Source organism: Nonomuraea cavernae (assembly GCF_040655715.1).
Taxonomy (GTDB): domain Bacteria; phylum Actinomycetota; class Actinomycetes; order Streptosporangiales; family Streptosporangiaceae; genus Nonomuraea; species Nonomuraea cavernae_A.
The window spans coordinates 56176-102596 of record NZ_JBFAKL010000033.1; the positions used below are offsets into that span (position 1 = coordinate 56176).

At 69.0% G+C, this 46421-nt stretch carries 47 protein-coding genes (1 of these 47 running past the window's edge); 28 read left to right on the forward strand and 19 right to left on the reverse strand.

Features of this window, described 5'->3' with window-relative positions; all coding sequences use genetic code 11:
• The 5 genes from AB0I38_RS34655 to AB0I38_RS34675 all read right to left on the reverse strand — a co-directional run.
• Positions 1-315: the start of a PadR family transcriptional regulator gene (locus AB0I38_RS34655; RefSeq protein WP_358490653.1), read on the reverse strand. It extends 423 nt beyond the left edge of the window; 315 of the gene's 738 nt are visible here — the first part of the coding sequence; the start codon lies at positions 313-315; its stop codon lies beyond the left edge, outside the window.
• Positions 312-1115 carry a DUF4097 family beta strand repeat-containing protein gene (locus tag AB0I38_RS34660; RefSeq protein WP_358490657.1) on the reverse strand — a complete coding sequence of 268 codons (804 nt, stop codon included), beginning with the start codon at positions 1113-1115 and terminating at the stop codon, positions 312-314. Before AB0I38_RS34660 ends, AB0I38_RS34655 begins: the two co-directional genes overlap by 4 nt.
• A gap of 147 nt (positions 1116-1262) precedes the next feature.
• Positions 1263-1439 carry a DUF6104 family protein gene (locus AB0I38_RS34665; protein WP_358490661.1) on the reverse strand — a complete coding sequence of 59 codons (177 nt, stop codon included), beginning with the start codon at positions 1437-1439 and terminating at the stop codon, positions 1263-1265.
• A 113-nt stretch (positions 1440-1552) separates the two neighbouring features.
• Positions 1553-5215, reverse strand: coding sequence for a multifunctional oxoglutarate decarboxylase/oxoglutarate dehydrogenase thiamine pyrophosphate-binding subunit/dihydrolipoyllysine-residue succinyltransferase subunit (locus AB0I38_RS34670; RefSeq protein ID WP_358490870.1), 3663 nt, complete (start codon positions 5213-5215; stop codon positions 1553-1555).
• A gap of 204 nt (positions 5216-5419) precedes the next feature.
• On the reverse strand, positions 5420-6064 hold the full coding sequence (locus AB0I38_RS34675) for a B3/B4 domain-containing protein (RefSeq protein ID WP_358490668.1): 645 nt from the start codon (positions 6062-6064) through the stop codon (positions 5420-5422).
• Positions 6065-6153: 89 nt separating this feature from the next.
• Here AB0I38_RS34675 and AB0I38_RS34680 point away from each other — a divergent pair, with 89 nt between their 5' ends.
• The 16 genes from AB0I38_RS34680 to AB0I38_RS34755 all read left to right on the forward strand — a co-directional run bounded on the left by AB0I38_RS34680 (position 6154) and on the right by AB0I38_RS34755 (position 24067).
• A complete protein-coding gene (locus tag AB0I38_RS34680; RefSeq protein ID WP_358490671.1) occupies positions 6154-6798 on the forward strand; it encodes a winged helix-turn-helix domain-containing protein in 645 nt (214 codons plus the stop codon).
• Positions 6795-8129 (forward strand): MFS transporter, encoded by a 1335-nt coding sequence (locus AB0I38_RS34685; RefSeq protein ID WP_358490675.1) that lies wholly within the window; start codon positions 6795-6797, stop codon positions 8127-8129. The genes AB0I38_RS34680 and AB0I38_RS34685 overlap by 4 nt, the downstream gene beginning before the upstream one ends.
• 68 nt (positions 8130-8197) lie before the next feature.
• Positions 8198-9265, forward strand: coding sequence for an MBL fold metallo-hydrolase (locus tag AB0I38_RS34690; protein ID WP_358490681.1), 1068 nt, complete (start codon positions 8198-8200; stop codon positions 9263-9265).
• A gap of 120 nt (positions 9266-9385) precedes the next feature.
• Positions 9386-10258, forward strand: coding sequence for an SDR family oxidoreductase (locus AB0I38_RS34695; protein WP_358490685.1), 873 nt, complete (start codon positions 9386-9388; stop codon positions 10256-10258).
• A gap of 228 nt (positions 10259-10486) precedes the next feature.
• Positions 10487-11653 (forward strand): ROK family transcriptional regulator, encoded by a 1167-nt coding sequence (locus tag AB0I38_RS34700; protein WP_358490688.1) that lies wholly within the window; start codon positions 10487-10489, stop codon positions 11651-11653.
• A gap of 22 nt (positions 11654-11675) precedes the next feature.
• On the forward strand, positions 11676-13163 hold the full coding sequence (locus tag AB0I38_RS34705) for a sugar ABC transporter ATP-binding protein (RefSeq protein WP_358490694.1): 1488 nt from the start codon (positions 11676-11678) through the stop codon (positions 13161-13163).
• Entirely contained in the window at positions 13163-14107 is a 945-nt protein-coding gene (locus AB0I38_RS34710; RefSeq protein WP_358490702.1) for an ABC transporter permease, read from the forward strand. The genes AB0I38_RS34705 and AB0I38_RS34710 overlap by 1 nt, the downstream gene beginning before the upstream one ends.
• Entirely contained in the window at positions 14104-15156 is a 1053-nt protein-coding gene (locus AB0I38_RS34715) for an ABC transporter substrate-binding protein (protein ID WP_358490706.1), read from the forward strand. Before AB0I38_RS34710 ends, AB0I38_RS34715 begins: the two co-directional genes overlap by 4 nt.
• 11 nt (positions 15157-15167) lie before the next feature.
• Positions 15168-16325 carry a Gfo/Idh/MocA family protein gene (locus AB0I38_RS34720; RefSeq protein WP_358490711.1) on the forward strand — a complete coding sequence of 386 codons (1158 nt, stop codon included), beginning with the start codon at positions 15168-15170 and terminating at the stop codon, positions 16323-16325.
• Positions 16322-17326, forward strand: a complete 1005-nt coding sequence (locus AB0I38_RS34725) for a sugar phosphate isomerase/epimerase family protein (RefSeq protein ID WP_358490716.1) — start codon at positions 16322-16324, stop codon at positions 17324-17326. Before AB0I38_RS34720 ends, AB0I38_RS34725 begins: the two co-directional genes overlap by 4 nt.
• A 427-nt stretch (positions 17327-17753) precedes the next feature.
• Positions 17754-18731, forward strand: coding sequence for an ABC transporter permease (locus tag AB0I38_RS34730; RefSeq protein WP_358490720.1), 978 nt, complete (start codon positions 17754-17756; stop codon positions 18729-18731).
• Positions 18732-19571 carry an ABC transporter permease gene (locus AB0I38_RS34735; protein WP_358490725.1) on the forward strand — a complete coding sequence of 280 codons (840 nt, stop codon included), beginning with the start codon at positions 18732-18734 and terminating at the stop codon, positions 19569-19571. It begins immediately after the preceding gene.
• Positions 19568-21637, forward strand: coding sequence for an ABC transporter ATP-binding protein (locus AB0I38_RS34740; RefSeq protein ID WP_358490730.1), 2070 nt, complete (start codon positions 19568-19570; stop codon positions 21635-21637). Before AB0I38_RS34735 ends, AB0I38_RS34740 begins: the two co-directional genes overlap by 4 nt.
• Positions 21634-23346 (forward strand): ABC transporter family substrate-binding protein, encoded by a 1713-nt coding sequence (locus AB0I38_RS34745; protein WP_358490734.1) that lies wholly within the window; start codon positions 21634-21636, stop codon positions 23344-23346. Before AB0I38_RS34740 ends, AB0I38_RS34745 begins: the two co-directional genes overlap by 4 nt.
• A 146-nt stretch (positions 23347-23492) precedes the next feature.
• Positions 23493-23696: a CopG family transcriptional regulator gene (locus tag AB0I38_RS34750; protein ID WP_358490737.1), complete on the forward strand. Its 204-nt coding sequence runs from the start codon at positions 23493-23495 to the stop codon at positions 23694-23696.
• The gene (locus AB0I38_RS34755) at positions 23693-24067 is read left to right on the forward strand and encodes a type II toxin-antitoxin system death-on-curing family toxin (protein ID WP_358490741.1); all 375 of its coding nucleotides are present in this window, start codon (positions 23693-23695) and stop codon (positions 24065-24067) included. Before AB0I38_RS34750 ends, AB0I38_RS34755 begins: the two co-directional genes overlap by 4 nt.
• A 15-nt stretch (positions 24068-24082) precedes the next feature.
• Here the strand turns inward: AB0I38_RS34755 and AB0I38_RS34760 are convergent, their stop codons facing one another.
• Positions 24083-24550 carry a TipAS antibiotic-recognition domain-containing protein gene (locus AB0I38_RS34760; protein ID WP_358490745.1) on the reverse strand — a complete coding sequence of 156 codons (468 nt, stop codon included), beginning with the start codon at positions 24548-24550 and terminating at the stop codon, positions 24083-24085.
• A 305-nt stretch (positions 24551-24855) separates the two neighbouring features.
• On the opposite strand from AB0I38_RS34760, the gene AB0I38_RS34765 reads away from it, so the two are divergent.
• Positions 24856-25647 (forward strand): hypothetical protein, encoded by a 792-nt coding sequence (locus AB0I38_RS34765; RefSeq protein ID WP_358490750.1) that lies wholly within the window; start codon positions 24856-24858, stop codon positions 25645-25647.
• 35 nt (positions 25648-25682) lie between these two features.
• Here AB0I38_RS34765 and AB0I38_RS34770 read toward each other — a convergent pair whose 3' ends face one another.
• From AB0I38_RS34770 to AB0I38_RS34780, 3 genes are read right to left on the reverse strand one after another with little or no spacing between them, the layout of a single operon-like run.
• Positions 25683-26768: a Zn-dependent alcohol dehydrogenase gene (locus AB0I38_RS34770; RefSeq protein WP_358490756.1), complete on the reverse strand. Its 1086-nt coding sequence runs from the start codon at positions 26766-26768 to the stop codon at positions 25683-25685.
• A gap of 17 nt (positions 26769-26785) precedes the next feature.
• A complete protein-coding gene (locus tag AB0I38_RS34775) occupies positions 26786-26977 on the reverse strand; it encodes a ferredoxin (RefSeq protein ID WP_358490761.1) in 192 nt (63 codons plus the stop codon).
• The gene (locus tag AB0I38_RS34780; protein WP_358490765.1) at positions 26974-27426 is read right to left on the reverse strand and encodes a pyridoxamine 5'-phosphate oxidase family protein; all 453 of its coding nucleotides are present in this window, start codon (positions 27424-27426) and stop codon (positions 26974-26976) included. Before AB0I38_RS34780 ends, AB0I38_RS34775 begins: the two co-directional genes overlap by 4 nt.
• Positions 27427-27510: 84 nt before the next feature.
• Between AB0I38_RS34780 and AB0I38_RS34785 the strand changes: the two genes are divergently transcribed.
• Positions 27511-28158: a class I SAM-dependent methyltransferase gene (locus AB0I38_RS34785; protein ID WP_358490876.1), complete on the forward strand. Its 648-nt coding sequence runs from the start codon at positions 27511-27513 to the stop codon at positions 28156-28158.
• Positions 28159-28223: 65 nt separating this feature from the next.
• Here the strand turns inward: AB0I38_RS34785 and AB0I38_RS34790 are convergent, their stop codons facing one another.
• The 4 genes from AB0I38_RS34790 to AB0I38_RS34805 all read right to left on the reverse strand — a co-directional run bounded on the left by AB0I38_RS34790 (position 28224) and on the right by AB0I38_RS34805 (position 32383).
• A complete protein-coding gene (locus tag AB0I38_RS34790; protein WP_358490768.1) occupies positions 28224-29246 on the reverse strand; it encodes a DUF1702 family protein in 1023 nt (340 codons plus the stop codon).
• Between the two features lie 103 nt (positions 29247-29349).
• Positions 29350-30390, reverse strand: a complete 1041-nt coding sequence (locus AB0I38_RS34795; protein ID WP_358490771.1) for a prenyltransferase — start codon at positions 30388-30390, stop codon at positions 29350-29352.
• Positions 30387-31103: a class I SAM-dependent methyltransferase gene (locus AB0I38_RS34800; RefSeq protein ID WP_358490775.1), complete on the reverse strand. Its 717-nt coding sequence runs from the start codon at positions 31101-31103 to the stop codon at positions 30387-30389. Before AB0I38_RS34800 ends, AB0I38_RS34795 begins: the two co-directional genes overlap by 4 nt.
• A 44-nt stretch (positions 31104-31147) precedes the next feature.
• Positions 31148-32383: a glycosyltransferase family 4 protein gene (locus AB0I38_RS34805; protein WP_436838807.1), complete on the reverse strand. Its 1236-nt coding sequence runs from the start codon at positions 32381-32383 to the stop codon at positions 31148-31150.
• 259 nt (positions 32384-32642) lie between these two features.
• Here AB0I38_RS34805 and AB0I38_RS34810 point away from each other — a divergent pair, with 259 nt between their 5' ends.
• Positions 32643-33662, forward strand: a complete 1020-nt coding sequence (locus AB0I38_RS34810; RefSeq protein ID WP_358490783.1) for a GDP-mannose 4,6-dehydratase — start codon at positions 32643-32645, stop codon at positions 33660-33662.
• 133 nt (positions 33663-33795) lie between these two features.
• Here AB0I38_RS34810 and AB0I38_RS34815 read toward each other — a convergent pair whose 3' ends face one another.
• Both AB0I38_RS34815 and AB0I38_RS34820 read right to left on the reverse strand, forming a co-directional pair.
• Positions 33796-34560 (reverse strand): alpha/beta fold hydrolase, encoded by a 765-nt coding sequence (locus AB0I38_RS34815; protein ID WP_358490787.1) that lies wholly within the window; start codon positions 34558-34560, stop codon positions 33796-33798.
• A 59-nt stretch (positions 34561-34619) separates the two neighbouring features.
• On the reverse strand, positions 34620-35606 hold the full coding sequence (locus tag AB0I38_RS34820; protein ID WP_358490792.1) for an AraC family transcriptional regulator: 987 nt from the start codon (positions 35604-35606) through the stop codon (positions 34620-34622).
• A 60-nt stretch (positions 35607-35666) separates the two neighbouring features.
• Here AB0I38_RS34820 and AB0I38_RS34825 point away from each other — a divergent pair, with 60 nt between their 5' ends.
• From AB0I38_RS34825 to AB0I38_RS34835, 3 genes are read left to right on the forward strand one after another with little or no spacing between them, the layout of a single operon-like run.
• On the forward strand, positions 35667-36224 hold the full coding sequence (locus AB0I38_RS34825) for a helix-turn-helix domain-containing protein (protein ID WP_358490797.1): 558 nt from the start codon (positions 35667-35669) through the stop codon (positions 36222-36224).
• Positions 36217-37053 carry an SRPBCC family protein gene (locus AB0I38_RS34830; RefSeq protein ID WP_358490801.1) on the forward strand — a complete coding sequence of 279 codons (837 nt, stop codon included), beginning with the start codon at positions 36217-36219 and terminating at the stop codon, positions 37051-37053. Before AB0I38_RS34825 ends, AB0I38_RS34830 begins: the two co-directional genes overlap by 8 nt.
• A 50-nt stretch (positions 37054-37103) precedes the next feature.
• Positions 37104-37514 carry a DUF2000 domain-containing protein gene (locus tag AB0I38_RS34835; protein WP_358490805.1) on the forward strand — a complete coding sequence of 137 codons (411 nt, stop codon included), beginning with the start codon at positions 37104-37106 and terminating at the stop codon, positions 37512-37514.
• A 122-nt stretch (positions 37515-37636) separates the two neighbouring features.
• Here the strand turns inward: AB0I38_RS34835 and AB0I38_RS34840 are convergent, their stop codons facing one another.
• A complete protein-coding gene (locus tag AB0I38_RS34840; protein WP_358490810.1) occupies positions 37637-38071 on the reverse strand; it encodes a methyltransferase domain-containing protein in 435 nt (144 codons plus the stop codon).
• A gap of 131 nt (positions 38072-38202) precedes the next feature.
• On the opposite strand from AB0I38_RS34840, the gene AB0I38_RS34845 reads away from it, so the two are divergent.
• From AB0I38_RS34845 to AB0I38_RS34855, 3 genes are all read left to right on the forward strand, one after another.
• Complete coding sequence (locus AB0I38_RS34845) at positions 38203-38535, forward strand: PadR family transcriptional regulator (protein ID WP_358490815.1); 333 nt, start codon at positions 38203-38205, stop codon at positions 38533-38535.
• A complete protein-coding gene (locus AB0I38_RS34850; RefSeq protein ID WP_358490818.1) occupies positions 38532-39485 on the forward strand; it encodes a hypothetical protein in 954 nt (317 codons plus the stop codon). Before AB0I38_RS34845 ends, AB0I38_RS34850 begins: the two co-directional genes overlap by 4 nt.
• Positions 39486-39612: 127 nt before the next feature.
• Positions 39613-40410, forward strand: a complete 798-nt coding sequence (locus tag AB0I38_RS34855) for an SDR family oxidoreductase (RefSeq protein WP_358490821.1) — start codon at positions 39613-39615, stop codon at positions 40408-40410.
• Positions 40411-40572: 162 nt separating this feature from the next.
• On the opposite strand, the gene AB0I38_RS34860 is transcribed toward AB0I38_RS34855, so the two are convergent.
• Complete coding sequence (locus AB0I38_RS34860) at positions 40573-41655, reverse strand: saccharopine dehydrogenase family protein (protein ID WP_358490827.1); 1083 nt, start codon at positions 41653-41655, stop codon at positions 40573-40575.
• A 615-nt stretch (positions 41656-42270) separates the two neighbouring features.
• Between AB0I38_RS34860 and AB0I38_RS34865 the strand changes: the two genes are divergently transcribed.
• Positions 42271-43278: an aldo/keto reductase gene (locus tag AB0I38_RS34865; protein WP_358490832.1), complete on the forward strand. Its 1008-nt coding sequence runs from the start codon at positions 42271-42273 to the stop codon at positions 43276-43278.
• A 258-nt stretch (positions 43279-43536) separates the two neighbouring features.
• Here the strand turns inward: AB0I38_RS34865 and AB0I38_RS34870 are convergent, their stop codons facing one another.
• Complete coding sequence (locus AB0I38_RS34870) at positions 43537-44646, reverse strand: XRE family transcriptional regulator (protein ID WP_358490837.1); 1110 nt, start codon at positions 44644-44646, stop codon at positions 43537-43539.
• Positions 44647-44701: 55 nt separating this feature from the next.
• On the reverse strand, positions 44702-45022 hold the full coding sequence (locus AB0I38_RS34875; protein WP_358490883.1) for a type II toxin-antitoxin system RelE/ParE family toxin: 321 nt from the start codon (positions 45020-45022) through the stop codon (positions 44702-44704).
• A 302-nt stretch (positions 45023-45324) separates the two neighbouring features.
• Between AB0I38_RS34875 and AB0I38_RS34880 the strand changes: the two genes are divergently transcribed.
• Together AB0I38_RS34880 and AB0I38_RS34885 are read left to right on the forward strand one after the other, a co-directional pair.
• Entirely contained in the window at positions 45325-45504 is a 180-nt protein-coding gene (locus AB0I38_RS34880; protein WP_358490841.1) for a hypothetical protein, read from the forward strand.
• A 297-nt stretch (positions 45505-45801) separates the two neighbouring features.
• Positions 45802-46053, forward strand: coding sequence for a hypothetical protein (locus AB0I38_RS34885; protein WP_358490846.1), 252 nt, complete (start codon positions 45802-45804; stop codon positions 46051-46053).
• Positions 46054-46421 lie beyond the last annotated feature (368 nt).

Below are 46421 nucleotides of genomic sequence, written 5' to 3' on the forward strand. Positions count from 1 at the left end.
CTCGCGGGCGATGTCGCGCACCGAGGCGGAGATTTCCTGCTCCAGGTCGTCGAGCTCGTCGAGGCGCGCGTTGAGCTCGTCGCGGCCCCTGTCGGTGATCGAGAACACCTTCTTGCCGTCGATCACCTCGTGCGTGACCAGGCCCTCCTCCTCCAGGCGGGCCAGACGAGGATAGATGGTGCCGGGCGAGGGCGAGTAGACGCCGAGGAAACGGTCCTGCAACAGCCGGATGACCTCGTATCCGTGGCGGGGGCTCTCCTCCAGCAACTTCAGCAGGTACAGCCTGAGGCGGCCGTGACCGAACACCGGGCTCATGCGTTCTCTCCCTTGAGCAGCGCGGCCTGGCCGGAGACCGTGGTCGCCGACAGCGAGGCCATGCCGCCACCCAGCCGCCCCGACAGCGACTTCGTGCCGGGACCGCTCTCGTTGGACAGTTTGTCGAAGGTGCTGACCAGCCGCCCGGAGGTGGACCTGATGGTCACGTCCGCCTCCACGTCTTCCGGCAGCCTGACCAGGATGTCACCCGAGACGGTGGTCAGGGTCACCCGGCCGGTCGGCCGGAGCAGGAGATCGGCGGTGATCCGTCCGGACACGGTGTTGGCCCGCAGCCGGCGTGGCGTGCCGTCGGCCACGGTGAGGTCGCCCGAGACGCTGTTGAACGCCAGGTCGCCCTCCATGGAGCGGCTCTCGACGTCGCCGGAGACGGTGTTGGCGTGCACCGCGCCGCTCACCCCGTCGAGAACGATGGCCCCGGAGACGCCCTTGACCTGCGTGGTGTTCTCGAACCCGGCGACCACGGCGGAGGCGGAGACCACTCCGGCGTTGACGGCGCACTGCTTGGGCACGGTGAGCGTCGCGACGGTGTGGCGGCGGTCACGACGCAGCCAGCCGAGCATGCCGTCCCAGGTGAGGTCCTTGAAGGCGACGCTCAGCTTGCCGGTGTCCTCGTCGTAGGTGACCACCAGGGGAGAGGCGGACTCCAGTTCGGCCACCTCCAGGGTCGGCGGGCCCTCACTGGCGAGCACGGCCAGCCTGCCGGCGACTATCCGCACGTCCAGTGAGGTGACCCGGCCGAACGTCAGCCGCTCCGGCCCCTCGATCGTCCACAACTGCATGATCCCTGCCCTCCCGGCGACTTCTCGCTTACATCAACACGATATGTCGCGTTTGACGAGAACTCAAGATGTATCGCGTTTACCGGTGGGACTTTCTCGGCCGTTTCATGCAGGCAGCCTGTTTCGTGGCACGAAATCCCAGTCGTGCTACTCGTCCTCGTCGTCGAGCCGGGCCAGCCAGGTTGCCAGCCGCTCGACCGGCGTCTCGAACTCGGGATTGAGGTCAACGAACTCGCGCAGCCGCTCGCTCAGCCAGAGCAGGCTGACCTCCTCCTCGCCACGCCGCGTGGCGAGCTCCTCGATCCCCCGATCGGTGAAGTACATGGTGCTTCTCCTGCCTTGTTCCACGGTCGTGTGAAGGGGCGGCCCCCTTCGCACGGCACGTGGCGTGGTGAGCAGTGAGCCCCCGCCGAAGGGCGGGGGCTCACCAGGTGGGATCAGCCGAACAGCTGGTGGATGATCCCCTGGAGCTCGTTGTCGTGAGCGGAGTGCGAACCCGTCGCGGGCGAGCTGTTGGCCGCCCGGGAGACGCGGCTCAGCGGGCGACCGCCGAGCAACTGCGGGTCCTCCGCCAGCTTGAGCGTGAGGTAGGGCCACGGGCCCATGTTGGTCGGCTCGTCCTGCGCCCAGACCAGCTCGGCCTGCGAGCCGTAGCGGCCCAGCTCTGCCGTGAGCTCGTCGGCCGGGAACGGGTAGAGCCGCTCCAGCCGGACGATCGCGACGTCATCGCGCTCCGCCTGCTCCCGCCCGGCGACCAGGTCGTAGTAGACCTTGCCGGAACAGAGCACCACCTTGGTGGCCTTGGCCGGATCGACCGTGGTGTCGCTCAGCACCGGCTGGAAGGTGCCGGTGGTGAAGTCTGCCGCGTCGGACGTCGCCCGCTTGTGGCGGAGCAGCGACTTGGGCGTGAAGACCACCATCGGCTTGTGCCGGCCCGACTCGACCTGCCAGCGCAGCAGGTGGAAGTAGTTGGCCGGGGTGGTGGGCTGCGCGACCGTCATGTTGTCGAGCGCGCAGACCTGCAGGAACCGCTCGATGCGGGCCGAGGAGTGGTCGGGACCCTGGCCCTCGTAGCCGTGCGGCAGCAGCATCACGACGCCGGACTTCTGGCCCCACTTCTGCTCACCGGACGAGATGAACTCGTCGATGATCGTCTGGGCGCCGTTGACGAAGTCGCCGAACTGCGCCTCCCAGGCCACCAGGGCATCGGGGCGCACGACGCTGTAGCCGTACTCGAAGCCGAGCGCCGCGAACTCGCTGAGCAGCGAGTCGTAGATGTAGAACTTCGTGGTGCCCTGGTTGAAGGTCTTGAGCGGCGTGTGCTCCGCGCCGGTCATCCGGTCGACCAGCACCGCGTGGCGCTGGGTGAACGTGCCTCGCCGGGAGTCCTGCCCGACCAGGCGGACCGGGTGGCCGTCGATGAGCAGCGAGCCGAACGCCAGCGTCTCACCCATGGCCCAGTCGATCGTGCCCTGCTCCACCATCTGGCCACGCCGCTGGAGCACCGGCGCGAGGCGCGGATGCGGAGTGAAGCCGTCAGGCAGGTTGAGCTGGGTTTCGACGATGCGCTTGAGCGTCTCGTCGCTGATCGCGGTGGGTGTGTCGGCGTGCGACCACTTGACGACCTCCGCCGGTGGCACGCGCATCGCGCCCGCCTCCAGCGGCTTCCTGGACGCCTCGCGGGTCTCGGTGAACGCCTGCTCCAGCTTGGCCTGGTAGTCGCGCAGCGCCTGCTCGGCCTCCTCGACCGTGATGTCGCCCCGGCCGATCAGCGCCTCGGTGTAGAGCTTGCGGGTCGAGCGCTTGGCGTCGATCAGGTCGTACATCAGCGGCTGGGTGAAGGCCGGGTTGTCGCCCTCGTTGTGACCGCGGCGGCGGTAGCAGATGAGGTCGATCACCACGTCCTTGCGGAACGCCTGGCGGTATTCGTAGGCCAGCTCGCCCACGCGGACCACGGCCTCGGGGTCGTCGCCGTTGACGTGGAAGATCGGCGCCTGGATCATCCGCGCGACGTCGGTGGCGTAGACCGAGGAGCGGGACGACGCCGGCGACGTCGTGAACCCGACCTGGTTGTTGACCACCACGTGCACGGTGCCACCGGTGCGGTAGCCGCGCAGCTGCGACAGGTTGAGCGTCTCGGCCACGACGCCCTGGCCGGCGAAGGCCGCGTCGCCGTGGACGAGGACCGGCAGGACCGTGAAGCCCTCCTCGCCGCGCTCCAGGAGGTCCTGCTTGGCCCGGACGACGCCTTCGAGCACCGGGTCGACCGCCTCCAGGTGGGACGGGTTGGCGACCACCGAGGCGGCGATCGTCTTGCCGCTGGGAGCGGTGAACGTGCCCGACGCGCCGAGGTGGTATTTCACGTCACCGGAGCCGTGCGCGGTGCGCGGGTCGATGTTGCCCTCGAACTCGCCGAAGATCTGCCCGTAGGACTTGCCCACGATGTTGGCCAGCACGTTGAGCCGGCCGCGGTGGGCCATGCCGATGACGACCTCGTCGAGGTCCTCGTCGGCCGCGTCGCTGATCACCGAGTCGAGCAGCGGGATCAGTGACTCGCCGCCCTCCAGCGAGAAGCGCTTCTGGCCGACGAACTTGGTCTGCAGGAACGTCTCGAACGCCTCGGCGGTGTTGAGCCGGCTGAGGATGTTGAGCTGTTCGTCGCGGGCCGGAGAGGTGTGCGGCTTCTCCACCCGGGCCTGGATCCAGGCCCGCTCCTCGGGGTTCTGGATGTGCATGTACTCGATGCCGACCGTGCGGCAGTAGGAGTCGCGCAGCACACCCAGGATCTCGCGGAGCTTCATCAGCGGACGCCCGCCGAAGCCGCCGGTGGCGAACTCGCGCTCGAGGTCCCACAGCGTCAGCCCGTGCGACTGGATGTCGAGGTCGGGGTGCTTGCGCTGCTTGTACTCGAGCGGGTCGGTCTCGGCCATGAGGTGGCCACGCACGCGGTAGGCGTGGATCAGCTCGATGACCCGTGCCGACTTGGCCACGTCGTCGTCGTGCGACCACGAGATGTCCTGGACCCAGCGGACCGGCTCGTAGGGGATCCGCAGGGCTTCGAAGATCTCGTCGTAGAAGCCGTCCTCGCCGAGCAGCAACCGGTGGATCGTGCGCAGGAAGTCACCCGACTGCGCGCCCTGGATGATCCGGTGGTCGTAGGTGCTGGTCAGCGTGATGACCTTGGAAACGGCCAGCCGGGAGAGCGTGTCGGGGGACGCGCCCTGGTATTCGGCCGGGTATTCCATCGCGCCGACGCCGATGATGGTGCCCTGGCCGGGCATCAGGCGGGGCACGGAGTGGACGGTGCCGATCGTGCCGGGGTTGGTCAGCGAGATCGTGGTGCCGGTGAAGTCGTCGACCCCGAGCTTGCCCGCGCGCGCCTTGCGGACCACCTCTTCGTACGCCATCCAGAACTGCCGGAAGTCCATCTCCTCGGCGGCCTTGATGGACGGCACGAGGAGCTGGCGCTCACCGTTGCTCTTCTGCACGTCGATGGCCAGACCCAGAGCGACGTGCTCGGGCTTGACCAGGGTCGGCTTGCCGTCGACCTCGGTGTAGGAGTGGTTCATCTCCGGCATCGACCTCAACGCCTTGACCACGGCGTAGCCGATCAGGTGCGTGAAGGAGACCTTGCCGCCGCGACCCCGCTTGAGGTGATTGTTGATCACGATGCGGTTGTCGACGAGCAGCTTGGCGGGGATGGCGCGGACGCTGGTCGCGCTGGGGATGACAAGTGAGGCGTCCATGTTGGCGGCTGTGCGGGCCGCGGCGCCGCGCAGTTTGACCTCTTCGGCGCCCTTGGGCACCGGCGTGGCCGGCTGCTTCGGCTTCACAACGGGGGCCGGAGCGGCCGCCGCCTTGGGCGGTGGAGCCGCCTTCGGTGGCGCCGGAGGAGGAGGCGCGGTCGTGGTGCCGTTTGCCGCCTCCCTGGCCGGGGCCCGGCCCGGTCCATAGTCAGGGTTGTAGTCAGCGAAGAAATTCCACCAGGCCTTGTCAACAGACTCGGGGTCCTGGAGGTACTTCTGGTACAGCTCGTCGACAAGCCATTCGTTCTGACCAAAGCTTGCCAGCGGGTTTGTCCGCGACGACTCAGACGACACGGCGGAAATCGCCCTCTTCCGCAGATCGGCGTTGATGATAGAGAACTTGTCCAAGGTTACTCGTCCTGGCAGCCAGCGCGTGCAGCAGAGGCCGCGCCGCCACGACTGATCCTCTCAGGAGGTTCGCCGGAGGTCACGTCCCCCTAGTCAGTCCAGGCGGTGCCGCCATTATTACCTTTTGGTATCAACAACTCGACGGGGGGTTTATCTTCCTCCGAACAGCAATCTGGTATAGACCCGCACGTCGGGGGATAGTTCGGATAGGAGGTCGCCCAGTTCCTCGCCGGCCGTCTTCAACTCCTCAAGCGTCATGGGCTCCAGCCGCTCCAGGATGAACAGCGCGTTGACCGTCTCCTCGGTGAGCCGGGTGCGCGCCACCTGGCGCCAGTTCCACCTGCGGCAGGTGACGCCGGTGTCGTCGCGCCAGATCACCTCGCCGGGCTCGGGCCGCCCGAGCGCCTCCTCGGACTCCTCGTCGCCCACCGCCCTGATCAGCCGCGCCGGGCCGGAGTAGCGGTCGAGGTCTTCGCCGCCGATCGGCAGCGCGTGCTTCACGCTGATCGAGTTGTAGGCGTCGACGACCTGGTTGATCTCCGGCAGCGGCAGGCGGCGAGTGAGCGCGTCGACCGACGGGCGGGTGCGGGAGGGCTTGGCGCCGAACGCGCGGTAGGCGTCGCGCCACGCCTCGATCTTCTCCGGCTGGGCGGAGCACGCCGAGGCGTCGGCCAGCCAGGCGCGGGATCGGTCGTCGCTGGGGCCGTTGCGCAGGCCGTGGGCCGTGACGAGGAGCACCGCGAAGTCGGGACGTAGCGCGAAGACGGACTCGTCCACCCAGATGTCGTCAAGCATGCCGCCGATTTTACGAGCACGGGCGTGCACGTACGGGATACCGCAAAATACTCTTTGCAAAATTGCCTTTGCGGTTTACCCTTCGAGGCATGGAAGAGTCGTACGAGATCAGTGACCCGAGGGTGCTCAAGGTGGTGGCCCATCCGCTGCGGGTGCGGCTGCTCGGGCTGCTGCGCGGCGACGGCCCCGCGACGGCCAGCGAGCTCGGGCGCGCCGTCGGCGAGAGCTCCGGCTCCACCAGCTACCACCTGCGCGAGCTGGCCAAGTACGGGTTCATCGAGGAGGACCCGGCGCGGCGCGACGGCAGGGAGCGCCGCTGGCGCGCCCGCCACCGCTACACCTCCTGGGACAACCTGCGCATGTCGGCCACGCCCGAGGGGGTCGAGGCGGTCAGGATCATGCACCTGCGCCAGGTGGAGGCGCTCGCCCGCGCGGTCGAGGAGTACGACGGCTCCTCCTGGTCCGACGACTGGGTCGAGGTCGCCGGGCTCAGCGACCACCTCGTGTCCCTGCCGCCCGCGGGGCTGCGCGAGCTGGAGCAGCGGGTCGACGACCTGGTGCGCGAAGTCGCCGAGCGCTACGCCGACGCCCCGGACGCCGCCCCGGTCCACCTCTGGGCCGGCGGCTTCCCCCGCGCGGCCACCGGAGACCTCCCGGATGTGGCCGGTGAGGGGCCTTCGCGTACGGCTCGAAAAGACTCGCGTACGACCTGGCAGAGAGGGGATGGCCGATGACCGGTCGGTCCGTGTTGCGGCGTTACCTGGTGGTCAGCTTCCTGACCTGGTTACCGGTGGGCCTGATGATGCCGGTCATGGTGCTGCTCATGACTTCCCGGGGGCTGAGCCTGGCCCAGGTCGGCCTGGTCACCACGGTGTTCTCGGCCGTCACGATCGCGCTGGAGCTGCCGACGGGCGGGCTGGCGGACGTCGTCGGGCGGCGGAAGGTGCTCGCCCTGTCGGCCGGCTTCACCGTGGCGGCGCTGGTGATGATGGCGATGTCCACCACCGTGTGGATGTTCCTGGTGACGGGCGTGCTGAAGGGGGTGGCCCGCGCTCTGTCGAGCGGGCCCGCCACCTCCTGGTACGTCGACACGCTGCACGAGATCGAGGGCCGCGACGCCGATCTCAAGCCGGGGCTGGCGCGGGGCGGCGCCATGGAGTCGGCGGCGCTCTGCCTGGGGGTGCTGGCGGGCGGCTTCGTGCCGCTGCTGCTGGGGCCGGGCGGCCCGATTCTCCCGCTGGCCGAGCCGCTGCTGCGGCCGGGCGGTCCGATCTCTCCGCTGGCCGTGCCGCCCCTGCTGGGCGCGGTGGCCGCGGTTGTGCTGCTGGTCGTGGTGGTGCTCGCCATGCCCGAGCCGTCACACGCGCGCCGCTCGCTCGGCGGCGTGCTGCGTGAGGTGCCGCGGACCGTGGCCGGAGGGCTGCGGATGGCTGTTCGCGGCGCGTTGCTGCGCCGTCTGATGCTGGCCGCGGCGGCCTCGGGGGTCGCGCTCGCCGCGGTCGAGCTGCTCACTCCGGGCCGGCTGGCCGAGCTGGCGGGCACGGCCGAGCTCGGCGGCGCCGCCTACGCGGTCGTGGCCGCGCTCGGGTTCGCCGGAAGCGCGGCGGGCAGCTCGATCGCTCCGTGGGCGGCCCGGGCCGCGGGCGGCTCGGCGCGCGGGGCGGCGGCGGGCGCCGTGCTGACCGCGCTGTCGATCGGCGGCCTCGCGGCCACGGCCGGGCTGGACGGTGTGGCCGGGCTGGCGAGCGCCGGGCTGGCCTACGTGGTCATGTTCGCCGGGCTCGGGGTGGCCGGGATGCTCTGCCTGGAGATGACCCACAACGCGGTCACCGCCGCCCAGCGCAACACGGTCACCTCGACCAGCTCGCTGTCGCTCCAGGCCGGTGCGGGCCTGTCCAACCTGGGGTTCGGCGCGCTCGCCACCTCGGCGGGCATGGCCGCCGCCTGGTCCGTGGCCGCCGGCCTGGTGCTCGTTTCCGCCCTGCTGTTCGCGCGCATGCCCGCCCTCGGCGCGCGCGAGACCGCTCCGGTCCCGCTCGAAGCGGGACAGCGGCCGGCCGGCTGATCCCGGCCGTACCGGCGGGTTGACCCCCAGTAGAACTTCGTTCGGGGAACAAGGGCACAATCAGGGGCATGGCGAAGTTTGTGGTGACCCCATCCAACGAGGCGCAGCGGGCGGCGTGGCTCGGCGGCACGATCCCGGAGGTCGAGCGGGTGCGGCCCGGACTGTGGTCGATCCCGGTGCCGATCCCGATCAACCCGTTGCGGTACGTGCTCGTGTACGCGCTGGAGCTGGCCGACGGCGTGGCGATCATCGACGCCGGGTGGGACACCGACGAGGCCTACTCGGCCCTGGTCGCCGGGCTGGCCACCGCCGGCTACGCCATCACCGACGTCAAGGGCGTCCTGGTCACCCACATCCACCCCGACCACTACGGACTCGCCGGGCGGGTCCGGGAGGTGTCGGGCGCCTGGATCGCGTTGCACCCGGCCGACGCGAGCCTCCTGCACGAGCGCTACGACGAGAGCGCCATCGACTCGCTGGTGCGCAGGGAACGGGCGCTGCTCGACCGGTGCGGCGTGCCCGCCCCCACGCTGGACGAGCTGGCGGGGGCGTCCATGATGATCAGGCACATGGTCGCGATGGCCAAGCCCGACCGGCTGGTCGAGGACGGCGAGGAGCTGCGCCTGCCCGGCTGGGACCTGCGGGCCATCTGGACCCCCGGGCACTCACCGGGTCACCTCTGCTTCGTGTCGCCGTCCCGCAAGGTGCTGTTCTCCGGGGACCACGTGCTGGCGAAGATCACGCCCATCGTGGCCGTGCACCCGCAGTCCTCGCCGAACCCGCTGGCCGACTACCTCGACTCGCTGGCCGTCGTGGGCAAGCTCGACGTGGACGAGGTGCTGCCCGCGCACGAGTACCGGTTCCTGGAGCTGGGCGAACGGGTCGACTACGTGATCGGCCACCATGACGAGCGGCTGGCCGAGATCGAGGGCGTGGTCGGCGCCGCCGACGGGATCAGCTGCTGGGACATCGCCACCCGGCTGACCTGGTCGCGCCCCTGGGAGACGATCCCGGCGTTCATGCGCCGCTCGGCCAACAACGAGACGCTGGCCCACCTGGTCTGGCTGGAGGCCCGAGGCCAGGTGCGCCGCGTCACCGGTGAGCCGGACCTGTGGTTCGCCTCCGGCCGGCCGTGACGCGAAGCTCGTCCGCGCGCCGGGCCGGGCGACGCGTCAGGCGCGACGATCAGTCACGGCTCCCGCCGTTCGGGTTATTGTGCTCGTACTAGAACGATGTTCTCCTGTGTTGGAGGTTCGATGCTTCGGTTCGATGACAGAGTCGCGATCGTCACGGGGGCGGGCCACGGCCTGGGCAGGTCGCACGCGCTCCTGCTGGCCGAGCGGGGCGCGAAGGTCGTCGTCAACGACCTGGGCGGCGCGCTCGACGGCACCGGCGCCTCCACGGGTCCGGCCGCCGAGGTGGTCGAGCTCATCACCAAGAACGGCGGCCAGGCCGTCGCCAACACCGACAACGTCGCCACCCCCGAGGGCGCCAGGGCGATCGTCCAGGCCGCGGTCGACGCGTTCGGCCGGATCGACATCGTCGTCAACAACGCGGGCATCCTGCGTGACAGGTCGTTCGGCAAGATGACGCCCGAGGACTTCGACAGCGTGCTCGCGGTGCACGTACGCGGCTCCTACCTGGTCAGTCAGGCCGCCTACCCGTACATGAAGGAGGCCGGTTACGGCCGCGTGGTCAACACCTCCAGCCCGGCCGGCCTGTTCGGCAACTTCGGCCAGGCCAACTACTCCACGGCCAAGATGGGCCTGGTCGGCCTGACCAAGACGATCGGCATCGAGGGCGCCCGCAACGGCATCAAGGCCAACGCCATCGCCCCGATCGCCTGGACCCGGATGACCGAGGCGCTGCTGCCGGCCGAGTTCGAGGCGAAGTTCACGCCCGAGCGGGTCAGCGCGCTGGTCGCCTACCTGGTGCACGAGTCGTGCGAGGCGAGCGGCGAGGTGTTCAGCGTCGGCGGCGGCCGGGTGGCGCGGGTGTTCGTGGCCGAGGGGCCCGGCTGGAAGACCGACGACCTCACGCCCGAGGCGCTCGCGGACAACTGGGACACGGTCATGGCCGAGCAGCCCTACGTGCTCACGGCGGGCGACTCGATGCAGGCGATGCTCTAGCGGCCACGTCGCTCCATACGTCTCACCTCGGCGGTGGGGACTTCTCCGTACGGGAGGGGTCCCCACCGTTTCGCTTGCGGCCTGTACGCGGAGCGTCCGGGTCGGCGTCGGAGCCCTGCGAGCTTTCGGTCGGAAAAATCAGGCTTTGTTCGAGGATTGGCGGAAGTCAGCCAAGTTCGGGCGGTTCTCACTCTTGATTTGCCGCATCTGTGATCTTATTGTCGCGGCATGACCCCCATTCCGGGCTCGCCGGGCGATGTCCTGACGCTCATCAGCGCGGGCGCCGCGACGACCCGGTCCGACCTGGCCAGGCTCACCGGCCTGGCCCGATCCACGGTCTCCCAGCGGGTCGACGCGCTCATCGAGCGCGGCCTGGTCGAGGAGACCGAGAGCGGCGAGTCCACCGGCGGCCGCCCGCCGCGTCATCTCCGCCTGCAGACCGAGGACCACGTGTTCGGCGGCGTCGACCTGGGCGCCACCCACTGCCGGATCGCGCTGATGGACCTGTCCGGCGAGGTGCTGGCCGAGTGTGAGGACCCTCTGCTGGTGGCCGAGGGACCCGAGACCGTGCTGGCCCACGTCGACGACCGGCTCGGCCGCCTGCTGAGCGTGGCAGGCCGGCCCCGGACGGCGCTCAGGGCGCTGGGCATGGGGGTGCCGGGGCCGGTCGAGTTCGCCACGGGCCGGCCCAACAACCCGCCGATCATGCCCGGCTGGAACGACTATCCGATCCCCGAGCACTTCGCGGACTGCGCGGTGCTCGTCGACAACGACGTGAACGTGATGGCGCTCGGAGAGCAGCGCAACGCGTTCCCCGAGACCCGCCACCTGCTGTTCGTCAAGGTCGGTACCGGCATCGGCTGCGGCATCGTGGCCGAGGGCAGGCTGCACCGCGGCGCCCAGGGCTCGGCGGGCGACATCGGCCACATCCGGGTGTCCGGCCACGAGGACGCGGGCTGCCGGTGCGGCAACAGTGCCTGCCTGGAGGCCGTCGCAGGAGGCGCCGCCGTCGCGCGCCGGCTCACCGAGCTGGGCGTGCCCGCCGAGACGGGCGCCGACGTGGTCGCGCTCGTACAGGCGGGCAGCACCCAGGCGCTGCGGCTGGTCAGGGAGGCCGGCCGGCTCATCGGCGAGGTGCTCGCCGGCCTGGTCAACTTCTTCAACCCCGAGGTCATCGTCATCGGCGGCGCCCTGTCGCGAGTCCACGAGCACCTGCTCGCGGGCATCAGGGAGACCGTCTACCGCAGGTCGCTGCCGCTGGCCACCCACCACCTGTCGATCGTGCCGAGCCGTACCGGGATCAACGCCGCCGCGCTGGGCGCCGGGATCCTGGCGATCGAGCACTACCTGTCACCCGACAACATCAACCGCATCGTCAACGCCCAGAACGCCTAGAACCCCTACCAGGGAGACCCCGATGCTGGTCATGAGGGGAATCGTCAAGCAGTTCCCCGGCGTGCGCGCGCTGGACGGGGTGGACCTCGACGTCCGGGCCGGCGAGGTGCACTGCCTGCTCGGCCAGAACGGCGCCGGAAAGTCCACGCTCATCAAGGTGCTGGCCGGAGTCCACCGGCCCGACGAGGGCACGATCGAGTTCAACGGCGGGCCGGTGAGCCCCGGCAGCCCCAACGACGCCATCCGGCTCGGCTTCGCCACCATCTACCAGGAACTGGACCTGGTCGACGGGCTCAGCGTGGCCGAGAACATCTTCCTCGGCCACGAGCACGCCCGTCTCGGCTTCGTGAACCGGGCCGCCGGCAACCGGGCCGCCCGCGAGGTGCTGGCCCGGCTCGGCCACCCCGAGCTCCGGCCGTCGGCCGAGGTGGGCCGGCTGTCGCCGGCGGCCAAGCAGGTGGTGTCGATGGCCCGCGCGCTGTCGCACGACGCCCGGCTGATCATCATGGACGAGCCGTCGGCCGCGCTCGCCCACGACGAGGTCGCCAACCTGTTCCGCATCATCCGCGAGCTCACCGCCCTGGGCGTGGCCGTGGTCTACATCTCCCACCGGCTGGAGGAGATCCGTGAGATCGGCGACCGGGTCACGGTGCTCAAGGACGGCCGCACGGTCGCGGTCGGCCTGCCCGCCCGCGAGACGTCGACCTCCCAGATCGTCTCGTTGATGACCGGCCGCGACGTCGAGTACGTCTTCCCGCCCCGCGCCTCCCGCCGTCCCGGCGACGAGGTGTTGCGGGTCGAGGACCTGAGCTCGCCCGGCGCGTTCGCCGGGGTGACGCTCTCGGTGCGCGCGGGCGAGATCGTCGGCCTGGCCGGGCTGGTCGGCTCCGGCCGCTCGGAGATCCTGGAGGCCGTGTACGGCGCGCGCCCCGCGACCGGCCGGATCGTGCTGGCCGGGGAACGATTACGGGGCGGCGGTGTGGTCCGCGCCGTCCGCCGGGGCATGGGCCTGGCCCCCGAGGAACGCAAGGCCCAGGCGCTGCTGCTCGACCAGAGCGTGACCGCCAACATCACGCTGGGCAGCCTGCCGGAGTTCGCCCGGTTCGGCTGGGTCGACCGCGCCCGCGAGCGGGCCGAGGCAGCCCGGCTGGTCGAGGCGCTCGACATCCGGCCGCCCGCCCCCGAACGCCCGATCAAGACCCTGTCCGGCGGCAACCAGCAGAAGGCCGTGCTGGCCCGCTGGCTGCTCGGCGGGCGCAGGCTGCTGCTGCTCGACGAGCCGACCCGGGGCGTGGACGTCGGCGCCCGGGCCGAGCTCTACGCGGTGATCCGCGGCCTGGCCGAGCAGGGCATCGGCGTGCTGCTCGTGTCCAGTGAGGTGCCGGAGGTGCTCGGCCTGGCCGACCGCGTCCTGGTGCTGCGCGAGGGGAGCGTCATCCACGAGAGCGCCGCCGAAGACCTCGACGAGCACCGCGTGCTCGACATGATCATGGAGGGGAGGGCCGCCTGATGAGCCGGTTAGGCGAACTGCGGCATCTGGGGCTGTTCGTGGCGATCGGCCTGCTGGTGATCGTCGGACTGGTCACCAAGCCGGACAACTTCGCCACCACCTCCAACGTGGTCAGCATGCTGTCGCTGGCCGCCACGATCGGCGTGATCACGGTCGGCGCGACGTTCGTGATCATCGGGGGCGGCATCGACCTGTCGGTGGGCGCCATCATGGCCCTCGCCTCGGTCTGGGCGACCACCCTGGCCACGCAGGAGTTCGGGCCGTTCGTCATGGCGGTCTGCGCGATCCTGGTCGGCACGGGCGCGGGCCTGGTCAACGGGCTGCTCGTCGCCTACGGGCGGCTGGTGCCGTTCATCGCCACGCTGGCCATGCTCGTCGCCGCGCGCGGCCTGGCCCAGCGGATGTCCGACCGCAAGACCCAGCTCATCCAGGCCGGAAACTCCGCCGTCGTGGACCTGTCGACCACGCGGGTGCTCGGCATCCCGCTGCTGGTCTACGTCTTCGCGCTGGTCGTGGTGCTCGGCTGGATCCTGCTCAATCGCACGACGTTCGGCCGCCGCACCTACGCGGTCGGCGGCAACCCGGAGGCGGCCCGGCTGGCCGGCATCGACGTGCGCAGGCACACCATGCTGTTGTACGCGCTGTCGGGCCTGTGCTGCGGCATCGCCGCGATCCTCATCATGGCGCGCACCACGACCGGCTCGTCCACCCACGGCGACCTGTACGAACTCGACGCCATCGCGGCCGTCATCATCGGCGGCACCCTGCTCACCGGCGGCCGGGGCACGATCATCGGCTCCATCCTCGGCCTGCTCATCTTCACGCTCATCACCAACCTGTTCATCCTCAACGGCCTCAACACCAGCGACCAGCTCATCGCCAAGGGCCTGATCATCGTCGTCGCCGTCCTTCTCCAGCGGCGGAACCTTAAGGAGATTCGATGACCGAGAACGTCGCGCGCAGAGGGTTCCTCGTCGGCGGAGTCGGCGGAGCCGTTCTGTTAGCCACGGGCTGCACCAGCAACGAGCCGGCCGCCGCCCCGACCAGCGCCGCCGCGCCGGCTCCGGCGGCGAGCGGCAACGACCAGCCCGGCACCAAGGTGGTGATCGGCTTCTCCGCCCCGGCGGCCGACCACGGCTGGATCGCGGCCATCGCCAAGAACGCCGAGGCCACCGCGAAGCAGTACACCGATGTGGAGTTCAGGTCGGTCGAGCCGACGAACGACATCAACCAGCAGATCTCCGCCGTCGAGTCGCTGATCGCGGCCAAGGTGGCCGCGCTGGTGATCCTGCCCAACGACGGCCAGCAGCTCAACCAGGTCGCCCTGCAGGCGACCGAGGCGGGCATCCCGGTGATCAACCTCGACCGCATCTTCCCCGACAAGCTGGCCTATCGGACCTGGATCGGCGGCGACAACTACGGCATGGGCGTGGCCGCCGGCCACTACATCGGCGCCAAGCTCAAGGAGAAGGGCGTCTCCAACCCGGTCATCGTGGAGATCCAGGGCATCGCCACCCTGCCGCTGACGCAGGATCGCAGCAAGGGCTTCGCCGACGCGCTCAAGACGTACGGCTTCAGCGTCACCGCCAAGCAGGACGCCAAGTTCACGGTCGAGACCGGCAACCAGGTGGCGGCCAGTCTGCTGCAGGCCCACAAGAAGATCGACGCGCTGTGGAACCACGACGACGACCAGGGCGTCGGCGTGCTGGCCGCGATCAAGGAGGCGAACCGGAGCGAGTTCGTCATGGTCGGCGGCGCGGGCTCGCTGAACGCGATGAAGGAGATCCAGTCGGGTGGCTCGGTGCTGGAGGCGACGGTCACCTACAGTCCCACGATGGCCTCCTCGGCGATCAAACTCGCCCGTCTGATCGCCCAGGGGAAGGGCATGAGTGACCTCGTGGAGAACCAAGTTCCGCAGTCGATCACCCTTGCGTCCGAGACCATCACCAAGGAGAACGTAGAGAAGTACCTGCCGCTCGGCTTCGAATCCTGATCGGGGGCCGCATGTCAGAAAGAACCACCGTCGGCGTGGGCATGGTGGGCTACGCGTTCATGGGCCGGGTCCATTCCCAGGCCTGGCGCAACGCGGGGGCCTTCTTCGACCTGCCGCTGGTGCCGCGGATGGCGGTGCTGGCCGGCAGGTCGAAGGAGCACACGCGGGCCGCCGCCGCCCGCCTCGGCTGGGCGGACGTCGAGACCGACTGGAGAGAGCTGGTCCGGCGTGACGACGTGCAGATCGTCGACATCTGCACCCCGGGCGACTCCCACGCCGAGATCGCCATCGCGGCGCTGCGCGCCGGCAAGCACGTGCTCTGTGAGAAGCCGCTGGCCAACACCGTCGCCGAGGCCGAGGCCATGGTCGAGGCGGCGGCCGCGGCGCCGGGCCGGGCCATGGTCGCGTTCAACTACCGGCGGGTGCCCGCGATCGCGCTGGCCCGCCGGCTGGTCGAGCAGGGCCGGCTCGGCGAGATCCGGCACGTGCGCGCGCAGTATCTGCAGGACTGGATCGTCGACCCCGGGTTCCCGCTGGTGTGGCGGCTGCAGAAGGACAAGGCGGGGTCGGGCGCGCTCGGCGACATCGGCGCGCACATCATCGACACCGCCCAGTTCGTCACCGGACAGCACGTGGTGGGCGTCTCGGCGCTCACCGAGACGTTCGTGAAGGAACGCCCGCTGCCGGAGTCGTCGGCCGGGTTGAGCGGTTCGGGCGGCGGCTCGGCCACGGGGCCCGTCACGGTCGACGACGCGGCGCTGTTCATCGGGCGGCTCTCCGGCGGCGCGATGGCCTCCTTCGAGGCCACCCGGTTCGCCACCGGCCGCAAGAATGCGCTGCGCATCGAGATCAACGGCTCGCTCGGCAGCCTCGCCTTCGACTTCGAGGCGATGAACGAGCTGTGGGTCAGCGAGGGAGGCGGCGGCTTCACCCGGATCCTCGTCACCGAGCCCGACCACCCGTACGTGGGCGCCTGGTGGCCGCCGGGGCACGGCCTCGGCTACGAGCACACCTTCACCCACGAGATCAAGGACTTCCTGGAGGCGATCGCCCAGGGCGCCGACCCGTCGCCGTCGTTCGCCGACGGGCTGCGGGTGCAGCGGGTGCTCGCGGCGGTAGAGCGCAGCGCGGCTGACTCCAGCCGCTACACAGTCGTGGAGGAGACATGAGACCGGTCACGTTGTTCACCGGCCAGTGGGCCGACCTGCCGTTCGAGGAGGTGTGCCGGCTGGCGGCCGACTGGGGCTACGACGGCCTGGAGATCGCCTGCTCGGGCGACCACTTCGACGTGGAGCAGGCCGTGGCCGACCCGTCGTACGTCGAGCGGAAGCACGCCCAGCTCGACAAGTACGGCCTCAAGGTGTGGACCATCTCCAACCACCTGGTGGGCCAGGCCGTCTGTGACCACCCCATCGACGAGCGGCACCAGGCCATCCTCCCGGCGCGCATCTGGGGGTCGGGCGACCCCGAGTCCGTGCGCCGGGCGGCGGCCGAGGACATGAAGAACACCGCGCGGGCCGCCGCCCTGCTCGGCGTCGACACCGTCGTGGGCTTCACCGGCTCGTCGATCTGGCACACGGTGGCCATGTTCCCGCCGGTGCCCGCGTCGATGGTGGAGGCCGGCTACCAGGACTTCGCCGACCGATGGAACCCGATCCTCGACGTGTTCGACGAGGTGGGCGTGCGGTTCGCGCACGAGATCCACCCGAGCGAGATCGCCTACGACTACGTGACCACGCAGCGCACCCTGGAGGCGATCGGCCATCGCCCGGCCTTCGGCCTCAACTGGGACCCGTCGCACATGGTCTGGCAGGACCTGGACCCGGTGGCGTTCATCCTCGACTTCGCCGACCGGATCTACCACGTCGACTGCAAGGACACCCGCGTGCGGGTCGGCGACGGCCGTCGCGGACGCCTGTCCTCGCACCTGCCCTGGGCGGACCTGCGGCGCGGCTGGGACTTCGTGTCCACCGGCCGGGGCGACGTGCCGTGGGAGGACTGCTTCCGGGCGCTCAACTCGATCGGATACACCGGCCCGATCTCCATCGAGTGGGAGGACGCGGGCATGGACCGGCTCGACGGGGCCAGGGAGGCGCTCGGCTTCATCCGCAAGCTCAACTCCATCACCCCGCCGTCCACCGCGTTCGACGCCGCGTTCTCCACCACTTGATCCCTGGGCCTCCCTTCGCGTGATGGTATGTCCGGATTTCGTGACATAAATCCACGACGGGCTGGTGGAGGGGGGTGTGTGGTCGTAATTTGTGTACGTATTTCGTGACATAAAGTTGTCGCCGGGTGCAGCAAAAGGGCGCTCGGCGACAATTACGTCGGGATTATGTCCCGATTTTGTGACACAGGCAATCGTCGCCAAGTAAGTGTGTTTGCACAGGTCAGGGGCCTGTCCGCTTCGGTGGGTAAGTGTGGTTACCTGACTGTTACGACTGACTGTTGGTGGTCGTAACTTTTTGTCCGATATTCTCCGATTCGCTAGTCATCCTCACATCAAGTGGGTTTCTGCTGATGTGAAAGTGGCTTTTTTGCTGTGAGGGCCTCCTTCCCGCGTGATCTCGGCCCTCGTTCAGCGCGAACGGAGGGTGATGGGCAGATTTCTGCTCCGCAGGTTGGCGACCAATGTGATCTTGGTCGCGATCGCAGCCAGCTTGGCGTACATGCTGGCTGCGACCACCATGAACCCCCGCGGCGCGTACGAAGGGCGGCAACCCCCGGTCGCCGAGGCCGTCGTCGACGCGACGCTCGACGAGTACAACCTCAACGACAAGACCCCCGTGTTCCAGCGCTACGTGACCTGGGCCTCGGGCGTCGTCGCCGGAGACTTCGGCAGGACCTGGAACGGCGGCTCGGTCAACGACGAGATGGGCCGGCGGATCGGGGTCAGCCTCAGGCTGCTGTTCGTCGGCACCCTCGTGGGCTTCGTCCTCGGCGTGGGGCTGGGCGCGTACTCCGCCGTCAGGCAGTACAGGTTCAGCGACCGCCTGATCGGGGTCAGCTCCTTCGTGATCATGGCGATCCCGGTCTTCGTGCTGGCCACGCTGCTCGCGATCGCCACCTACAGCCTGAACCGCGGGCTGGGGTTCACGCTGATCGAGTACACGGGCGAGTACAACCCCAAGCTGTCGGGCTGGGACCAGTTCTTCAACCGGCTGAACCACCTGATCCTGCCGACCATCTCGCTCAGCCTCGGCTCGATCGCCTTCTACAGCCGCATCCAGCGCAACATGATGCTCGACGTGCTGAACCAGGACTTCGTCCGGACGGCGATGGCCAAGGGGCTCCGGCGCAGGACCGCGCTGTTCAAGCACGCGCTCCGCACCGCGCTGATCCCGGCGGCCACGTACTTCGCCTTCGCGTTCGGCACGATGCTCACCGGCGCGACCTTCACCGAGAAGATCTTCGCCTGGCACGGCATGGGCGCCTGGCTGGTCGACTCGATCAACCAGAACGACGTCAACGCCGTCGCAGCGGTGAGTCTCTTCGCCTCCCTTTGCGTCCTGGTCGCCTCCTTCCTGTCGGACCTGCTCGTGGCGGCCCTCGATCCTCGAGTGCGGGTGAACTAGGTGCGTTCCAAAGTTGTACTCGGCCGACTGCTGCATAACAAGCAGGCCCGCTATGGCTGCATTGCCCTGATCCTGCTGGTGGCACTGGCCTACATCGGCCCGTTCATCGGCGCGTACGAGTGGACGGACAAGGACTTCCGGGCCTTCCTCTCGCCTCCCTCGGCCGACCACTGGTGGGGGACCACCACGATCGGCCAGGACATGTACGCGGTCACGCTGCGCGGCATGCAGAAGTCGATCGTCATCGGACTGCTGGTGGCGCTCATCTCCACCGCCCTCGCGGCGGTGGTGGGCGCGTTCGCCGGATATTTCGGCGGCCGGATCGACCGGCTCCTCATGTGGGGCGTCGACCTGCTGCTCGTGCTCCCCAGCTTCCTGATCATCGCGATCATCTCGCCGAGGCTGAAAGGCGGCTCCTGGCTCTGGTTCGTGGTGCTGCTCGCGGCATTCGCCTGGATGATCACCTCCCGGGTGGTGCGCAGCATGACGCTCTCGCTGCGCGAGCGGGAGTACGTCCTGGCGGCCGTCTACATGGGCATCCCGCGCTGGAAGATCATCTTCCGTCACATCCTGCCGAACCTGTCCTCCCTGCTGATCATCGACGCGACGCTCAACGTCAGTGGCGCGGTCATCGGTGAGGCGGCGCTGTCGTTCTTCGGCTTCGGCATCCAGCCACCCGACGTCTCGCTCGGCACGCTGATCGCGGAGGGAGCCCGGAACGCCACCGGCTACCCGTGGCTGTTCGCGTTCCCGGCCGGCCTGCTGGTGGTCCTGGTGCTGAGCATCAACCTGATCGGCGACGGACTGCGTGACGCACTCGACCCGGGGAGCAACTCGTGAGCATCTTGGAGGTCCACGACCTCACCGTCACCTTCCCCGGCGACATCCAGGCCGTGCGCGGGGTCAGCTACGAGGTCGCGCGCGGTGAGGTGCTCGGCATCGTCGGCGAGTCGGGCTCGGGCAAGTCCGTGACGTCGCTCGCCGTCATGGGCCTGCTGCCGCAGAACGCCGAGGTCAGCGGCTCGGTCAAGCTGCACGGCCAGGAACTCGTCGGAGTCGACGAGAAAGAGCTGACCCGGGTCCGCGGCAAGTCGATCAGCATGATCTTCCAGGACCCGCTGTCGGCGTTCACCCCCGTCTACACCATCGGCGACCAGATCGCCGAGGCCGTCCGCGTCCACCAGAAGCTGGGCAAGGACAAGGCGGCCCGGCGCGCCGTCGAGCTGCTCGACCTGGTCGGCATCCCGCACCCGAACGTGCGGGCCAAGGCCTTCCCGCACGAGTTCTCCGGCGGCATGCGGCAGCGCGCGATGATCGCGATGGCCATCGCCAACGACCCCGACCTGCTGATCTGCGACGAGCCGACCACCGCGCTGGACGTGACCATCCAGGCCCAGGTGCTCGAGGTGCTCAAGACCGCGCAGCGGGAGACGGGCGCCGGCATCGTGATGATCACCCACGATCTGGGGGTCATCGCGGGCATGGCCGACCGGGTGCTCGTCATGTACGCGGGCAAGCCGGTCGAACAGGGGCTCGTGGACGACATCTACTACCGGCCGCGGATGCCTTACACGATGGGGTTGCTGGCGTCGATCCCCCGGATCGACGGCGAGGAGGGGCCGCTGGTCCCCATCGACGGAACCCCGCCCTCCCCGGCGGCGCTGCCGCCGGGCTGCCCGTTCGCGCCGCGCTGCCCGATGCGGATCGACGTGTGCGAGGAGGAGGAGCCGCCGCTGGTCGCGATCGGTGGCGGCCGTCAGGTGGCCTGCCTCCGTTCGAACGAGATCGAGTACAAGGGCCTGACGGGCGCCGACGTGTTCCCGGTCCCGGACATCCCGCCGAGCGAGGTGGTGCGCGTGCCGCGCGACCAGCGCGCGACCGTGCTGGAGCTCACCGACCTCGTCCGGCACTTCCCGCTCATGAAGGGCGCGGTGTTCAAGCGCCGGGTCGGCACCGTGCACGCGGTCGACGGCATCAGCTTCGACATCGCGGAGGGCGAGACGCTGGCCCTGGTCGGCGAGTCCGGCTGCGGCAAGACGACCACGCTGCAGCAGATCATGCAGCTGGCGGCCCCGCAGAGCGGCCGGGTCGTCGTGCTCGGCAGGGACAGCGCCGAGCTGGACAAGTCCTCGCGCAAGGCGCTCCGCGCCGACCTGCAGATCGTCTTCCAGGACCCGATGGCCGCGCTCGACCCGCGCATGCCGGTCGGCGACATCGTCGCCGAACCGCTGCGCGCCCACGGTCACACGAACGTGAACGGGCGCGTCGCCGAGCTGCTCGAACTGGTCGGGCTGGCGCCGGAGTACGCCACGCGCTACCCGCAGCACTTCTCCGGCGGCCAGCGCCAGCGCATCGGCATCGCCAGGGCGCTCGCGCTGGACCCGAAGCTCCTCGTGCTCGACGAGCCGGTCTCCGCGCTCGACGTCTCCATCCAGGCCGGTGTCATCAACCTGCTGGAGGAGCTGAAGAACACCCTGGGGCTGTCGTACCTGTTCGTGGCGCACGACCTGGCGGTGGTCAGGCACCTCGCCGACCGGGTCGCGGTCATGTACCTCGGCCGGATCGCCGAGATCGGCGCCGTCGAGAACGTCTACGACCGCCCCGCGCACCCCTACACCCAGGCGCTTCTGTCGGCGATCCCGCTGCCCGACCCCGAGATGGAACGGACCCGCAAGCGGATCCTGCTCGAAGGAGACCTGCCCAGCCCGGCCGACCCCCCATCGGGATGCCGGTTCCGCACCCGCTGCCCCAAGTTCGCCCGTCTCGGCGAGGCGGAGCGGCAGCGCTGCGTGGACGAAGAGCCCAGAGTTGACCGGCTCGCGAACGCCGTGGATCACGGCGCCGCCTGCCACTACGCGGAGCAGATCGAGGTCATCCCGGCCTCGGAAGACCAGGAGGAAAAGTGAAGGTTCGTTACCAGGCCACGGCGGGGCTCGCTGTCCTGGCCATGGCCGTCGCGGCCTGCGGTGGTGGCGGCGGCGACGCCAAGAAGCCCGGCGCCGAGCAGTCGCAGCAGGCCCAGCAGCAGATGGCGGAGACCCCCGCCATCAACATCAACCCGGTCGCCTACGAGCAGGTCAAGGACGGGAGCACGCTGACCCTCGCGATCGGGCAGTGGCCGTCGCAGTGGAACAGCAACCACGTCGACGGCAACCAGTCCGACACCGCGGACATGCTCGACACGATCATGCCTCAGCTGATGTTGTCGGACGACGGCGCCAGCCATACCGCGAATCCCGACTTTGTGACCGACGTCAAGAACGAGATGACCTCGGGTAAGCAGGTCGTCACCTACACGCTCAACGACAAGGCCGTGTGGTCGGACGGCACGCCGATCACGTGGAAGGACCTCGAGGTCGCCTGGAAGATCAACAGCGGCGAGGACAAGAAGTACAAGCCGGCCTCCACGGACGGCTGGGACCGGATCGAGTCGGTCACCAAGGGCGACTCGGACAAGGTCGCCATCGTGACCTTCTCCAAGCCGTACCCCGAGTGGCAGGGCCTGTTCAACCGCGGCACGGCGCATCTCTTCCCCGCCTCCCACATGGAGAAGCCGGAGGGGTACGAGAAGGACTACCTGCAGAAGATCCCGGTCACCGCCGGGCCCTTCAAGGTGGAGAAGATCGACGAGGGTACCAAGACGCTCACCCTTGTGCGCGACGACAAGTGGTGGGGCAAGAAGTCCAAGCTCGACAAGATCATCTTCCGGACCATCGAGACGCCCGCCGCGCAGGTGAACGCCTTCGCCAACGGCGAACTCGACGCCGTGGAGATCCCGCCGGGCAGCCCGGCCGACCTCAAGCGGGCCAAGGAAGTCCCCGAGGTGGACATCCGCAAGGCGTTCAGCCCGAACTGGCGGCACATCACCGTCAACAACCAGTCCGAGTTCCTGAAGGACAAGTCGGTCCGCCAGGCCATCGCCTACGGGATCGACCGTGACGTGATCACCGAGTCCGACCTGAAGGACATGGACTGGCCGCTGCAGACGCTCGGCAACCACGTCTTCATGAACAACCACAAGGGCTACGTCGACAACTCCGGCGAGCTCGGCAAGTACAACGTGGAGAAGGCCAAGCAGCTGCTCGACGCGGCCGGCTGGAAGCAGGAAGGCGAATACCGCAAGAAGGACGGCAAGGAGTTCGCGCTGAGCTTCGTCGTCCCGGCGGGCGTGCCCTATGCCAAGACGGAGGGCGAGCTGACCCAGGCCATGCTCAAGGAGGCCGGGATCAAGATCACGATCCGCCCGGTCCCCGACGACAAGTTCTTCACCGACTTCATCATCAAGGGCGACTTCGACCTGGTGCCGTTCTCCTGGATCGGCACGCCGCTGCCGATCGGCTCGCTGCCGCAGATCTACAAGACCGGCTCCGAGAGCAACTTCCCGAAGGGTAGCGACCCGGCTCTGGACGCCGCCATCGAGGAGGCGGTGAGCGAGCTGGACCCGGCCAAGGCCATCGAGAAGGCCAACGCCGCCGACAAGCTGATCTGGGACATGGTGCACACCATCCCGCTGTACCAGCGGCCTGACATCATCGCGAGCAAGAAGACGCTCGCCAACTACGGCTCCAGGGGCTACAAGTCCGTGGACTGGGCGGCGGTCGGCTTCACCGGCTGACGCTCCGCGCGACCCGAATCCCCCGGCCGGTGCTCTGGCCGGGGGATTCGTCGACTTTTCGCCGGGGATGCCGGGTGCGGTGACCTCCAGCATGGAGCGGGAGCACGCGGGTTCGGCTGGTACCATAAAGTGGTACCGTCGATTGTATGGCTGAAACACGGCTTCGGCTGCCTGATGAGACGTACGAGCAGATCAAGCAGATCGCCAGCGGTGACGAGCAGAGCATCAACTCGGCGATGGTGGTCGCCATTGAGGAGTACATCGCCCGGCGAAGGCGGGAACGCTACCAGGCGATGGGCCGGAAGATAGCCGAGCGAGACCGGGAGCTGCTCGAGCGGCTCGCTCGATGACCACCTATCCGACCATCGAGGACCTTCTGGCTTTGGCCGAGGCGGTGCTACCGCAGGTAGTCCTCCGCGATGGTGGCCAACTACATGCCGCGGTGCTCCGTCCGCAGACCAACGTGTTCGGTGACGACGCCTATCCCGACCTGTGGGAGAAGGCGGCGGCCCTGATGCAGAGCATTCTGATCGGGCATCCGCTGGTGGACGGCAACATGAGGCTCGGCTGGGCGGCGGCCGTCGCCTTCCTGGAGGACAACGGGGAGATCCTCGAGTACCGGGACGTGGACGAAGCCGAAAGAGTGGTCATCGCCGTGACGATGGGGGAGTTGGAGGACATTCCCGACCTGGCGCAGCGGCTCCGCAAGCTGCGTGGGTGAAGGTCGGCGAACAGATCAAGGCGATGCCTCGGCGGTGCGGGCGGCGTTGGCCTTGATCGCTTCCTGTAGCCACTCCGCCGCGCCCGGCCGCGTGTTCGCCTCGATACCCGCCCGGAAACGCGGGTCCTCCACATAGAGCAGACTCTTCTGTACGTGGAACTCGTGCGTCATGTCGTAGAACCAGCGGGCGATGTGCTGCCGCTGCGCCTCGGCCACGTCCATCGCCGCCTCGCTCGACGGGTCGGCGCCGGCGTCCATCAGCTCGCGGATTCGCGTCTCGATCTCCGCGTTGTCGCGGTTGATCTGCTTCCACTGCTCCTTGCCGTAGACCGCGACACGCTTCGCGGACTGCGCGTACGCGGTGGAGTCGCCCCACCGCCGCTCCACCTCGTCGAGGTACTCGTCTTCCTGATCGGTCCACTCGCCCCAGACTTCTCGCTTCTCCTCGTCGGTGAGCGGGGACTGGATCTTCTTGTCACTCATGCGCCGACCGTACAGTCTCCTGTTACAGGAGACTCAAGCCCGCGGCCGGGGAGTGTACGTTCCCGGCCAACGACTCCTGGACGGACATCATCGCCCTCACCCGGCTGTGCTTCCTGATGAGAGGCGCCACGGGCTGCGCGACTTTCGCTCGCGAGATCTTCGACCTGCTCACGTTGACCGAACGCCGCCTGGCCGGCACCCGATGGGACACGCGCGAAACACCACCCAGGCGAGTGGTGCCGGCTCGGCCACAGCGGTGAACACCTGAACCGAGTTTTGGCACGATGGGCTCTGTTACGCATCACATGGGGTTCGAGGCTTGGGGACGGATGATGGCGGAGCAGTTGACTGACGCACTGGGTTTCAGGTGGGCGCACGTTCCGCTGGCACACGACGTGGGCGTGCACTCGGTCGCGCGAGCCGTCTGGCGATACCAGCGCGCGTTGCCGGAGTTCGTGTGGGACGCGGCCGTTCTGGAGGGCAATCCGTTCACGTACCCGGAGGTGCAGACCCTGATGGAGGGGATCACGGTCGGGGGACGCAAACTCAGCGACGAGCGCCAGGTGGTCAACCTCGCCGAAGCCGCGAGAGAGCTCGTCAGAGTGGTGAAGGCTGGAGAGTTCCGGCTGGACAAGCCGATTTCTGACCACTTCCAACTGCTCATCGCCCGTGAGGAGGCCTTGGAGTCCGGCCACTTCCGTGGGGAGGGCAGGGAAACCCTGACACCTGGGGTCAGCCTCGGCGAGCATGGCCGGTACATCCCTCCGTCCACCGAGCCGGGCGGTGAGAATCTCCGACGCATCTTCACTCGTGGTGTGATGGCCATCCAGACGGAGATCGACTCGCCCCTCACACAGGCGATCGCGTACTTCCTGTTCGCCGCGCTGCAGCGGTTTTACTTCGACGGTGACAAGCGAACGGGCCGGTCGATGATGAACGGACATCTGATGTCGCATGGCATGGACGCCATCAGTGTCCCCGCGGCTCGTCGCCAGGAGTTCAACGTCACGATGGTGGATTTCTACCGGACCAAGGACGCCACCGGAGCGTTCGCTTTCCTCATTTCCTGCCACCCCGACTTCGAAGGCCAAGGCTGAGGGCGGCTCCGGAGGCGTCCTGGTATTGCCCGGGGTCAGTCCATGATGACGATCTGGCGGAGCACTTCGCCGCTCTTGAGGGCGGCCACGGCGTCGTTGAGGTCGCCGAGCCGGATGCGGGAGCTGATCATCGACTCCAGGTCCAGCTTGCCGGCCTTGTAGAGGTTGGCGAAGTAGGGGAAGTCGTGCCGCACGTCGGCCTCGCCGTACAGGCTGGAGAGCAGGTTCTTGCCCTCGAAGAGCAGGCTGAAGGCGGAGATCGACACCATGTCGTCCATCGCGCCCGCGCCGACCACGATGACGTCGCCGCCCGCCCGGGTGACCTGCCAGGCGCTCTGGATGGTGGCCGACTTGCCGACGACCTCGAACCCGTAGTCGAAGCCGCTGCCGCCGGTCAGCTCGGCCAGCGCGCCGGGCACGTCGTCGGGGGTGACGGCGTGGGTGGCGCCGACCTTCTTGGCCAGCTCGTGCTTGGACGTCAGCGGGTCGATCGCGAGGATCGTCCGGGCGCCGGAGACGCGGGCGCCCTGGATGACCGAGAGGCCGACGCCGCCGCAGCCGATGACCGCGACCGTGGAGCCGGGCCGGACCCGGGCGGTGTTGATGGCGGCCCCGACACCGGTGGTGATGCCGCAGCCGATCAGCGCCCCCACCTCCCAGGGCACGTCCGCGTCGATCTTGACCACGCCCTGCCAGGGGACGACGATCTCCTCGGCCCAGGTGCCGCAGCCGGCCATGCCGAACGCCGTGGTGTCACCGCCGAAGCGGAAGTTGCCCTTGCTGAACGACTCGATCACGTACTTCATGCAGAGGAACGGCTGGCCGCCCACGCACAGGTCGCACTCCTGGCAGGCCGGGCGCCAGCTGATGACCACGTGGTCGCCCGGCTGGACGGTGGTGACGTGGTCGCCGACCTCCACCACCTCGCCCGCCCCCTCGTGCCCGGGGACCAGCGGAACGGGCTGCGGCAGCACGCCGGTCATGGCCGAGAGGTCCGAATGGCAGACGCCGGTCGCCTTGATCCGCACGCGGACGTCGGTGGGCCCGACCGGGGCCAGCGTGACGTCGTCGCGGATGTCCAGCTTGTCGTCGCCTACGGCGTGCAGAAGGGCGGCGCGCATGGGGGTTCCTCCTCCAGCTATTCCTCTAGGGAAAGTGCGGCTTTGGGGCAGGATCGGACCGCGTGCCTGACGCGGTCGAGCATTTCGGGTGGTGGCTCGGGCAGCAGGATGTGGAGCTGGTCGTCGTCGTCCACATCGAACACCTCGGGTGCGAGCCCCATGCACACGGCGTTGGCCTCGCACACCAACTCGTCAACTATGACTTTCATGTGAGCCTCCTGTGGTCCCATGAGACCACTTTGGTGCGCTCCACGACGAATGCGACCCGCTTGCGACCGGTCTGCTCGACGTACGGCAGCAGCAGCTCGTCCGCCACGCCGGGGGTCATCCTGCGGGCGACCCCCAGGCCGATGGCCAGCACGCGCTCGCGGTCGTCCACGCGCTTGGCCTCGCCGTACACCAGGACGCCCCGGAGCTCCGCGTAGTCGTCGCCGGCCTCGATGAGGCAGCTCACCCGCGGGTCGCGCTCCAGGTTGCGCGTCTTCTGCGACTTCTCGTACGTCCAGAAGGCGATGCGTCCCTCGTCGAGCCCGTAGAACATGGTCACCAGGTGCGGCGTGCCGTCGGGGTTGATGGTCGCGAGCTGCAGCTTGCGAGACCCCTCCAGGAACGCGGTGACGGCTTCCTCGGACATCGAAATGCGAGCGCGCTGATTCACGCTGCCAAGTAGAACAGGTTGCATAAAGCCGGGCAAGAGGGCCCTGGAATGTTGTTCGGTTCCGTTAGGGTCAATGCCATGACGATGCCGCCTGAACTGCTGTACGCAGCCGAGCACGCCAAGGGGTTCATGCCGCCGAAGGAAGGCATCGCCCTGTTCGAGGCCGCGCTGAGATACGGCGGGCGCGGCCCGATCTGCGAGATCGGCAGCTACTGCGGCAAGTCGGCCGTCTACCTCGGCGCGGCCGCCCGGCAGATCGGATCCGTGGTCGTCACCGTCGACCACCATCGCGGTTCGGAGGAGATCCAGCCGGGCTGGGCCCACCACGACCCGACGCTGGTCGATCCGCGTTTCGGCAAGATGGACTCCCTGCCGGCGTTCCGCGGCACGATCGCGGCGGCCGGGCTGGAGGACGAGGTGATCGCGATCGTCGGCCGGTCGGAGCAGGTGGCCGGGCTCTGGGCGACCCCGCTCGGCCTGCTGTTCATCGACGGCGGTCACTCCGAGGACCCGGTGACGCGCGACTACGAGGGCTGGGCGCCGCACGTCGTGGAGGGCGGGGCGCTGGTCTTCCACGACATCTACCCCGACCCGGCCGCCGGGGGGCAGGCGCCCTACCGGGTCTACCTGCGCGCCCTGGAGTCGGGGGCGTTCAAGGAGGTGTCGGTGGAGGGGTCGCTGCGCGTGCTGGAACGCGTGGCGCCCGGCATCGGCACCCGGCCGGTTCGTTGAGCTGAGCTGGTCGGGGCGCGGCCGGCCGGTTCGTTGCGCCGCTGGATCGTCGAGCGCTGGTGCGCTCAGCCGTGCCGTCCGGCCCAGGCGCGGCGGGTGCCGGCCTGCCAGGCCAGGAAGTCGTCGTGGGTGTGCGGGTCGTGGCCGAGGGCCGTGAGCGCGTCGTCCACCCATGAGGCGGCCTCGCCGGGCTCGGTCCCGGTCAGGGCCCGCACGGCCTGCTCCACGTGCTCGGGCGGCGGGCTCGCCCACAGTCCGGTGGCCGCGGCGAACGCGCACCCCTGCGCCAGGTGGGCCCGGAAGCCGTCCGCTCCCGCGTGTTCGGCCAGCCGCTCCAGGTCCTCGGGGCCGGCGCCGCCCACGCGGGTCGCGGCGAACCCGGCGCCGCTCCACAGGTCCGCCCGCCGGCCCGCCGGGTAGGCGGAGATGCGGGCCGCCACGTCGCCGGGCGAGGCGCAGTCGTGATACCAGAGCAGCCGGCCCAGCCCCTGGTCGAAGGTCCCGCAGAAGGCCCTGGTCGGCAGGTCGGGCATGGCCCGCTCGCCCACCATCCGGTCGGTGTGGTCGAGGCCGCGCTGGAACCCGTAGCCGTCGACGGCCAGCCAGCGCAGCAGCGGATGCGACCGCTTGGCCCGGCGGACCGGCCGCAGGCGCAGCAGCGCGTAGCCCCGGCCGGCGCCGAGGTGGACGGCGTACTGGTGGTGCGCGGCGGGGCCGGCCAGCAGCTCGTGCAGCCGCCGGCCCCGGGTCAGAGTGAGGAGGTCGAGCGCGGTGCAGGCGGCGCCGGCGCCCTCGTAGCCGAAGGCCCGCTGCCTCGGCGGCAGCTCCTCGATCTTGCCGAGCTCCTGCGAGACGACCGCGTTGAAACCGAACAGGTAGGACTTCTCGGCGTCTTCGATGATCATTCCCGCCGGTCCGTGTCTGAGGACGAACCTCCGCCGCCCGAGATCCGCCTCGTGCTCCTCGCGGGCCAGCAGCCTTCGCCAGCCGCGAGCCTGGCTCAGAGTCGGTTCGGTCCTGTCCTGGTGCAAGAACGCTGTTGTGCCCGTGTCGCCCACGCTTCCCCCGAAGACGCCTCGTACGGCCACACCCGAAGCTAGTCACCCCATTCCGAACGCCGGAGGAGCCGCTCCGCCCTTCCCGGCAAAGAACCCGCAAAACCCCTTGCGTTCTCGTACGGCGGGGCGGTCGTCAGGTGCGCGCGGGGGTGCAGCCGCAGAGGTCGGGGTCGGAGGGCGAGACGGACGGCGCGGCGAGTGCCCGGAACAGCGCGGCGCCGTCGGACAGGCCCTGCAGCGCGTCGGCGGCCAGGATGACCGCGGCGGCGGTGTAGCCGGAGCGCTCGTACGGGAAGTGCTTGCGGTTGGCGAACTGCCAGCCCGTCCAGTAGGAGCCGTCCTCGTGACGCAGGTGCTGCATGTCGGCGAAGAGCCGGACCGCCCGCTCGCGGTCGCCCAGCGCGTCGAGGGCCAGCACCAGCTCGCACGTCTCGGCGCCGGTCACCCACGGCTGGTCCGACACGCAGCGGATGCCGAGCCCCGGCACCACGAACGTCGACCACTCGCGATCGAGCAGCTCGAACGCCTGGGCGCCGCGCACGGCGCCGCCGAGCACGGGGTAGTACCAGTCCATCGAGTAGCGGCTCTTGTCGGCGAACGCCTCGGGATGGGCCGACAGCACGTGCGCCAGGCGGTCGGCGGCCAGCTCCCAGTGCGGCTGCGGGTCGCCCAGGTGGTCGGCCAGCAGCACGCCGCAGCGCAGCCCCTGGTGGATCGAGGAGCAGCCGGTGAGCAGCGCGTAGGACGAGGCACGGCCCTGGGCGTCGCGCTCCCACACGATCTCGCCGCGCTCGGTCTGCAGCCCCACCACGTAGTCCAGGGCCGCCTTGACCAGCGGCCAGCGCTGCTTGGTCAGCGCCTCGTCGCCCGTGACGAGGTGGTGGTGCCAGACGCCGGCCGCGATGTAGGCGGCGTGGTTGGACTCGCCGCCGCGCTCCACGGCGACGCCGTCGACCAGCTTCATCGGCCACGAACCGTCGTCGCGCTGGTGGGCGGCCAGGTAGTCGTAGCCCCGGCGGACGGGCTCGTCCAGCCCGGCCACGCTCATGGCCATCAGGCACTCGATGTGGTTCCACGCGTCGACGTGACCCTCGGGCCAGGGGATGCCGCCGTCGTCCTGCTGGATCGCCGCGATGCTCAGTGCCGTCTGGACGATCTCGTCGCGACCGATCACGCCGCGGGCTTCCTGACGTACAGCACCACGCTCTTGCCGATGACCGGGTTGAGCAGGGTCTCGGCGATCCGGGTCGCGGCCGGGCGCTTCATGATGTCCCAGACGAGCAGCTCGTGGTAGGCCTTGGCGAGCGGGTGGTTGTCGTTGTTGACGCCGACCGCGCACTTGATCCACCAGTAGGGCGCGTGCAGGCCGTGCGCGTGGTGGTGGGGGCCGATCTCGAAGCCGGTGGACTTCAGCTTCGCCGACAGCTCGGCCAGCGTGTAGATCCGGACGTGTCCGCCGGGGGCGGTGTGATAGTCCTCGTCCAGCGCCCAGCAGATGCGCTCCGGCAGGAAGCTCGGCACGGTGATCGCGGCGGTGCCGCCCGGCTTGAGCACCCGGAAGATCTCCCGCATCGCGGCCATGTCGTCGGGGATGTGCTCCAGCACCTCGGCGGCGATCACCCGGTCGAAGCCGTCGTCCTCGAACGGCATGTCCAGCGCGGTGCCCTGGACGGTCTCGCCGGTCGCGCCGAGCGGCACCTCGCCGCCCTTGTCCATCGCCACGAACATGGCCGCCACGTCGTCCAGCTCCGACTTGTCCATGTCGAAGGCGACGACGTCGGCCCCGCGGCGCAGCACCTCGAAGGCGTGCCGGCCGCCGCCGCAGCCGAGGTCGAGCACGCGCACGCCGGGTCCGACGGGCAGCCGGGCGAAGTCCACGGTCAGCACTAGACAGGTCTCCTCGTTCTCATCGGGGGCTCATCGGGGGCTCATCAGGGGCGGCGGGCCGCGATGGCCTCGCGATAGGCCTCGACGGTCTTCTTCGCGACGACGTGCCAGGTGTAGCGTTCCATGACCCGGTCGTATCCGGCCTTGCCCACCCGCTCTCGCTCCTCGGGGGAGTCGTGCAGGCGGCGCAGCACCGACGCCAGCTCCTCGGCGTCGCCCGGGTTCACCTGGATCGCGGCGTCGCCGACCACTTCCGGCAGTGCTCCCGTACGGCTGGCGACCAGGGGTGTGGCGCAGGCCATGTGCTCGACAGCGGGCAGCGAGAAGCCCTCGTAGAGCGACGGCACGACCGAGACCTCTGAGGTGGCGATCAGCTCGCCCAGCTCGTCGTCGGAGATGCCGTGCACGAAGCGGACCCGGTCCTCCAGCGAGAGCTCCTTGACCAGCTGCTCGGTGGGGCCGCCAGGGGTGGGCTTGCTGACCACGGTGAGGTTGACGTCGCGCTCGGTGGCCAGCTTGGCCACGGCCCGCAGCAGGGTGGCGACGCCTTTCATCGGTGAGTCGGCGCTGGCCACGGCCACGATCGAGCCCCTGCGGCGGGGCTTGTCGGGACGCGGGTGGAAGTAGCGGGTGTCGACGCCGAGCGGGATCAGCCGCATGTTGGCCTGCGGCACGTTGAAGTCGCGGTGGATGTCGGCCAGCGATGACTCGCTGACCGTCAGGATCGGGTTGAGCCGGGGCGCGACCTTGGCCTGCATCTTCACGAACCCGTACCACCGGCGCATGGTCAGCTTCTTGACGCCCTTGGCCGCCTCCAGCTCGATGCGGCGGTCGACGCTGATCGGGTGGTGGATGGTGCCGACCACGGGGAACAGCTTCTGGATGCCGAGCAGGCCGTAGCCGAGGGTCTGGTTGTCCTGGACGACGTCGAAGTCGCCCACGCGCTTGCTCAGCTCGCGGCGGGCGCGCAGGGTGAACGTCAGCGGCTCGGGGAAGCCGGCGGTCCACATGGTGGCGACCTCCAGGCAGTCGATCCAGTCGCGGAACTCGCCGGGCTTAGGGGTCCGGAACGGGTCCTCGTCGCGATAGAGGTCGAGGCTCGGCACCTTGTTGAGGATCACGCCCTCGTCGAGCTCGGGATAGGGCTGGCCGGAGAACACCTCGACGTGGTGCCCGAGAGCCACCAGCTCGCGGCTCAGGTGGCGGAGGTAGACGCCCTGCCCGCCGCAGGTGGGCTTGCTGCGGTAGGACAGCAGCGCGATCCGCAGCGCGTCGCTCACGGACACCCCTTTCCGACTCCGGTAGCACCCGGAGTCGGGCGTGTACCGTGAAAGATGACCTTAGTCCGAGAAGGCTACCATTCGGTAGGTCGGATGGAATTGTTCCTACCCTGCCCCGCACACCGTGCGATCTGCGATGTTGGCATGACCGAGCGATATTCGGTAGAACGTGTTCCAGTTTGACGAGGTGCTGTGACAAGGCGCTTAGCTGTACATTCCGGTCCCAATGGAGGCGGTTAGTGATAAGGGGAGGACCCCGTTGGCCAGGCGCGCTCTGATCACCGGCATCACCGGCCAAGACGGTTCCTATCTGGCCGAGCACCTGCTCGGTCAGGGATATGAGGTCTGGGGGCTGGCGCGAGGACAGGCCAATCCACGAGTGTCGCGGATGCGCAAGCTGCTGGCCGACATGAAGGTGGTCCGGGGCGACCTGCTCGACCAAGGATCGCTGATCTCGGCGGTGGAGCGGGCGCAGCCGGACGAGGTCTACAACCTCGGGGCGATCTCGTTCGTGCCGATGTCGTGGGAGCAGGCGGAGCTGACCGCCGAGGTCACCGGGATGGGCGTGCTGCGCATGCTGGAGGCGATCCGGGTGTGCTCGGGTGTGTCGCGGGGCGGCTCGCCCAACGGCCAGATCCGCTTTTATCAGGCTTCGTCATCTGAGATGTTCGGCCAGGTCAGCGAGACGCCCCAGACCGAGAGCACCGCCTTCCATCCCCGCTCGCCGTACGGGGTGGCCAAGGCGTACGGCCACTTCCTCACCCAGAACTACCGCGAGTCCTACGGCATGTACGCGGTCTCCGGGATCCTGTTCAACCACGAGTCGCCGCGGCGCGGCGCCGAGTTCGTCACCCGCAAGGTGTCGCTCGGCGTGGCCCGCATCAAGCTCGGCCTGGCCGGCGAGCTGCGCCTGGGCAACCTGGAGGCCCGGCGCGACTGGGGCTTCGCGGGCGACTACGTCCGGGCCATGCACCTCATGCTGCGGGCCGAGAAGCCCGAGGACTACGTGATCGGCACCGGCCGGATGAAGTCGGTCCGCGAGCTGGTGGAGGCGGCCTTCACCGCCGCCGGGCTCGACTGGGAGAGGTACGTCGTCACCGACCAGGGCCTGCACCGGCCCGCCGAGGTCGACCTGCTCTGCGCCGACCCCAAGAAGGCCAGGGTGCAGCTCGGCTGGGAGCCCACGGTGTCGTTCGAGGAGCTGGTCGCGATGATGGTCGAGTCGGATCTGCGCCTGCTCACCGACGGCGGCGACCCTGGCGACGGTTCCTGGCCTTAGATCAATACCTCTCTTTACGGCACCGCCAAGGGCACGCCAGACGCCGCACGGTGCTGAGGGCCTCCAGGGGGACGCCCGCTGACCCGCACGTGGCGGGCCGCCGCTACGGCGCCCGCCTGCGGCTCGTCCAGCCCTAGCCCGCGGATCGGCGGATCGGCATCCAGGTGGGAGCCGGCTCCCCGGTCAGGAAGTCGCCGACCAGCCGGGTGCACAGCTCGGGCCTCTCGTGCAGAAGCAGGTGAGAGGTCTGCGGCACGATGGCGAGCTGCGCTGCGGGAAGCGCCCGGTACATCCGCAGCGTGTGCTCCAGGGTGATGATGTCATCGTCGGCGGCCATGACCAGCACGGGGCAGGTGATGGCGGCCAGCTCGTCCGGGGCCAGTGGCCGGTCCTCATCCACCGACCGGACCGCCTTCGCCAGCACGACGGGGAAGTGGTCCGCCCCGTCCGGTGACACTTCGGCATAGGCGGAGACCAGCGGCGCAGGAGGCGGAGCGTCAGTGCTCGGCCGCAGGATCATCCCCTCCGGATCGAATGCGCCGCTGATCAGGACGAGCCGCTCGACCAGGTCGGGGCGGCGCACGGCGGTCCACAGCGCCACGATCGCTCCGGCGCTGTATCCGGCCAGCCGCACGGGACCGCCGACGGTCTTCTCGATGAACGCCGCGGTGTCGTCCGCGAACGCGTCCATGGCGAACGGGCCCGGCACGTCAGGGGTGTGCCCGTGGCCCCTGCGCTCGGGTAGCAGGAGCCGGAACCGCTCGGCCAGCGCGTCGAGGTTGCCGTTGAAGTCACGGCTGTCGGTCAGGCCCCCATGGAGGAGCACCAGCGGGTCGCCCGCGCCGCGCTCGTCGTACCAGGTGCGCACGCCGTTCACATCGATGTAGTCGGCCATCATGCCGCCCTTTCCCTTGTCGTGTGGGTCTCCGGCATTGATACGGTGCGGCGGCCGGAAACTCATCGCACGCCGGCGGCCCGCCCCAACGGCTTTGTGGCGGTGCCGGTGGCCTGGCGGTAGGCGCCCGGGGTGAGGCCGAAGTAGCGGGTGAACCAGCGGGTCAGGTGGCTCTGGTCGGCGAACCCGGTGCGCGCCGCGATCTCGCCGAGCGGCAGGCCGTCCGCGATCAGGCGCTGGGCCGCGCGCAGCCGCAGCTGGCGCTGGTAGTCGCTGGGGGCCATCCCGTATGCGGTGCGGAAGGCCCGGTAGATCGTGAAGCGGCTGGCGCCCGTGGCTTCGACCAGGTCGTCGATGGTCAGGTCGTCCAGGTGGCGCTCGTGCAGGAGCTGCCGGGTCCGCTGGGCGACGCGGGCCGAGCCGGGGAGCCCTGCCGGCCGGACGACCGGGGCCGTGGCGGCTCGCCGTACCATCGCGGAGACCGTGGCGGCGAGCTGCTCGTCGCGGCGCAGCGCCGGGACGCCGGCCGGCCGGATGGCGGGCGGGCCGTTGTCCGGAGCACCGCCCACAGGAGCGCCGCCCACAGGAACGCTGCCCGAAAGAGTGCTGCCCGAAAGAGTGCTGCCCGAAAGAGTGCTGCCCGAGGGAGTGCCGCACAGGGCGGTGTGCAGGGCGCGCAGCGAGCGCGCGAGCGCCGGGTCGTCGAGCACCGGGGCGGCGAAGAGCGGCAGGCCCGCGCGCCGGGCGGTGAGGTCGGCGAGCAGGTCCGACACCAGGTCGGTGCGGAGGTGGACCATCCGGTAGGTGAATCCCGTGGCCGTCGCGGAGTGGCCGTCGTGCGGGTCGTCGGGGTTGAACGCCATCACCATGCCCGCCGCGCTGGTGTGGGCCGAGCCGCGGCAGGTGAACGCCTGGGCGCCCTCATCCGTCACGCCGAAGGAGTAGGTCTCGTGGCTGTGGCGATGGTAGACGTGCCGCTCGAAGTGGGCGTACATGGCCTCGACGCGCTGGTCGGGGGAGCGCCAGTAGCGGGACCAGTCATCCGTCACCCTGTCATTGTGCCGCCCCCATTGACAAAAGCTCGTTTTACGTAAAGGGTTGTTTTTGCGATGAGAGACGTCCTGTACTTGGAAGAGATCGAGCAGGCCGAGGCCCTGCTCAAGCCGCAACGCGTCGAAGTGCTGCGGCAGCTGGCCGAGCCGCGCACCTGCACCGAGGTGGCACAGCAGCTCGGGCAGACGCCGCAACGGGTCTACTACCACGTCAAACGGCTGGTCGACGCGGGTCTGGTCGACCTGGTGTCGGAGCGCAAGGTGCGCGGCATCCACGAAGGCATCTACCAGGCCGCGGCCCGTGCCTACTGGCTGTCGCCGCGCCTGGTGGGCCGGATCGGGCTGCGCAAGGCGCGGGACGAGCTGAGCCTGGGCTACCTGCTGGACCTGATGGAAGAGGTCCAGGCCGACATCGCCGCGCTCGACCGCACCGCCCCCGAGCTGCCCTCGATCGGGCTGTCCGGGGAGATCCACGTCCTGGCGGAGCACCGCCAGGAGTTCCTCAACGACCTGCACGCCATGCTGCAGGACCTGTTCACGAGATACGGCGGAGCCGAGGGAGACGCCTTCAAGCTCGCCGTCGCCTGCTACCCCAAGGGAGAAGCGCATGACTGAGCCGACGATCATCCGTGCCCGCATCCACGCGCCGGTCAAGGAGGTGCGCCACGCGCTGACCGACCCCGCGGCCATGCGGATCTGGCTGGCCGAGAAAGCCGAGGTCGAGCTGCCGGGCCGTTACGAGTTCTGGGGCCGCTACACCCCCGAGGGCGACGCGCCGCACCAACGGCTGCTGCACGCTGACGACCGTACGGTGCGCTTCGCCTGGACGCTCGGCGGGGTGGAGGCCACCACCGAGTTCGCCGTAGAGGAGGACGGGCCGTCGGCGACGATCGTCACGCTGTCGCAGAGCGACTACGACCACCAGGAGGCCCTGGCCGGCACGAGCATCCGCGGCGTCCTGCAGACCTTCTGGTACCTGACGCTGGCCAACCTGGTCGAGCACTTCGAGGGCCGCGAGCTCACGCCGAAGATCGACTTCACCGGTAAGACAGACCTGCTGGCGGAGGTCCTGATCGACGCGACGCCGGACAAGGTATTCGATTCGCTGATCGACTCGGACTCGGTCACCCGCTGGTTCGGCTTCCCCATCGCGATCGAGCCGCACGTCGGCGGGCGCTACGCGATGGGCGGGTTCGACAACCCCGACCCGGCGAAGATCCTGGAGCTGGAGCCCGGCCGCAAGCTCTCGGTCGACTGGGGCGACTCCGGGGTCGGCACCTGGGAGCTGGAGGGGTCCGGCGGCAAGACCCGGCTCACGCTGATGCAGAGCGGTTTCGACGGGGCGCAGCCTCCGTTCGCCGCCTGGGCCGGCATCCTGTCCGGGCTGGCCGAGCTGCGCCGCTTCCACGAGGTGCCCGACTGGCAGCCCGTCTGGCTGCAGTAGGCGCACCAGCGTTCAAGACCCGGCGGAGGCGGAGACGGGAGGCTGGCCGCATGCGTTTCGACACGAAGATCGGCATCGTGGTCCGCGAGGACCTGGCCGTCTGGCAGCGGCTCAACGTCACCGCCTTCCTGGCCGGCGCGGTGGCCGGCGGGGTGCCCGAGACCATGGGCGAGCCCTACGCCGACGCCTCCGGCAACGGCTATCTGCCGATGATCCGCCAGCCGGTGCTCGTCTACGCGGCCGACGCCGAGGCGCTCGGCCGCGTCCGCGAGAAGGCGGTGGCCAGGGGGTTCGACGTGGCGGTCTACATCGACGAGATGTTCAAGACGGGCCACGACGAGGACAACCGGGCCGCGGTGCGCGCGGTCGAGGCGGCGGACCTGCAACTCGCTGGACTGGCCGTGCACGGGCCCAGGAACGCGGTCGACAAGGTGCTCAAGGGGCTGTCGCTACATCCTTGACGGGGGCATCTGGCTGCGCGGCGGACGTTTCGTCACCTATGGCGTCGTGTGCTGCTCCCCGAACCGGCACGCCGATCGCCGCTGTTCCGCCACCTGAGCCCCGTTGCAGCGACCCGGTCGGCTTAAGCCCGCGGGATGGGTAGTTCACGAAGCGGATCGCCACCGTCGATGAAAAGCCGGGCCTCTGGCGTGGTCGCCGCGGCGATGCGCTGGAGCACCCGCTGGCCATCCTCGGGATGTCGCCCGTCGAGGGCTCCGACCCGGACGGCGAACACGATGTCGTACGGCTCTTCGTGAGCCTGCAGGACGAAGTCTTCGCCCGCGCTCTGGCGGACGCTCATGCGGCCGGACGTGATTTCGTCCATCGCGGCCGCTTCGGCCTGGGCGATGGCGGTGGCGGATCTGTCGATGGCCAGGATGTGGCCGGTGGTGAGCAGGGCTGCGACCGCTCGTGCGGCCGCCCCAGGGCCGCACCCGATTTCGAGGACACGTGAGTGCGGTTGAAGGGGAAGCGCGTTCACGATCGCGGCGAGGCGGGGTGACAGACGTGGCGGCATGAGCGGAAGACTAAATGACGGGCGGCCCGTGCGAGCTTCTCGAACCTGGGCGCGGCTGAGGCGTTCCGCGTTCGCATCGGGTGTTGTCGATCAGGTGCCTGATAGAAAGATCATCGATATATAGTGATCGAATGAGATCGATGCAGGAACCCACTTTCCTGATCCTCACCGCGCTCGCCGCCGGCCCTCAACATGGGTATGGCCTCATCGCCGACGTCGAACAGATCTCCGAGGGCCGGGTACGGTTGCGCGCCGGAACCCTCTACGCCGCCTTCGACCGACTGCAGGAAGAGGGCCTCATCACCGAGGACCGTGAGGAGATCGTGGACGGCAGGGTCCGGCGGTACTACAAGCTGACCGATGACGGGGCGACCCGGCTGGCGGCGGAGGCCGAGCGGATGCGCCGTCACGCGCGAGCGGCTTCCACGCGGCTGCGTGCCGCCGGCCTCGGAGGAACGGCGTGACCTCCCTTGAAGCCCGATACCGGCGGCTCCTTGCCTGCTATCCGCACGATCATCGCACGCGGCATGAGGAAGACATGATCGGCGTACTGCTGGCTGGATCACGGCCCGGACAGAGCCGCCCGCACATCGCCGACACGGCCGATCTGCTGGCAGGCGCGGTTCGCATGCACTGCCGGCGGGCCTTCGGTACGGTGTCGGCGCCTGCCTGGCGGGACGCCGTGGCCGCGGGCATGGCGCTGTGGCCTCTTCTCGTCCTGACCGACACGCTGGCCCGCCAGGTCATGTCGCTGGCACCGAGCATCGGGCAGGGCCTGCTTCACCACTGGACGCAAGAGCCGTGGTCGCTCCTGTACTGGGCTCGACCGATCATCGTCTTCGCCCTGCCCGTGCTCGCGGTCGCGCTCCGCCACCGGGGGATCGCCACACTGGGTGCACTCGCTTTCATGCTGTACCTAGGCGGATCGCCCTTTCCCCTGTCCCTGGCGCTACCGAACGTCAGCCTGCCTCTCCTGGCGCAAGCGGTGGCGGTCGCCGTCGCCTTCACCAGTCCGGCCCGCAAGGGCATGTCGCTCATCTCCCGGCGCACACTCATGCTCTGGATGCCGTTCGGCCTGATCGGGCTGGCCGCCGGCAAGGTCGGCAGGCACGTGCTCGACATGGCCACCAACCATGAGATCGCACTCTGGAAACCTGTGCCGTGGCTCATCTTCATGGCAGCGGCAGCGGGATACGCGGCAGGGTCCGTAGTGGGACGGCGCGCGTCACTGCTGCTGTTCCTGCCCGTAGCGGCGCTGGGCGACCTTGGGAAACTCCCTGCCCTGCCCACCTCTATCGCCCTTGCGCAGCTCGGCTGCGTGCTCAGCGCTTTCGCCATTGGGACGATGCTCGCGCGCAGGCAGGCCGGACGTGATCCTTTCGCTCGTGGGCACGGACCTTGCGCGCGGGCGTGATCGGCCGGCAGGGCGTCTGGATCCTCTGGCAGGCCCTGTGCGTGGTGTCGCCGCAGGCGAATCCGTGCGGCCCCGCTGGCTGAAATGCGGTTGAGGCGATGGCCGGGGTGGACGATGATCCCATCTCATGCCGAACACGAAGCCCACCAGGTCCCGACCCGTCGCCCTCATCACCGGTGCGGGCGGACGCACCGTCAACATCGGCGCCGCCGTGGCCCGCCGCCTCGCCGAGACCGGCTGGGACATCGCGTTCACCTACTGGCGGCCCTACGACGACGAGCAGCCCTGGGAGCCCGAGCCCGATGCGCCCATCGCGCTCGGTCACGACTTGGACGGCCTGGGCGCCCGGCACACCGCTGTGGAGGCGGACCTCGCAGATCCGGCCGCCCCAGCGGCCGTCTTCGACTCCGTCGAGAGGGACCTCGGGCCCGTCAGGGCTCTGGTGATGTGCCACTGCGAACAGCGTGACCTGAACCTCCTGACCACGACCGTGGACAGCTTCGACCGGCACTTCGCCGTCAACGCCCGTGCCCCGTGGCTACTCATCCGTGAGTACGGGCGGCGCTTCGCGGGGACGACCGACGATGCCGTCCCCGGGCGCATCATCGCCTTCACCAGCGACCACGTCGTCGGCAACCTCCCCTACGGCGCCAGCAAAGGCGCCCTGGACCGTATCACCCTCGCCGCCGCCCACGAGTTCGCCCATCTTGGCGTCCGCGCCAACATCATCAATCCCGGCCCCATCGACACCGGATGGATGACGGACGAGATCCGCGTTGCCGCGCGCGAGCAGACGCCCGCGGGGCGGCTCGCCGGCCCCGAGGAACCGGCCAACCTCGTCGCCTTCCTCTGCTCCCCGCAGGGCCAGTGGATCAACGGCCAGCACCTCTTCAGCAACGGCGGCTTCCGCACCGCCGCCCTCTGAAAGAGAGCCAGCGCCCTCTGCGTCAAGCGCGAGGCGACCCGTTACCCGCGATCTACGGATGTGGTGCTGGTCGCCGCTCTCGTCGAGGAGCCGACCACGCGTTCCGCCCTGGTCGGGGGCACCGCCTCATCCGCTTCACCGCCGACCTGGGCCGACGCATGCTCAGGTCTCCATTTCTGTGACTGCCGTATGCGGGGACGTGCCCGTCGCGCTGTGACGCACTGTCATGTGATGCCGGGTCAGCTCGCCGAGCAGGTGGCCGGGGTCGAGGAAGCTGTCGATGTGCACCACGCCGTGCGGGGCGGCGTCGTCGAACACGGCCTTGACGACGTACGCCGTGATGACACCGGTGGCGTTGCAGGTCTCGCGGCCCGTGATCGTGCTCCATACCGCGTCGCCCGCTCCATCCGACGCCACGGCATGGACGACGAACCGATCGGATCCGAAGTGCAGCCGGGACAGAGCCGAGGCGGCGAGCGGCCCGGCACCCAGGCGGCGTACCAGGGAGAAGGCCCGCGCGCGGCGCAGGGCGAACACGGCCGAGGTCACCAGCCGGGAGTCGAAGCAGATGCGGGTGGTCGCCCGCACCTTCAGGGACTCGGCGATCGTGAACTGGTCGGAGAAGGGAAACGGATGGACGATGCGCGTCCCGGCGTCCCCGAGCCGCACCCGCGCCGTTCTCGCCCGGTGCCGACCCCGGGCGGCCGGTTCGGCGAGATGACGCACGACCCAGTCCACTGAGTCGGCCCCGTGCTCGCCACCCAGGCCGAGCATCAGGCTGAGATCCACGGCCCGTGCCGACGGGAGCCGATCCATGCAGTGCCGTGCCAGCAGGTTCGTCAAGCCGGGGGCGACGCCCACGCTCAGCACGGCAGTCGCGCCGTGCCGTGCCGCGAGTCCGTCGAGCGCGGCAATCGACTCCAGCACCGGCAGCGAGGCGCTCACATCGACGTAGTGCACGCCCCGCTCCAGGCAGGCGCGCGCCACCCGGGCGTTCGCACGTTCCACGCACATCACCACGACGGCCGCGTCCCGCAGCAGGCGATCCACGTCCGCGGGATCGTTCACGTCGGCGCGCACCACCTTCACGGCACCGGTTCGCGCGAGGCCCGCCCCGCGTGTCGGATCGCGTCCGGCCACCACCACGCGGCCGGGGAACCACTGGCCCAGGGTTGACGCGGCCGCCCTGCCTACCGCGCCATATCCGCCCAGGATGACGATGTTCGTCCCGTTCTCTGGAAGCACCCCACCAGCATCCGGAACGGAGTGCCATGGACACAACTGAGACTTCGGCATCTCATGTATGAGTCACGCGCATGGCTCGCATCACCGTCTGAGCGCAAGCTCGGCGTGAGCCTGTTCCGGCGCGTGCCCCGCGGCGTACGGCCGACCGCCGCCGGACAGATGGCGGTGAGCCAGGCGCGCGAGGGCCTTCAACACCCTCCGTGGTCTTCCAGGCAGATGGGCCCGCCGACTGCGACTCGATGATCGACAGCTGAGAAGAGCCGAGAATGCGGGTTCACCGGCAGGGAAGATCTGCGAAAAATGCTCATGAGTGCGGTGCGCTGGTAGCGCCAGGCCATGTGCTGCGAACATGCTGGGCTTGACCTGGAGCGCGCTCCAGCTTCTAGCGTCGATGGCATGCCCGAGACGGGAATGCGGAGATCGCCCGGCTCGCCTGCGGCAACCGGCGGGCAGTGGTCACCATGCGATCGCGCAATGGGCTGGCGTTCTTGAGATGCGCCGGACGCCCCGCTCGAACCAGTTGACCGGCCGGCCCTGCTCACGCGGCACGTAGGCAGCGCCGGAAAGCGCGCACCACCGTGCGCCGCTCCATGCGGTGAGGAAGGAGAGAGTCACGTGAAGATCGTGGAGCTTGGCCGTACCGGCGAGCAGGTCAGTCGGCTCGCCCTGGGATGCATGATCATGGGTACCGTCACACCGGAGGACGAGGCCGTCGCGATCCTGGACCGGTATGTCGAGGCCGGTGGCAACGTTCTGGACACCGCCGACTGCTACGCCTGGTGGGAGGAGCGGGGCAGTTACGGCGGTCACAGCGAGGAGCTGATCGGCCGCTGGCTGGCCCGGACCGGACGGCGCGAGGAGGTGTTCCTGACCACCAAGGGCAGCGCCGTTCCGCGCGACCTGGATGCGGTCTGGTCCGGCGGCCAACCGGACTGGGAGGTCGCCTACAGGACGTTCGTCGGGGCCGGGGCGACGACCCTGCGCGAGGCGATCGACGGCAGCCTGCGCCGGCTCGGCACAGACCATGTCGACCTGTACTACGTGCACGTGGACGATCGGACCACGCCACTGGAGGAGACGCTGGAGGCGCTCGCCGGCATCGTCCAGGCCGGCAAGGCCCGCTACATCGGATGGTCCAACGTGCGGACCTGGCGGATGGAGCGAATCCGCCAGTTGTGCGCCCAGCACGGCTGGCCGGCGCCGGTCGCGCTCCAACAGCAGCACTCCTACCTGCGGCGCCGGGCAGGGCACCAGCACGTTTCCATCGTGGACGACGAGCAACTCGACTACCTGCGAGCACACGACGACCTGACCCTCGTCGCCTACTCTCCGATCCTCAAGGGCATCTACGACGACCCGGAAAAGCGCCGGGGCCATGGGGCGATGGAGCCGTACCTGGGCCCGGACGCCGACGCCCGGCTCACCGCGGCCGTGGAGGTGGCCGCCGAGGTCGGCGTAACCCCGAACACGCTGGTCCTGGCGTGGCTGATGCACCAGAACTCGCCGGCGATCGTGCCGCTGATCGGCCCGCGTACTCTCCAGCAGTTCGAGGCGGCCTTGCCCGCACTCGACGTCAAGCTCACCGACGAGCAATTCACCCGCCTCGACACCGCCGGCGCCTGATCAGGGACTGGACCACCAAGGTCTCCTCGGGCGGTATCGCAACGTCGAGTTGGTAGGCCAGGGAGCCGAGCCGGCCAGCACGTCGTCAGCCAGGCGCAGACGAGGGACTCTCGCGGACAGATCGGCGATGGTGCTCATTCCGATGCTCCGCCCCGTCCGGGCCGGGATCGGGTTGAGGGCGTCGCTATCAGGCAGCTTGGCGAGGACGTCATCAAGGGTCGGGCGGCACAGAGCCTTCCCGGCTCGTGCCGGTTGTTACTACGTGTCGAGCAGGTCCAGCTTGCGCTTGAGGTCGTTTCCCTTGCTGTAGGGCCACCGCGGGTTCTCTCGTTGCAGGCGTCCCACGACTATCCCCGGAGCGATTCCGATCTCCCGGGCGAAGGCTCGTACTTCGGCCTTCGAAGTCAGCTCAGCCAGTCGGGAACCGTACTGAGGCGGGATGAGGGTGTCCGCTGAGAACCGGTCCGCTTCCAGCTCTATCGGGTCGTCGGTGTCGGTCCTCCCCGCGATCTCGATACGCATCTCGTCGTCACCGTTCAGAACGTGATGGATCTCGTGGAAGAAGCTGAACCAGAGCTGATCATCAGTGCGGTATCGCTGGCTGAGCTGGATCACGCGCTTGGTTCCGATCTTGCGGGTGACACCGCTCACGCGCGCGCCCTTGACCTCCTCGATGAAGACGACGGCGACACCCCTTGCAGAGCAGATCTTCTGCAGCCGCGGTCGGAACTCCTGGGCGGGCAGCAGGGTAAGAGCCCGCAGTTCAGGAAGAGACGCCTTGAGAGACGTCGAGTCGAAGGCGGCACAGGGCATTTGCTGCGCCTCGATCTCACCGAGGCGCAGCCACGTGGAGAGGGGGCCGAGCTTCGAGTCCTGAACCTTGGACTTCCTGAACGCGCACGCCGCCGGCTGCTCGTACAGCTCGCGCCACACGTCTACCGAGGCCACAGTGAAGAACGCGAGAAGCTGATCGATACGCGAAATCTTGTTGCTCGGCTCCTCCGGGAGAATATTGCGCTCCACCAGTTCGGACACCGGAAGTTCGTTGAGCCAGTCGACGTGTTGCTCCAGATCTCTCGCGGAGCGAAGGCGTACCAGTGTCGACTGGTAGTCCGCCTCAAGCCGGTTCCAAAGTCTGGCTGGCGTCCCGACCACCCTTTCCAGCGATTCCGCTACCTCGGGCGTGAGACGTACGAGGCCGTTGATCAGCTGATTGACATGCTTCGGGGACAACCCGACACGCTCGGCGAGCTCGCGCTGAGTCATTCCCTTCTCTTCGAGAAGCTCCCGCAGGGTTTCCCCCGGCGGCACCGCGTAGTCGAGGTCTCCGGACGCATACAGGGTACGCGTGGTCTCGGCCCTGGCCATTGGTCTCCCTCCTCACGCTGTTGTACCGCTTGTAGTTCAGCCTGCTGTGTCGGCATCAGTGGTAGTCGACGATCTCGACCAGCACGATCTCCGTTACAGCTGTCCAATCGAGAGCGCCCTGATCGTCCGTGACCCACTCCACAGGCGCGAAGATGAGCCGGTAGTTGGCGTCGACTCGGACGGACAACTGGCCCTTCCGGCCTCCCTTCAGCTCCTCACATCGGCCGCCAAAAGCACGGATGTCATCGAGCGTCTCGGCCTGCTTGAAGTGCTTAATGCGCTTCGCCAATGCGATGGCTCGGTCATGACCGAAGTGTCGGCGCCGCTCTCTGTCGGACTCACACCTCTTCTCGAACTTCGCATCCTCGTAATACACCTCCAACCCACCCGTGCCTCCCACCTGCGAGATTTACCTAGTGGGTAAAGATGGCGTCACTGTAACCGAGATGACCGAGGAATGCGCACGCTTTGTGTCCAAATTATTGCGAAGAGTGAAGTAAGTGAAGTTGATTCCTAGCAAATGTCAAAGAGGCTGAACGCCACGGCGGCACAGCTCGCGGTACGCCTCGCGCAGTTCTGCGGCCTCGGACGCCTTGTTTCCAGGACTCTGACTACCTCGGCGGCCCGCCAGTAGTTGGAGGGAACGAGAAGGCCGCTGGTCATCGCGGAGAGAGTCAGGTGTCCCGCCTCGTCGGGCTGATCGGCGGCCAGGAGTGCGAGAGCCAGGTCGAGTCGTGCGGCCACGGCCCTGCGTGGCCGTGGCGGGCCGTCGGTCGTCGACTCCAGCCGGGCCAGACTCCTCGGGAGTACGGCACGGCCGACGGATCGCCGAGCCAGGACAAGGTGGTCGCGGTGTAGGCGTCGGACTTGGCGGGATCGTACCGGTAGTGATGTTCGGGCCGGTCGGGGGTGTGCAGCGGTGCGACGAGCCGCACTACCCGGTTCAGCGCCTCGTGGACCTCCCGAGCCGCACCGAGGCGTGCCCAAGCCCGGCCCTCCTGCGCGGTCGCCTGGATGCACGCCGAGCTGCCCCTGGGCGCGACTCATTGCGCCGCCTGGGCAAGGGTCAAGGTTCGCCCGAAGTCGCCTTCGGTCAGGACCTGCCACGCCTCCGTCTCCAGACACCACGAGGCGATCTCGCGATGCTCTGTCTCCTTGGCGAGCTGGGCAGCCGCCGCTCCTCCGGTTTTCGCCGGGTGGCGGATCCTGCGCAGCGGCGCCGGGCGGTTGTGGGCGACACGCGAGCGGCCGTTTCCCCGGGCCGTTGAGGATGCGGGCGCGCATCGTACGGTCGACGCCGACGACCTGGCGAAGTTGTGCCAGATCATCGCGGAGCAGGAGAGCATCGCGGAGCAGGCGTGCCCGGCCAACTGGAGGGCCGGGTGGCCGCGTCCGCCGTTGTTCTAGCTCCGCCCCACTTGCCGGCGGCCGCACCCCTTGGTGGCCAAGTGCCGCAGAGTCACGGAAGAATGACGGAAAGCGATGTGCGAACGGGTGTCTGAGGGTTATTCTTCCCTGGCCGCCCCCTGGAGGGGGAGAGGAAGTGAGCCCGGGCTTACCGCCGGAATTGACGGGAACCCGGGCTTTGCGCTGTCCGCATCAATCGCAGCTTCCGTGCTCGACCGAGTGCTCGCCGAGAAGTAGATCCCTCAGGGTCCGATCGTAGGAACTCCCATACTGGTACTACATCGGTAGATCTTTAAGTCGTTCGCCAGCGTGACTGTGGGTGTATCGGCGATGGTCTGCGAGTGACCTTGTGCCTCACCTACGATCTG

What these genes read in the sequence shown, in the direction of transcription:
- AB0I38_RS34685 (WP_358490675.1), top strand. Translation starts at nt 6,795, where the DNA reads ATGACCGGTCGGTCCGTGTTGCGGCGTTACCTGGTGGTCAGCTTCCTG.
- AB0I38_RS34690 (WP_358490681.1), top strand. Translation starts at nt 8,198, where the DNA reads ATGGCGAAGTTTGTGGTGACCCCATCCAACGAGGCGCAGCGGGCGGCG.
- AB0I38_RS34730 (WP_358490720.1), top strand. Translation starts at nt 17,754, where the DNA reads ATGGGCAGATTTCTGCTCCGCAGGTTGGCGACCAATGTGATCTTGGTC.
- AB0I38_RS34675 (WP_358490668.1), bottom strand. Translation starts at nt 6,064, where the DNA reads ATGCTTGACGACATCTGGGTGGACGAGTCCGTCTTCGCGCTACGTCCC.
- AB0I38_RS34845 (WP_358490815.1), top strand. Translation starts at nt 38,203, where the DNA reads ATGAGATCGATGCAGGAACCCACTTTCCTGATCCTCACCGCGCTCGCC.
- AB0I38_RS34720 (WP_358490711.1), top strand. Translation starts at nt 15,168, where the DNA reads ATGTCAGAAAGAACCACCGTCGGCGTGGGCATGGTGGGCTACGCGTTC.
- AB0I38_RS34870 (WP_358490837.1), bottom strand. Translation starts at nt 44,646, where the DNA reads ATGGCCAGGGCCGAGACCACGCGTACCCTGTATGCGTCCGGAGACCTC.
- AB0I38_RS34680 (WP_358490671.1), top strand. Translation starts at nt 6,154, where the DNA reads ATGGAAGAGTCGTACGAGATCAGTGACCCGAGGGTGCTCAAGGTGGTG.
- AB0I38_RS34660 (WP_358490657.1), bottom strand. Translation starts at nt 1,115, where the DNA reads ATGCAGTTGTGGACGATCGAGGGGCCGGAGCGGCTGACGTTCGGCCGG.
- AB0I38_RS34755 (WP_358490741.1), top strand. Translation starts at nt 23,693, where the DNA reads ATGACCACCTATCCGACCATCGAGGACCTTCTGGCTTTGGCCGAGGCG.
- AB0I38_RS34840 (WP_358490810.1), bottom strand. Translation starts at nt 38,071, where the DNA reads ATGCCGCCACGTCTGTCACCCCGCCTCGCCGCGATCGTGAACGCGCTT.
- AB0I38_RS34715 (WP_358490706.1), top strand. Translation starts at nt 14,104, where the DNA reads ATGACCGAGAACGTCGCGCGCAGAGGGTTCCTCGTCGGCGGAGTCGGC.
- AB0I38_RS34770 (WP_358490756.1), bottom strand. Translation starts at nt 26,768, where the DNA reads ATGCGCGCCGCCCTTCTGCACGCCGTAGGCGACGACAAGCTGGACATC.
- AB0I38_RS34855 (WP_358490821.1), top strand. Translation starts at nt 39,613, where the DNA reads ATGCCGAACACGAAGCCCACCAGGTCCCGACCCGTCGCCCTCATCACC.
- AB0I38_RS34710 (WP_358490702.1), top strand. Translation starts at nt 13,163, where the DNA reads ATGAGCCGGTTAGGCGAACTGCGGCATCTGGGGCTGTTCGTGGCGATC.
- AB0I38_RS34760 (WP_358490745.1), bottom strand. Translation starts at nt 24,550, where the DNA reads ATGAGTGACAAGAAGATCCAGTCCCCGCTCACCGACGAGGAGAAGCGA.
- AB0I38_RS34775 (WP_358490761.1), bottom strand. Translation starts at nt 26,977, where the DNA reads ATGAAAGTCATAGTTGACGAGTTGGTGTGCGAGGCCAACGCCGTGTGC.
- AB0I38_RS34785 (WP_358490876.1), top strand. Translation starts at nt 27,511, where the DNA reads ATGCCGCCTGAACTGCTGTACGCAGCCGAGCACGCCAAGGGGTTCATG.
- AB0I38_RS34835 (WP_358490805.1), top strand. Translation starts at nt 37,104, where the DNA reads ATGCGTTTCGACACGAAGATCGGCATCGTGGTCCGCGAGGACCTGGCC.
- AB0I38_RS34830 (WP_358490801.1), top strand. Translation starts at nt 36,217, where the DNA reads ATGACTGAGCCGACGATCATCCGTGCCCGCATCCACGCGCCGGTCAAG.
- AB0I38_RS34825 (WP_358490797.1), top strand. Translation starts at nt 35,667, where the DNA reads ATGAGAGACGTCCTGTACTTGGAAGAGATCGAGCAGGCCGAGGCCCTG.
- AB0I38_RS34815 (WP_358490787.1), bottom strand. Translation starts at nt 34,560, where the DNA reads ATGATGGCCGACTACATCGATGTGAACGGCGTGCGCACCTGGTACGAC.
- AB0I38_RS34765 (WP_358490750.1), top strand. Translation starts at nt 24,856, where the DNA reads ATGGGGTTCGAGGCTTGGGGACGGATGATGGCGGAGCAGTTGACTGAC.
- AB0I38_RS34665 (WP_358490661.1), bottom strand. Translation starts at nt 1,439, where the DNA reads ATGTACTTCACCGATCGGGGGATCGAGGAGCTCGCCACGCGGCGTGGC.
- AB0I38_RS34705 (WP_358490694.1), top strand. Translation starts at nt 11,676, where the DNA reads ATGCTGGTCATGAGGGGAATCGTCAAGCAGTTCCCCGGCGTGCGCGCG.
- AB0I38_RS34725 (WP_358490716.1), top strand. Translation starts at nt 16,322, where the DNA reads ATGAGACCGGTCACGTTGTTCACCGGCCAGTGGGCCGACCTGCCGTTC.
- AB0I38_RS34700 (WP_358490688.1), top strand. Translation starts at nt 10,487, where the DNA reads ATGACCCCCATTCCGGGCTCGCCGGGCGATGTCCTGACGCTCATCAGC.
- AB0I38_RS34750 (WP_358490737.1), top strand. Translation starts at nt 23,493, where the DNA reads ATGGCTGAAACACGGCTTCGGCTGCCTGATGAGACGTACGAGCAGATC.
- AB0I38_RS34695 (WP_358490685.1), top strand. Translation starts at nt 9,386, where the DNA reads ATGCTTCGGTTCGATGACAGAGTCGCGATCGTCACGGGGGCGGGCCAC.